This window comes from Clostridium sp. 1001271st1 H5, assembly GCF_005845215.1.
Taxonomy (GTDB): Bacteria; Bacillota; Clostridia; order Lachnospirales; family Lachnospiraceae; genus Enterocloster.
In genome coordinates, this window is record NZ_SPHO01000030.1 from 1 (window position 1) to 57,671 (window position 57,671).

Consider the following 57,671-nt stretch of genomic DNA (forward strand, 5'->3'; position numbering starts at 1 on the left):
GCTTCCAGTCTACACCATGGGTTCTTTCTTTACAAGTTAGCCTCTGAACAGTAACAGATAGGACAGGAATGGTTCACAGTGCGGCCTGCATCTATTTACTAACTCACTTTAAAGTGGTATAATGTAAATAGAAAGAGGGTGAGATTATGCGCAACATTATAATCGCTTCAAACAACCAGGAACTGCACCATCTTCTGTCTTCATTTTTAGCACAAGCCGGTTACTCACATGTCTACTCATCCACTGACAGCAAGGAAACCTTCTCTCTGACTTATCGCTATAACCCCAAGCTTATCATCATTGATTTGGAACTGCCTTCGTGTGAATTAACAGATATTTTCAAATTTCTCTCAGGTCCTCAGCGCAGGATTGTGCTCTTTGTGGCCCCTCATCGTGAGGTGGATGAAACTATTTTGGGATTGATAAAAAAGGGCTATACGCGTTTTGTCATACATCCCATTGACCGGAAGCTGTTTTTAAGAGAGGTTGAAGAAATTATCAATTTAAATAAATAGATTCTGATACGCCTGAGAATTTGAATAAACTGGGCAGGACTGATTGGGGCTGTAAAAAACTCCCTCAAAAGAAAAATCGCTGAGGCCGTGTGACTTCAGCGATTTTTTGATATACTTATTATATAGAGGCAATGGGAACAGTTATAGCTGGGTATGTAAAATCCTGTACAAAGAAACAGGGAGCATACGCAATAGTTAACACACTTTATTGCAGCATTCTATTAATCGTGATACAATTATGCCAGTACTTTATCTGAACAGAGTGTGAAATGATTTCCACACAGGAGGAGAGGGATGGAAAAGACAAACGAACTTTATGAGTTACTGTATGAGTATTTTGAATCCCGTATTCTCTTTGGATTTTACAGATACGATGAACAGCTGCTGTCGTTACAACAACTCCGGGATATCTTTCATATGGGGCGAAATACGGTTCAGTCTGCACTGGATAAGCTTGAAAAAAACGGATACATAGAAACGCAGGAACGGAAGATTGCCAGGGTTGCATACAGGGGAACAAGAGAGGTATTCAGAGAAAATACCGCCAAGTATTTTGTGCCGCGCAAAGAAGGAATCCTGGATTTTTGCTACGCAGGTGAATTGCTATTTAATCCTATGTGGGAGATAGCGATACATAATCCTGATGCGGACATAGTGGATTATCTAAAGAAAATCCATGGAGCGGAAAGCGCAATGATGGTAGCAATGCCCATAAAGCTGTATCTGGATGTCCTGCGTACCTTTCACAATGATTTACTTCTTAACCTTTACTGGCAATGCCTTCGTTACCTTAATTTTCTGTATCCGAGTAAACGTGAAATCAGAACCGGTACCATAGCGGAGGAAGTATTATCGGTGCGAACAATGGATGATTTAAAGACGGAGTTCGATTCCTATATTGACAGCGCACAAAATAAAGTAATTGATTTCATTGAATCCGCACGCGGTGAGTATCATCTTGAGGCCGTTCCGCAGATTCCGTTTAAGTGGAATATTTATCGCAGCCGTCCCCAGGTACGGTATACACTGGCCACTGTGGTCATACGTGAAATTATATGGGAGCGTTATCCGGTGGGGAGTTATCTTCCGTCCCTGCCTAACATGGCAGAGCAGTACCAGGTATCATTGAGTACGGTGCGCCGTACGGTTGCAGTGCTGAACTCTCTGGGTGTCACCAGGACCTATATGGGGATTGGAACCAAAGTCTGCCTGGAGCCCATGGATTTGAATCTCCTGAAGAAGGATGAAATCCGGGAAAACATGCTGCTGCATGGAGAAGGATTGCAGATTCTGGCATTGACGGTCCGCGGCGTGGCTCTCTTTACATTGGAGTCGGCCACGAAGGAGAAGAGGGATGAACTGCTGCAGGAAATCAGAAAACTTCATGGAAAAACCAGCAGTATCCTGTGCATTGACGTTCTTTTAAGCTTCATCTCCAGAGAATGTCCTTCTGCAATGATACGGGAATGCTATGATAAATTAAGAGAACTGGCTGTATGGGGATATATTTTATCTGCCGTATTGATGAGTACCGGACAGCTGGACAATGATTTGTCTGATTTTATTGGGCGGCTGGAAAAAGATTTACAGTCAGGTGATTTGGCTTCGTTTTCCGATGAATGGAAGTTCTTTATTATGGACAGGTTAAATTACTTTTATTTGAAATTTGCATTTCTAAAATAAGTAGGGATTAGCTTTATGATACTTTACTATGGTCACAAAATAGTATATAACAGCAATACATACGGGGAAACTTCGCACAGTGAGTCCCCTGCTTCAGCTCCGCCCGGGTTCCGGACCTGAAACAGTGGCAAGGTAACGGTGGTGGATGCCCGCAGAATGCTCTTTGACGGAGGTTTTTGGTTACTCACATGTCTGCTCGTACACTGGCAGCAAGGAAACCATCTCTCTGACGTATCGCTATAACCCCAAGCTTATTAAACAAATAGAGTCTGATATGCCTGAGGATTTGAATCAACTGGGCAGAACTGATAGTCACAGAGGATTACCGCTTTACTGGTAATCCTCTGTGGCTATGTTAAGGTCATCATATTTTAGGTTGTGATAATTTCAGCTTTGCAAGTTGAGACAAAGGTGGGGTCGCTGTTATTTGATCCGGCCAGAACCAAAACACCGAATTCATTTCGAAGGACCGTGCCCTGTGCAACGGTCTGGCCTCCTGCGTTGATATCTACGCCTGCTGTCCCAACCGGCAGGTAAGCGCGTATGGCGGCCTGACAGTCAGCGTCGCATCCTGTGGGTGCCGGGGTGGGTGCCGGAAGATAGGTGATGGCGTTATTATATTCAGCGCTTGTGACCCTGACAGAGGCAATCCTGCAGATGGAGAGTGCTTCCTGGGGAACGCCCTGCGCATTGGTCAGCTGGAAAAGCCCTGAATTAGGGTTGGTATCAGGCGCCGGCAAAAGCGAGCCCGGCCTTCCGCTGGCATTATTGCCGCTTTCCATGGCAACAATTACATTATCTGTTGGGTAAAGCTGGATTATCTGCTGTAATATATTTCTCATCTGTTGTACACAGGCACAGCCTGCGGATAGCGGAGCAGGGCCGGTTACGCCAGTCGCTCCAGTGGCCCCGGTTGCACCAGTTGACCCGGTTATTCCGGTGGCTCCGGTGGGGCCGGTCAGTCCGGTTACGCCGGTGGCTCCGGTTGCACCAGTCGGTCCGGTTATTCCGGTGGCTCCGGTTGCACCAGTCGGCCCGGTTATTCCGGTGGCTCCGGTTGCACCAGTCGGTCCGGTTACACCAGTGGCTCCGGTTACACCAGTGGCTCCGGTTGCACCAGTGCTACCAGTCAATCCGGTTGCGCCGGTTAGTCCCATAGGGCCAGTCGGTCCCACATAGCCTTGCGGTCCCATGGCTCCGGTTGGCCCTGGAATACCCTGGGGCCCGGGAATACCCTGGGGTCCGGGAATACCCCTGGGGCCAGGAATACCCTGGGGTCCGGGATTTCCCTGAGGGCCGGGAATACCCCTGGGGCCGGGATTTCCCTGGGGGCCCTGAGCTCCAGGGCAGCCCCGGGGACCCATTGGACCAGGAACGCCAGGGCAGCCCCGGGGGCCCATTGGCCCGGTTGGACCCTGACAGCATCCGCCGCAAAAAGAGTTAAGATTTGTATTTGCCGGTTCTGTATATCTGCCGTTGTTTTCGGAATAACCGTTGGAATTACATCCATAAGGGTAATCTCCGCAGTTCATACCGTTTGCATAATCATATCTCATTCAATATCACTCCTTCACAATTTCATTGCAGACTGAATACAATTAACCTGTCTGAATTTCCATTCGCTTAGACGTTTTTACATCCATAACATCATATAAAAACTACCACATAAAATCCATTTGGTAAGGACAAGGGTATCAGTTAAGATATTATATGTGGGCGTCCCTGTTTTAGTGTTTTTGGAACTATATGAATGGGTCTGCGGGAACAGCAGTCTGTCAAAAAGATGGTGTTTATATCATAAGTAACGCAAATCTAACATTCTAACTGCATAAATGTAACGGTCATGTTACGCCTGTTATTTATAATATAATCAGACAGTAACAGAAAAACCGGCCCGGCCTGTCACATAGGCGGAGCCGGTTTTTAAACACAGGAGGAATGTATGAAAAAACCAATAAAGAAGTTGGCTGCATGGCTGCTGGTAACAATTCTTATGCTGCAAAATACCATGCTGACAGCCAAAGGAGCAGACTACGGTACAGACGAAACCGTCAGAACACCGGGAATCTACAGGGACGGCCGATATCTGAAGGACCAGGATACAGTGAGAGAACAGGATGTCCTGGAATGGGTCACTGAAGTAAGCTTTTCCGGGGAATCAGAGGAGATAGAGATACCGGAAGGGCTGCTTTACTTTTCCAAAGCCAGGTCCCTTATCACATTAGCAGGACCGGACGGAACAGTAAGGGCAAAAACCAGCCTGTCAGAGGACCAAAGGATATTGACTGTGGAAAATCCGGATTATGAGAAGAAAGAGAGACAGAAAAAGTCAGATGAGAAATTAATGAATTCTGATATCATAACCCCGCCGGATAATTTATTTCCATCAGACAATATATCACCGACGGAAAGCCAGGAGCCAGGAAACGCAGAAGATGACGGCAGCAGCGAAAGTGCCTCCGGCAACAGCCAGGAAAACCCAGGCAATGAAAACTCATCCGGCAACAGCCAGGAAAACCCAGGCAACGAAAACACATCCGGCAACAGCCAGGAAAACCCAGGCAACGAAAACACATCCGACAACAGCCAGGAAAACCCCGGCAACGAAAGCACATCCGGCAACAGCCAGGAAAAACCCGGCAACGAAAACACATCCGACAACAGCCAGGAAAACCCAGGCAACGAAAACACATCCGGCAACAGCCAGGAAAACCCAGGCAATGAAAGCTCATCCGGCGGCATAATGGACAACAATGACAGCCAAACAATCTCCGGATACAGTAACTCTGCATCCATTCACACGCATCCGGCGCTTCAAGCGTCTATAAGCCCCCGCGGCCGGCATCTTCTGACATCAGCAGAGAAGGATGCTCCGCTCGGCACAGATTCACAGGCAGCAAAGATAAAACAGGAAGATGATGAAAACATCCAGAAGACAGAAGAATCAGACACATGGGAATGGGATTATATCCTGACAGTGCCCTGTACCATTGATACGGAACAGGCCGCGGAGGACGGAACCATAAATATAGAAGGATTAAGTCTCCGAATCGCAGGAAACGATGCGGACGGAACAGCCCTGAATGAACTAAAATCCCAGCTTTACAAAGAGGATTCAGATGGCGGAGTGGGAGAGAGGATAACGGGAAACTATGCTGTCAGTCTGAATACCCCGTTATGGCTTAAAATGTCCATCCCATCCCTGAAGGATATGGATGCCGGAACAACATATCTGATAACGCTTCCGGATGCCCTTTCTCCGGTTGACGACGGAAGTATGTCCCTGGAAAAAGTTCTGGACGGAATATCATCCACTACATTCGGAGAAGTTGTCTGGACCTCCGGTTCCACCGTACTGGAAGTGACATTTATTGACTTCGGGCCAATTGCTGTCAGCGGCGGGACCATAACCTATAAGGATTTAAGAGATGTTGAAATCTACTATTCCTGTAAGCTGAACCATGATAATCTGGATACAGACGACAAGGGAATCGTGACAATCAGCCTGCCCGGAGGCACGGAGGTATCCTTCACCATATCCGAACGTTTACCGCAGCCCCCCAAATTAGAAAAAGACGGAACATGGGATGCCGACGGAACAATACACTGGAAAATCACATACACACAGCCGGTTAAAGGTTATATAGAGGATAACCAGGATTCCATTCCGAAAATCATCCGGGACAGGATTCCTTCTGAATTGGAATATGCGGACGGAACAGCCCGGGCAGCGGCTCATTTAAACACAGTATCCGTCCCTCAATATGATAAGGATACCCAAATCCTGACCTGTGACATCAGCAGCCTGCCCCCCGGCGAGACAGTGGAAATCACCTATGATACCATACTGAAAGATAACACTCTGTCCAATATATGGGCAAGGCCAGGCGGAGGCTTAAGCTTTACCAATCAAGCGGAGGCCTTGGATGAAAATGGCGTTTCCGTAAATCCTTCTATACAGGCCGCAAAAACAGTTCAGGTCCCCTCTGACTGGCCGGGACGGAACATGATAGCAAAACACGGCAGAACCATTGAACCCCAAGCAGATGGTGACCAGTGGAAAATCAACTGGACCGTAACCGTCAATACAGTAAGCAGGGATTTTGAACACCTGTATGTGATTGACGAAATGGGTAAGGGACTGGAACTGGACAAAGACAGCATTTTAATAAATGGAATCAACGCAGATGATATCAGTACAATAGACAAAATAATAACCGCTGACCCGGTCAGCGCAAAGACAATGCTGGAAATCAAGCTGATAGAAAACAGTACTCCCAAAACAGCAGAAGCAGTCTATACAATAACTTATACCACGGCCATTGACCAGGATTATTTTGACCAGAACAACCAGAATAGCCAGGCTGGACAGGGACTGACAGCAGAGGACCTGTCCAATAAAGTGAGCCTTGATTATGCCTGGCCGGACGGCAGCGGTCCTGGCAGCGACCGGATGCCTCCTTCTGTTTCCAAAGGTCCCGGCGACCTGAACATTAATAATAACCTGATACTTAAATCAGCCCGTGCTTACGATAAATCGGCCCATACAATCACATGGACCGTGACCGTCAATCCCAATAAAGTAAACATGACAAGCATACATCTGACAGATGAGCTGATTACGCCGCCGGCTCCCGGAGAATACAGGCATGTGTTTGTTCCGGGGGCTTCAACGGAAGAGGTTGAGGCCAACAAAGATGATTGCCTGGATGCTATCTGCGCCGCCATTGAAAAGGGGCTTGAACAGGCAGGAATAACCGGCGCAAATCCGGATTGTTTTAACAGAAACAATGTGTCATTGGACTCTGTGCAGGGCCAGTCCGGTAATCCATCCCCTGTCCTGGCACTGGACCTGCTGGATATCAGATTAGGAGACATCGGAAAAAACAGCTTTGATTTTACTCTTACATCTTATGTGGATGACCCGGATTTCTGGGCTTCCAATAAAAATGAAACATTCCATAACACGGTAATCATGAAACGGGACGGCACAACCGTGGAAAATTCTCCCATCCGTCAGGACAGGACAGCGGCTGCCCAGTACGCCTGCACCAGCAATGTACTGAAAAAATCCCACATATCCTATAGTCCGGACACCAGAGAACTGACCTGGAAGCTAACGGTCAATGAAAACCAGGCTCCGCTGGGTGATGTTGTCATTACGGACGACCTGCCTGAAGGTTTAAGCTGTACCGCCGATAATGTAAAAAACGCCATGCTGGACAATACCGTTTTCCCGCAGGGTGAAAATACCGGGCAGGATACAGGCACAGACGGCGGCTCTCAGGCTGGCCAAAAGGCGGGGATAACCGTTGGGCCGGATGACTCAGGCAGTCCCAACAAGAGAATCCTTATACGGCTGAAGGATGTAAAGCAGGCACATACCATCACCATTCCTGTTACGGTTGATATAAATAATACATATTTCCGCAATAGCAGGGAAGTGTCAGTAGAAAACAGAGCAGTCCTTTCAGCTGCAGCCAATCCCGGAAAGACCGTGGAAGCTGTTTCAAAGATGGTACTGGAAAATGAGATTTTAAATAAAAAGGATATATCCCATGCAGGAAATACAGTAAACTACCAGGTATCGGTCAACCCTCTTGGCGTCAGCCTGACAGGAGGATACCCGGATATGGACCTGTACGTCAACGACACTCTGGATGCAGGGCTTTATATTGATTTGGAGTCCGTAAAACTGTATGAAGCCCTTCCGTCCCAAAGGGTTACACCGGACAGCAGCGGCCATTACAGGACCGGACTGACCATGGGCAGTGACGTGACGCCGCCATTGGACCAAATATACTACAATGCAAAGGAAAATTCATTCTCTGTTCCGATACCGGATGCAGAGGGAAGCTATATCCTTACCTACAGTGCCTATGTTGTCCGGTCAGGAGTCAAGTTGAACAATGCCGTAAAACTGGTGGGAAGCATAATCCCGGAGGATTCCGGCAACAGCGGGTCCAGTGCTGCATTTACCCAGAAATCCTTTGGCACCGCCGGTTTTTCCCTGCCTTCGGAAAAATTCCTGTCCATCCAAATCAGGAAGGTTGACGGAGAGCTGCGTATACTGAAGGGAGCTGCGTTCGGTCTTTATTCAGACCGGAGCGGGGATGCCCTTCTGGTGTCCGCACCATGTGACGACAACACGGGTATCTGTACCCTTGCGGTGCCCAGGAGCCGGATTGGAAACCTGGACCGGATTTATTATAAAGAGATAAAAGCTCCTGAACATTACGCCCTCAATGACCAGTGGAATGAAATAAAAACAGATGAGATAAAGGATGAGGTGCTTACATTTACCAATCTTCCCAGTGAAGACGGGGCAGCAGGAGCCATTCTGGTAAAAAAAATGGATGCAGATTCGTCCGCGGCCCTGAAAGATGCAGTATTCCGTCTCTATACCGACCAAACATGCGCCATGCCTGCCGGGGAGGCATCCGTCACCGGTGAGGATGGAACAGCAGTCTTTACCGGTCTTTATCCGGGACGGACCTACTGGCTGAAGGAAGAGGAGGCTCCTGCCGGCTATGTCAAGACGGACCGTGTAACGGAAACCGTTGCGGTAAAAGACCTTCCGGCAGCCGTGGAGATTTACAATGAAAGAGCCAAAGCAGTCCTGACCATTCTTAAGACGGACCGTAAGACCGGCCTTCCCTTAAAAGGTGTAAAGCTGCAGCTGTTTTATGACCCTGCGTGCACAATACCTGCCGGAGATGTGGCGGAGACAGATGAAAATGGAATGCATACCTTTACAGGACTGCAGCCCAGAACCGCCTACTACATAATGGAAATACAGCCGGCTGAAGGTTATCTGCCTGATTTGTCTGTGTATAGCGCTGCCACAGGTGAAAACACAGAGACAGATGCATCCGGACATGTGGCGATGGAAAGCAGCAGGCCGGAGCCGCCTCCCGCTCCGGAGGATGGGGATAATCCCTCCGATACCCCGGAAAACAATTTACAGGATTCCGGCCGGCCCCATGGTTCCGGTTCTTCCGGTTCTGGTTCCTCCGGCCATACGGCGGGACAGGGGGCCGCGCAAACGGATTATGCAGGACCTGGCCCTGGCGTACAAACCCAGGCCGGACCTGCCGTGACGCCGGAACAGGACCAGGCCCCAGGGCATGGTCCTAACAGCGCCATGTCAGATGATACGGACAGCAGCCCTGTCCCCCTGCCCAGGACCGGAGAAAACAACAATACCGTCATGTGGCGGTGTCTGGCTGCTGCATCCCTGATGGGAATGCTGTTTCTGATGGCTGACCCCAAGAGAAGGAATTAGCTTTATGATACTTTACTATGGTCACAAAATAGTATATAATAGCAATAAATATCAGGAAGTTGTTGCTATATGAATCAATCCAGGAGGCGTCAGCAAACGCCTCCTGGATTTTCGATAGCACTTCACAAAACGGTTCAGCATGTACCGGGCGGATTTTACAGGCAGCCATATTAAGCGATTGCAATTACAGGCTCCTGGTTCCGGTACTGTTCAATGGCCTGTTCCAGCCTGGCCAGCATTTTTTCCCTGTCACCGGGCAGGGTTCCCCGCACCCTGAATTCAATGCGGTCGTGGAAACCGTCATATTCCAGCGGTTCTTCGGCAGTCAGCCTCTCCAGAAGCAGCCGTTCCTCCTGCAGGTTTTCCAGTTCCGTGGCAGGAACAAAGGTTTTTGCCTGGGCCTCTTGATACAGAGGGGCGCTGTGAAACAGAAAAAGTGAGAAGTTTATGATGCGCCTGGGCTTGGTGCGGTTGAAGAATTCTGCGGTGGCAGCTGCATTTTCGGCCCCCCTTCCATGGCCTGCAATTCCGGTCATGATATGGGCATCAAAAATGAATCCCGCACTTTGAATCCGGTCAATCTGACGGTATGCCTGGTCCAGATTGTGGTCCTTTCCCATACGGCGCAGGACGTCGTCCAGACCGCTCTCAATGCCCAGGTACAGATGACATACGCCTGCAGCCCGGAGGGCCTGCAGCTCTTCCTGAGATTTGGCTTGTATATTGGTTACTGTGGCGTCCATATTGATGGCGCTGCAATCCGGAAAATACCGGTGAATCAGGTCTGTTATCTTCAGCAGACGGTCTGTGTCCAGCCCAAAGGCATTGCCGTCTCCGAGAAAGACGCGCATTGGATTGCCGCCCAGGTTCCGGACCCGCGCCAGCTCTGCCTCTATCTGCTCCATGGGAAGTTCCCTGTATTTCAGGTGCCGGAACAGAGTGCAGAATTTACACCGGTTGTAGGAGCAGCCAACGGCAACCGGAAGCATATAGGACGAACGTTCCATGGGACCACGGCAGATTTGTCCTTCATAATTCATAGAAATCCCTCCTGAAAATCATAAAAGTATCACTGTTTTTATCTGCTTTTATTTTACCACGCCGGAGGCCGGTTCACAATCCGAAACTTGGAAACCCCTGCCGGAACCCTTCCGGAGGGCCAAACTGGAAACATAAGGATTTTCACGTTGAAGTTTATAGACATTAGGGGTACAATATGCTTATATACATATAAATCATACGGGGTACAGATAAATGACAGCTAATATATTTCTTAAGGAGCAGAAGAAACCAGAACTGGCGGATTACATGAATTTCAGCGCTGACGGACGCGGAAACCTGGGCGGGGATATACCGGTGGCGGTTTACCGTCTGATGGAATACTCCCTGAAGGAGGAACTGGAAGACAGATTTGGGACGGAAGAGCAGAAACAGATTTTCCGCAGTGCAGGATACCGTGCAGGCGTGTTTTTTGTTAAAAACCAGCTGGATTTATCCCAGGAGCTGAACGCATTCATAGCAGCACTTCAGTCCCGGCTTGCGGAATTAAAGATAGGCGTCCTGCGGGTGGAACGGTTTGAGGAAAATAGCGGAAAACTCATACTGACTGTCTCCGAGGATGCAGACTGCTCAGGCCTTCCCCTGCTGGGGGAAGCTGTCTGCAATTACGATGAGGGATTTATATCAGGTATCATGTCCACATACATGAAACGCAAATACTCTGCGGTGGAGATTGACTGCTGGGCGACCGGCGACCGGGTATGCAGATTCTGCGTAGAACCGGAAGAATAAGGAATAATGAGGCACGGAAATGGAACATGATAATTGCGACCAATTATTTGAATACCTGAGAAGCATCTTATATGACCGTCATATCCAGACCCTGGATATAGAAAGCCTGGATGAGCCATACCGTAAATTAGGGCAGGGACTTAAGGTTCTTCAGAAGGCCGTGGAAGAGCTTCTTGCCTTTTCCGCCGATATATCACAGGGAAATCTTTCGGGTCCATGTCCTTCCAGGGATAACTTTCTCTGCGTGAACATGAAAAACCTGCACGCAAATTTAAATCATCTGACCTGGCAGGCAAAACAGGTTGCCGCAGGGGATTATTCCCAGCATGTATCCTATCTGGGCGAGTTTTCCGAAGCATTCAACACCATGACGGCCCAGCTCAAGGAACGGGAAGCGCTTCTGAAAGAGGAGGCTGAAATCGCCAGAAAAAGGGCGGCGGTCATCGAAGAGTACAATGAGCTTCTGGTGGAGATGACCAGGAAAAGGAATGAATGGATACTGGTGGTGGATGCGGACACCCGCGATATCACATATTGTAACAAACGCAAGGATGAGATACGAATTGACCCTGCTTTCTGCGAAATCTGCAACAACCGTTTCTTTTTCCGGAACAGTATTTTAAACTGGCAGGACAGTGAACAGTATAAGATATGGGAAATCGGAGATGAGGACCACGGCTTTTACCGTATTACCACTTTTTCCATCGAATGGGCCGGCCACAACGCCTTTGCCCATATTGTGGTGGACATTACCAATGAAAAGATGACGGAAAACAGACTGGCAAGCAAAGCATATTACGATTCAGGCACGGGAATCCGCAACCGTCTGTTCTTTGAGGAATATATGGAGGCGCACTTAAATAAGAAATCCGACATTACATTATGTTATCTGGACCTGGACGGCTTAAAATTTGTCAATGACCAATTCGGACACAATGAAGGTGACTGCTACATCCGCAGGTTTGTGTCTGTCATTGAAAATTCCTTCCGCAGCTCAGATGTGTTTGCCCGGATTGGCGGGGATGAATTCTGCGTGATACTGCCGAATAACGACAGGGATGCTGTGGAGCGCAGGTTTGCCGAGGTGCTGGAACAATTTGTGGCTGAAAATGACAAAGAATACCCTGTAAGCTTCAGCTACGGGGTGGTACAAATAGATGGAACCAACAGCAATTTGACCATGGACGGCATTATCAGGGAAGCAGACGCCGCCATGTATCAATGCAAAAAGAACAACAAAGAAAAATATCATAAAGCATGAAGGAAAGGAGCGCCATGAAGCTCTGCATTGCATTATCTGGAATGGTTATAGTGGGATTATAAGAATAACAGGAGGATTTCAAGTGACTATTCCAGAGAAAACAGTTTATCCCCGCACAGGAGATAAGGAAACAATTTATTTAAAAAATGTAATCACAGACCCCGCCATAACAGTGGGGGATTACACCATGTATAATGATTTTGTCAATGACCCGGCTTTATTCGAAAAGAACAACGTGCTGTACCATTACCCCATCAACCATGACCGGCTTGTCATAGGAAAATTTTGTTCCATTGCCTGTGGCGCCCGGTTCCTGTTTAACAGTGCAAACCATACCATGGGCTCCCTTTCCACCTATCCATTTCCCCTGTTCTTTGAAGAATGGGGACTGGACCGGACGGATGTTGCCCAAGCATGGGATAATAAGGGCGATATTGTCATTGGCAATGATGTATGGATTGGCTATGAGGCAGTCATCATGGCAGGAGTTACCATTGGGGACGGCGCCGTCATCGGCGCCAGAGCAGTGGTGACAAAGGATGTGCCCCCATATACGATTGTGGGCGGCGTACCTGCCAGGCCTATCCGGCTGCGCTTTTTGCAGCAGACCGTGGATGCCCTCCTGGAGCTGGCATGGTGGGACTGGCCCAAAGAACAGATAGCAGCAAACCTGCGCTGGATACAGTCCGGCAGGATTGATTTGCTGAAATAAAAAAGAGGGGATTTTCCCAGAAGGGAGAATCCCCCCTTCCTGCCTTAACTGTATGGGGAATAATTTACATTGTTATATGTAAGAAGCTGTTATATAATGGATGGAATGTTATGTCCATACATAATAGATGCAAAGGACCGGGAGAATATCCATGAATCGAATGTTTAGAAACTATATGGTGTTTTTGGCTGTGGTGTTTTGTATGATGCTGTCATGCGGCCCTGTATCCTACGGAGCAGAGGAAAAATCTGTGATTCGGGTGGGTTTTCCCACACAGTCAGGCCTAACCATGAAGGATGACAACGGCAATTATACCGGCTACACCTACGATTATCTGAAGGAGATTGCCCAGTACACCGGTTGGACCTATGAGTTCGTGGAAGCGGAAGGCTCCATGGACCAGCAGCTGGTTCAATTGATGGATATGCTGGAAAAGGGAGAACTGGACCTTCTGGGGGCCATGAATAATAACGAGCAGACTTCTGCTGTTTTCGATTTTCCCAGCGAGAACTACGGCAATGCATACAGTGTGATTGCGGTCAGAGGCGATGATGACCGCATTGATGAATATAATCTTTCTGATTTCAAGGGACTGCGCATTGCCCTTTTTAAACGTGCGAATTACCATAATGGAAAATTTTACCAGTATGCAAAGCTCAACGGTATACAGTATGAGCCGGTCTGGTGCCAGGAGGATGGAAAACAGGCGGAACTGGTCCTTTCCGGCCAGGCGGATGTCATGCTGTCGGTTGACGTGTCCCTGCCCCAGGGATTCCGGCCTGTGGCAAAGTTTTCACCGACCCCGTTTTACTTTGCCACCACCAAAGGAAACACCCATATCATCAACGAGCTGAACCGGTCAATCTCCTATATCAGCGAGACGAACCCCACCCTTCAAATGAATCTGTATAATAAATATTTTTCCAGGTCCAGCAGCCAGCTGTTTCTCAATGCCATGGAACGGAAATACATACAGGAGCATCCTGTGCTTAAAGTCCTGGTCCATGATGGGTTTGGTCCCATCCAGTATTACGATGAGGAGGGAAAGATACAGGGAGTGGCCAGGGACCTTTTAAGCAGCATTGCCCAAAAGGCAGGATGGGAGCTGGAGTATGTCTATGCGGATGATTATGACGCATTTGAACAGGCTCTGAACCACGGCGAGGCGGATGTGGTCTTATCCATCCTGTATGATTATGATACGGTCCAGAAAAGAGAGGCACTCCTCAGCAACCCATATCTGGAGACAGAGAGCGTGCTGGTGGCCCACGAAGGGGTTGACATGCTGAACCTTAACGGTAAGGTGCAGGCTGTCTATAAGGGTACGCGCAAATCCGAGGATAAGACGGATAATGTGCGTCTGTACGATTCCCTGGAGGAAAGCCTGGACGCGGTCGAGAAGGGGGAGTGTGACTACACATACAGCAACAGCTACACGGCTTCCTATTATCAGAGCCGTAATCAGTATGAACATGTGGTTGTCTATCCCCAGGCCAGCGGCGACAGCGTGAAATACAGCATCGGTATCCTGAGAAAGGATGACAAGCAGATTCTGGCAATCCTCAATAAGGGAATCCGTTCTATTGAGACAGGGGAACTGGAACAATATATCTACAACAATGCACAGCGCGCACAGAAGGTGACCTTCAGAACCTTTATCAGGGATAACTCGGTTCCCTTCATGCTGTTTACCCTGCTGGCCGCTTCCGGCCTGCTGACCCTGATTTATACCCACTACAGGAGCCAGATGCGCATGAAAAAGCAGATTGAACTGGAGAATACGCGTTACCGTTACCTGTCAGATATATTGAAGGAGGTAACCTTTACCTATGACTACGGAGGAGATATCCTGACCCTTTCCAGGGAAGGGGTTGAAATCTTCGGTACTGCTGAAAGCATACAGCAGTATTCCCGGTATCAAAGCAGCAGTATAGAGGGAGAGGGACTTCCGTCCCTGTATCATCTTCTGGAGCAGAGACAGGATGTGGATGCGGAAATCCTGATTATGCTGCCGGACAGGGGACCTGAATGGTACCGCGCGGTCATAAAGGTGATTTTTGATGGAAACCAGGCTGATTCAGCCATTGGCCGCCTGCAGAATATCCATGGTGAGAAGCTGGAAAGGGAGCGCCTGGAGCACCGGAGCAAGCGGGACGGCCTTACGGGAATCTACAATATTGCAGCAGCAAAAAAAGAGATTACGCAGATGATGGCCCAGCACACCCATGCACTGGCGCTGGCTGTTATTGACTTAGACGGTTTTAAGGAAATCAATGACCGCTACGGCCACTATACAGGCGACCAGGTGCTGATTCATACAGCGGAAGCACTGAATGAAACCTTTTGTGATGGGGCGGTTACTGCGCGCCTGGGCGGTGATGAATTCATTGCCTGTATCCCCTATACAGGCAACGGCCCTCTGACGGAACGCTGTAATGCTCTGTTTGAGTCACTGCAGGCCAGGTGCAGGGCAGCAGGCCATCCGGTCATAACTGTCAGCATGGGCATATCCATAAGCCGCAAGGAGGATGACTATACCTCCCTTTATCAGAGGGCGGACGCCGTGCTCTATGAAATAAAAAAGAGCGGCAAGAACAGTTACCGGATTGAAGCGGAAGCGCACAGGGATTCATATCCAGGCATGGAACAGGAACATCACACGGTACAGTAAAGAGGGAGAGAATCATGGAGCAGGATAGGAATTTATATGAAAAACCGCTTTTAGATGAGCTGGAAGAAATCATCTATGTCAGCGATATCCGTGACTACAGCCTGCTTTATCTTAACCGGGCAGGCAGGGAACTGACGGGTCTTAAGCAGGAAGACGTGATAAACAGCAAATGTCATAGTGTACTTCAGGGAAGGGATACACCCTGCCCTTTCTGTACCAATGCCAAGCTGAATAAGGACTGCTTTTATGTGTGGGAATATGAGAATCCCCATTTAAACAAAAACTTCATTGTAAAGGATAAGCTGGTGGAGTGGCAGGGAAGGTCTGCCCGCATGGAAATCGCGGTGGATGTGGGTGACCGTATGAAGGAGCGCTATAACCGTACATCCAAGTACCACCTGGAGACCGTTATGCTGGAAACGCTGCGTGTCCTGAACACCGCGGACTGCCTGGATGAGGCCATCAACCGGACCCTGGAAATCATCGCTGGTTTTTACGACGGTGAGCGGGCCTATATCATAGAAATCGACCGGGTACAGGGATATGCCCGCAATACCTATGAATGGTGCAGGGCCGGAATTCCATCCCAGAAAGCAGCCCTGCAGCGGGTGCCCCTGGATGATATTCCCTATTTGTTTGAGACCTTTAACAGGAAACAGCATCTGATTATCTCCAGGACCGGTGAGCTTAGGGATTCCTATCCCAGCGAGTACCGGTATCTGACCGCCAGAAATACCAGCAGCCTTTTTGCAGTGCCCTTTGAAGACGAGTCTACCTTCAGCGGATATATTGGAATCGACAATCCCAACATCAACCAGGATACTATCCGGCTGCTGGATTCCATTGCCTACAATATTGCGAATGAGATAAAAAAGAGGCGGCTCTATGAACGGCTGGAGTATGAGGCTACCCATGACGACCTCAGCGGCCTGTTAAACAGAGACAGCTTCGTGCATTTCCGGGATGATTTGGTGAGAAGCGGCACCACGGTTTCCTGCGGCATTGTGGCCGGGGATATCAATGATTTAAAGCAGTTAAACCGGGATTACGGCCAAAGAAAAGGGGATCTGACCATCACAGAAGTGTCGTCCATCATGGCTTCCTACTTTGCCGGCGGCAGCATATTCCGGCTCAGCGGGGATGAGTTTATCATTGTCAGCCTGGAATCAGGATACGAGGAATTCATGGAACAGGTCAGGAAAATGGAATGGGCGCTGGATAACCGCACCCCCAACGGCGTCTCCCTGGGATGTACATGGGAGGAGCATCTGACTGACTTTGACCGGCTGATGCGTCACGCGGAAGAGCTGATGCTGGTAAACAAACAGCTTTATTATAAGGACAGCAGCCAGGAGCGCAAACACTATTCGCCGGAGGACCTGAACCGTCTGCTCCAGGGCATGGAAGACGGCTGTTACCACCTTTACCTCCAGCCAAAGTATAATCCCCTGACCGGAAAGGTATGCTCCGCCGAGGCCCTGGTACGGTATCGGTCTGCCGGAGCGGAGTCCAGGCAGCCGTTGAATTTTGTGCCCCTGTTGGAGAAATCAAAGCTGATACGGTATCTGGATTTTTATATGCTGGAACAGGTATTTAAGCTTCTCACCGACTGGAAGAAGAGGGGCAGGGAGCTTATTCCTGTGTCGGTCAACTTCTCCCGAATCACGCTGCTTGAACGGGACCTGTTCCAGGTGCTTACGGATATGCAGAAAAAATACGATATACCGCCCCGGCTGGTGATGATTGAGATTACGGAAAGCATAGGGGACATTGAACGCAAGGTCATTGAATCCATTGGTTCCAAGCTCAGGGAAGCCGGATTCCGGATTTCCCTGGATGATTTCGGAGCCAACTATGCAAATATGTCCATTCTTTCCATTATGCAGTTTGACGAGGTGAAGCTGGATAAATCCCTGATGGATGACCTGGTGGTGAACCGGACCAACCAGACCGTGGTAAAGTGCATCATTGAGATGTGCCACAGCCTGCAGGTGGAATGTGTGGCAGAGGGAGTGGAGAACCAGGAACAGCTGGAGCTTCTGACCTCCTTTGGATGCACGGCCATCCAGGGTTACTATTACAGCAGACCTCTGGATATAGAAGAATTTGAACGGATTTAAAGGTTAAGGCAGATATAAACCAAGAATAAAATATAGGACGGACTGCAAAAAGGCCCTTTTCCCGCAGTAAAATGCCGGAAGTGGGCCTTTGATTCTGTATATTTAACCTGTGTACGGTTAACCCTTATCCATATGCTTCATATGCCGCTCCTCAAATTCCTCAGGGCTCACAGGCTTTGAGAAATAAAATCCCTGTACGGAATCAGCCTGCAGGCTGAGCACGGTTTCCAGTTCCCCTTTTTCTTCCACCCCTTCCGCGCATACGGATATACCCACGCTGTGGCAGAGATTAATCACAGACCCGATGAAGGAACGGTTGAAGGTATGGGACTGGTCGCAGATTCCCCGTATGAATTCCCGGTCAATCTTCACAATGTCGGCCGGTGTGCAGGACAGGCAGCTCAGGGAAGAGTAGCCGGTGCCGAAATCATCCATGGCCAGCCGGATGTTAAGGCTGCGCAGGCGTTTAAAGGTATCGTTTAAACGGTCCTGGTCCGTGACAAACCGGCTCTCCGTCAGCTCCAGCACAATATGGCAGGGGTCCAGGCCGTACCGTTCAATGATTTCCCTGACAGACCGGACAAAGTCCTCATCCAGCATCTGCAGGTAGGAGCAGTTGACATTCATCACAAAGTCAGGCGCGCAGGCAAGCCACCGGCAGCACTGGCGGACAGACTGTTCCAGCACCCACTTTCCCACCGGGATGATGAGGCCGCTGGATTCCAGTAAGGGGATAAACTCAAAGGGAGAGACAGGCCCCATGTCCTCGCAGGACCAGCGCAGCAGCGCCTCGGCCTCCGCAACTTTCGTGTCGCTTGAGCGCACAATGGGCTGGTAGACCACGGAGAATCCCTCCATACGGTTCATGACGCTGCTTCTCAGACGGTCCATGATTTCCAGGGAGCGGAGCCTGGTATGGGTCAGCTCCTCGTCGTAGAGGGTGCACTTATTCTTGCCCTTGTGCTTGGAAGCCTCCAGGGCGCCGGAGGCACAGGTCAAAAGCTCCGTATAGCTGGAGCCATCCTGCCGGAACACCGCGATTCCGCCGGATACCGTACAGTAGTACTGGATTCCGTCCACCTCATGACGGCAGTCACTGTAGCTGTTTATAACCTCGTAGAGCAGTTCTATCTCACCGTAGGACATGTTCCTGCACACGATGACAAACTGGTCCCCGTCATGGCGGTATATGCTGGTGTAATCCGGCAGCAGCCTCTGGACGTTCTGGGCAAACTGGCGCAGGACGGAATCGCCGTATATGTGGCCCTTCAGATTGTTGATTCCTGAGAAATCATCCAGGCCCAAGAGCAGGATTCCGCCATCCTGTCCTTCGCACAGGCATTCCTCCACCACGCGTTCACACTCCTGCTGCATGAACAGGCCAGTGACATAGTCCACCTTTCCTCTGTGGCTTAAGTTTGTCACAATGCCTGCGAACATTACGGGACTGCCATTCCTGTCCCTCTGGAGGATACCGCGGCATATAACCCACACGTACTCGTTCTTCCGGTTGCGGACCTGATACTCCACATCATGCACATCCGTAAGGCCGTTCAGCATCTGTTCTATGGACTCTTCATAGCGTGCCTTGTCACGTTCGTGAATCAGGCCGCCCCAGAGAGGCACCAGTCCGGTCACGATTCTGCCCGGAAGTTCAAAATCCCTGACCATGTTTTCCGATACCAGGGATGTGTCCGTCTTCATATTGATGATATAGACATAATCATCTGTGCTCTTTACAATGGCATCGTAGAATAGGGCTGCATCCAGTTCAAATCCGAATTGTCCCAGAATATCTGTTCTATCATTTGTCATATCGTTCACCTGCAAAATGGAGTGGGAGGGGCATTGCTGCAAAGATGCCCCCATAAGGTCTATTGCACCTATTTTACCATGTTATGGGCAGATTGTCTAACGACTTTGTAAAGTTGTGCGGGTATGTATATTTCTGCCGTATGTGCGTCCCGGGCGGACATATCCGGGGGCTTGCAATTCCCCTGAAACCAGTGAAAAAACATATTGATTTATAGAATGATATCTAGTATATTATAAGTTGTATGCAGGACCGAAAGGAGAGTCATTATGATTAAAGTAGCGGTAGACGCCATGGGCGGGGATTATGCGCCAGGCGAGATGGTAGCCGGAGCAGTGGAGGCTGTGAACGCAAAACCTGGTATCCGGGTACTTCTTGTGGGACAGAAGCAGGCAGTTGTTTCCGAACTGTCAAAGCACACCTATGACAAGGACCAGATTCAGGTGGTGAACGCCACGGAAGTCATTGCCACCGAGGAGCCGCCGGTTAACGCTATCCGTAAGAAGAAGGACTCTTCCATTGTGGTAGGCATGAACCTTGTAAAACAGGGGGAAGCCGATGCCTTTGTGTCCGCCGGAAGCTCCGGTGCAATTCTGGTAGGCGGACAGGTGATAGTGGGCCGCATTAAGGGTGTGGAACGTCCGCCCCTTGCACCGCTCATCCCTACGGAGAAGGGCGTATCACTTTTAATTGACTGTGGTGCCAATGTGGATGCCAGAGCGTCCCACCTGGTGCAGTTTGCCCAGATGGGTTCCGTCTATATGGAGCACGTGATGGGTATTAAGAACCCGCGGGTGGCCATTGTCAATATCGGTGCGGAGGAAGAAAAAGGCAATGCGCTGGTGAAGGAAACATTTCCGCTGTTAAAGGAATGTAAAGGAATCAACTTCATCGGAAGCATTGAAGCCAGGGAAATTCCCCATGGCGGAGCGGATGTCATTGTCTGTGAGGCATTTGTGGGCAATGTAATCCTGAAGCTGTATGAGGGGGTTGGGGCCACTTTAATCAGTATGGTGAAGGGCGGTATGATGTCCACCATGCGCAGCAAGATTGGCGCCCTTTTGGTGAAGCCGGCCCTCAAGGAGACGCTAAAGTCCTTTGACGGCAGCCAGTACGGCGGAGCACCCCTTTTGGGTCTGAAAGGCCTTGTGGTCAAGACCCACGGCAATTCAAAGCGCACGGAGGTGCGCAATTCCATTATTCAATGTGTGACGTTTAAGGAACAGGATATCAATGGAAAAATCCGTCAGTGCCTGGACGTTCAGAACGAAGAATAAGTCCGAAGGACGAAGTAAAAAACATGATTTAAGAAAGAGGAGCTAAGAGATGGAATTTGAGAAATTACAGGGTATTATCGCAGAAGTGTTGAACATTGAACCGGAGGATGTGACAATGGCAGCTACATTCGTAGATGACCTGGGTGCGGATTCACTGGACATTTTCCAGATTATCATGGGAATTGAAGAGGAATTCGACATTGAGATTCCAAATGAAGCTGCAGAACAGATTGTGACAGTAGGCGATGCAGTTGAGCAGATTAAGAACGCTTTAAACTAACGGACAGGCACAGGGGCTGTAAGCACAGCCCTTTTTGTGCGTTTGAGAGGCAAGTTTTGGATGCCTGTCCCAGGGGTATTTGAAGAAAGAAGGAACAATTATGAACAGTCATTTAAAAGAACTGGAAGAGAGGATTTCATACGAGTTTAAGAATAAGAACCTGTTTACCCAGGCTCTGACCCACAGCTCCTATGCCAACGAGCATCGTCTGGACCACAGCAGGTGTAATGAGCGCCTGGAATTTCTGGGGGACGCTGTCCTGGAAATCGTGACCAGCGAATTTCTCTACCGCAAGTATGAGACGCTGCCGGAGGGGGACCTGACGAAAATCAGGGCCAGCATTGTGTGCGAACCCACCCTGGCGTACTGCGCAGGGGACATTGAACTGGGCCAGTACCTGTACCTGGGCAAGGGTGAGGATGCCACCGGCGGGCGGGGACGCAATTCCGTGGTATCAGATGCCATGGAGGCACTGATTGGCGCAATTTATCTGGACGGTGGTTTTGCTAATGCAAAAGAGTTCATTCATCGTTTTATCCTGAACGACATTGAACACAAACAGCTCTTTTATGATAGCAAGACTATCTTACAGGAGATGGTGCAGAGCCGCCAGGAGGCGCCTCTGTCCTATGAAATCATCCGTGAGGAGGGACCGGACCACAATAAATCCTTTGAGGTCTGCGCCAAAATCGGGGATGAGGAGGTGGGCCGCGGTGCGGGGCGTACCAAAAAGGCGGCGGAACAGGTGGCTGCCTATAACGGCATCCTGAAGCTTAAGGCCCAGGAGGCCGCAGCAGAAGAATAAGCAGGTGGACTATGTATTTAAAAAGTATTGAGATTCAGGGGTTTAAATCCTTTGCCAATAAGCTGGTATTTGAATTCCATAACGGCATTACCGGCATCGTGGGCCCCAACGGCAGCGGCAAGAGCAATGTGGCCGATGCGGTCCGCTGGGTGCTGGGCGAGCAGCGCATCAAGCAGCTGCGCGGCGCCAGCATGCAGGATGTCATCTTTGCGGGAACCGAAATGAGAAAGCCCCAGGGGTTTGCCTATGTGGCCATTACCCTGGACAACAGCGACCATCAGCTGGCCATAGACTATGACCAGGTGACGGTATCCCGCCGCCTCTACCGTTCCGGCGAGAGCGAGTATATGATTAACGGCAGCGCCTGCAGACTTAAGGATATCAACGAGCTGTTCTATGACACGGGTATCGGCAAAGAAGGATACTCCATCATCGGACAGGGTCAGATTGATAAAATACTCAGCGGCAAGCCGGAAGAACGCCGGGAGCTTTTTGATGAAGCTGCCGGTATCGTTAAATTTAAGCGCCGTAAGGCCATTGCGCAGAAAAAACTGGAGGATGAGCAGGCCAATCTGGTCCGCGTAAGCGACATTCTGTCTGAGCTGGAGAAGCAGGTGGGTCCCCTGGAACGCCAGTCCCGGGCAGCCAGAGAGTATCTTCAGTTAAAGGACAGCCTTAAGATATGCGACGCCAACCTGTTCCTCATGGAGACAGAGGGAACAGGAAAGCAGCTGGAGGAGGTGGAAAAGCGCTATCAGGTTCTCTCCGGCGATATGGAGGACACGGGCAGGGAGTCTGAGCGCCTGAAGGCCGGATACCAGGAGCTGGAGCAGACCCTGGCGGACCTGGAGCGCCGCATGGCGGCCGGCCGGGATGAGCTGAGCCGGGGCACGGTGCAAAAAGGCAATCTGGAAGGACAGATTAATGTCCTGAACGAACAGATACATACGGAAGAAATGAACCAGGAGCATCTGGAGCACAGGCGGGACGTGATTACCGGTGAACTGGCTGCCAAAAACCAGCAGCTGGCCTCCTACAAAGAAGAATTAACAGCCATGGGCAGCCAGGTAAGGGATGCCTTAAAGCGCCAGGAGGAAGCCGGCGCAGACCTGGCGGGACAGGACGAGGCTATCCGCCGATTGGAGGAAGCCATCGAAGGGGCTAAGACCAGCATCATACAGGCCCTTAACGAGCGGGCCTCCCTGACAGCCAGGCAGCAGCGCTATGAGACCATGCTGGAGCAGGTGAATCTGCGGCGCAGCGAGGTGTCCCAGAAGCTTCTCAGGTTCAAGAGCGACGAGTCGGTGCAGGACGAGCTTATAGGCAGGGAACGGGCTTTGCTGGACCAGCTGAATGAGGAGATGGAGCAGAAGCAGTTCGCTGCCCAGGAGGCCGAGGACGCCCTCCTTAAGGCGGAACAGGAATCCCGCCGCCTGAACCGGAACTTAAACGATACCCAGCAGGAATACCATATGGCTTATACCAAGCTGGAATCCCTTAAGAACCTGGCGGAGCGCTACGACGGCTACGGCAACAGCATCCGCAGGGTCATGGAGGTGCGGGACCGGGTACACGGCATCCACGGCGTGGTGGCTGACATCATCACCACCAGCCAGAAATATGAGACAGCCATTGAGACAGCCCTGGGCGGAAGCATCCAGAACATTGTGACGGATTCAGAGGCAACGGCCAAACAGCTCATTGAATATCTGAAAAAGAATAAATACGGCAGGGCTACCTTCCTTCCGCTGACCAGCATAAACGGCAGACAGACATTTTCCCAGCCGGCCGCCCTTAAGGAAAAGGGGGTCCTGGGACTGGCCAGCGATTTGGTCCAGGTGGATTCACGGTATGAGGGCCTGTCCAGGTATCTGTTGGGCAGGGTTGTGGTGGCTGACACCATTGACAATGCCATTGCGCTGGCCAGGAAATATAAGTACAGCCTGCGTATCGTCACTCTGGAGGGCGAGCTTTTAAGCGCCGGCGGTTCCATGACAGGCGGCGCCTTTAAGAATTCCAGCAACCTGCTGGGCCGCCGCAGGGAGATTGAGGAACTGGAGAACGCCTGCAGCAAAGCGCTGGTCCAGGTGGAGAAGATACAAAAGGAACTGAACCTGGAAGAGTCCCTGGCCCAGGAGAAAAAGGGCGAGCTGGAAAAGCTGCGGACCGATATCCAGTCCATGGCCATCCGTGAGAATACCATCCGGATGAACATATCCCAGCTGGAGGATAAGAAGGCAGAGATAGCGGAGTCATCCACGGACCTGGTGCGCGAGCACGGCCAGCTGGAGGAACAGGTAAAGGAAATCAACGAGAGCCGTACAGCCCTGACCCAGGACTCCCGGGAACTGGAGCAGGTGAGCACCCAGGCCAACCAGGAGATTGAGGAAAAGACGGTTCTCCTGGAAACTTCCCGTAAAGAGAGGGAAACCCTTGCAGCGGCACTGTCGGCCCTGCAGATGGAGACGTCCAACCTGCGCCAGAAGCAGGACTTTATCCGTGAGAACGCAGACCGTGTGTCCGGGGAAATAAAGAAGCTGACAGAGGAGTTTGATTCCCTGGCCCAGGGAACGGGTAATTCCGAACAGGTAATTGAGGGCAAGCGCCGGGAGATTGCCCATCTGGGAGAACTGATTCAGAACAACCAGGCGCGTATGAAGGAGCTGGAGCAGGTCATGGCGGGCTATGAGGCCGAGAAGGAGGAGATGACCTCCAGACAGAAGGCGTTTCTGGCAAAGCGTGAGGAACTGACCGCCCGCCTGGCAGAGCTGGACAAGGATATGTTCCGCATCCAGGCCCAGAAGGAAAAACTGGAAGAAAAGCTGGAGGTATCCACTGCCTATATGTGGTCGGAATATGAGATGACCTATTCCACGGCCCAGGAGCTTAAGCGGGAGGAATACCAGTCTGTTCCGGAGGTAAAGAAGCTCATTGATGAGCTGAAATCCAGGATAAAGGGTCTGGGAAACATCAATGTCAATGCCATCGAGGATTACAAAGAGGTGTCGGAGCGCTACGAGTTCATGCGGACACAGCATGAGGACCTGGTCACGGCCCAGGGAGAGCTGGAAAAAATCATAGAGGAACTGGATACCGGGATGCGGCGGCAGTTTGAGGAAAAATTCGGTGAAATCCGTGCTGAATTCGACAAGGTCTTTAAGGAATTGTTCGGAGGAGGACGGGGCACACTGGAACTGATGGAAGAGGAGGATATCCTGGAGGCAGGCATACAAATCATAGCCCAGCCGCCAGGCAAGAAGCTGCAGAACATGATGCAGCTGTCAGGCGGTGAAAAGGCCCTGACAGCCATTTCCCTGCTTTTTGCCATCCAGAACCTGAAGCCCTCCCCGTTCTGTCTTCTGGATGAGATTGAAGCTGCCCTGGACGATTCCAATGTGGACCGTTTCGCGGGCTACCTTCACAAGCTGACCAGGAACACACAGTTCATTGTCATCACCCACCGAAGGGGCACCATGGTCTCGGCAGACCGTCTCTACGGAATTACCATGCAGGAGAAGGGAGTGTCCACGCTGGTCAGCGTGAACCTCATTGCAGATGACCTGGATAAATAGCGCAGGTTGTGATATGATGTTTCATATATATTCATATATTATAAGACCTAATATGTATAAGACGTTAAAGGAGAATGATTTATGGCTGAGGGAAAGAAGGGTTTTTTCGGGCGTCTGGTAGAGGGCCTGGCCAAGACCCGCAACAACATTGTGTCGGGAATAGATTCCATCTTCAGCGGCTTTTCCGCCATTGACGATGATTTCTATGAGGAGATAGAGGAAACCCTTATTATGGGCGATTTGGGAATCCAGACCACCATGTCCATTGTGGAGGATTTGCGCAAGAAGGTGAAGGAGCAGCACATCCGGGAACCGGAGGAGTGCAAGGAGCTTTTAATCAACAGCATCAAGGAGCAGATGGATTTAGGGGAAAATGCATACGAATTTGAGCACAGGAAGTCCGTTGTCCTGGTCATCGGCGTCAATGGGGTGGGCAAGACCACATCCGTGGGCAAGCTGGCGGGACAGCTTAAGGACGACGGGCGCAAGGTCATACTGGCAGCTGCCGATACCTTCCGCGCAGCTGCCATTGAGCAGCTGACCGAGTGGGCCTTCCGGGCGGGCGTGGAGCTCATTGCCCAGCAGGAAGGCTCTGACCCGGCGGCTGTTATCTACGACGCAGTGGCTGCGGCCAAGTCCAGGAAGGCGGACGTGCTTATCTGTGATACGGCCGGAAGGCTTCACAACAAGAAGAACCTGATGGAAGAGCTTAAGAAAATCAACCGCATCATTGACAAGGAGTATCCGGATGCCTACAGGGAGACTCTGGTGGTATTGGACGGCACCACGGGACAGAACGCCCTGGCCCAGGCCCGCCAGTTTATGGAGGTGGCCGACATCACAGGCATCATCCTGACCAAGCTGGACGGCACGGCCAAGGGAGGCATCGCAGTGGCCATCCAGTCCGAACTGGGAATTCCTGTAAAATACATCGGAATCGGTGAAAAGATAGACGATTTGCAGAAATTTAATGCAGATGATTTCGTCAATGCCCTGTTCCACGTACAGAAGCAGGCGGAGGACAATCCATCCTTGAATTTAATGCATTGACGTGCTATAGTATAGGATAAAAGTAAGGGAAAGAAGGACCAAGATATGGAAGAACTGACACTGGAGAAATTCGAAGAAGCCTCCGAGCTTGTGAAGGATGTGACCACAGAGACAAAGCTGGTATACAGCGAATATTTCTCAGCACAGACAGGAAACAAGGTATTTTTCAAGCCGGAGAACATGCAGTATACAGGAGCCTATAAGGTAAGGGGCGCCTACTATAAGATACACACCCTGACCGAGGATGAGAAGTCCAAGGGACTGATTACCGCATCGGCCGGCAACCATGCACAGGGCGTGGCCTATGCAGCCAAGCTGGCGGGGGTAAAGGCCACTGTGGTCATGCCCACCACCACACCTCTTATGAAGGTGAACCGCACCAAGAGCTACGGCGCCGATGTGGTTCTGGAAGGAGATGTGTTTGACGAGGCCTGCGAACATGCGTATAAGCTGGCGGATGAGTTCGGATATACCTTCGTGCATCCTTTTGACGATTTGGATGTGGCCACGGGTCAGGGCACCATTGCAATGGAAATCATCAAGGAACTGCCCACCGTGGACTACATACTGGTTCCCATCGGCGGAGGCGGTCTGTGCACCGGCGTGTCCACCCTGGCCAAGCTTCTGAATCCCAAGATTAAGGTCATCGGCGTGGAGCCCGCAGGCGCCAACTGCATGCAGGTATCCCTTAAAGAGGGAAAGGTGGTGGGGCTTCCCCAGGTAAACACCATTGCAGACGGTACGGCTGTAAAGCGTCCCGGCGAAAAGCTGTTCCCTTACATACAGGAAAATGTGGACGGCATCATCACCATTGAGGACAGCGAGCTGATTGTGGCCTTCCTTGACATGGTGGAGAACCACAAGATGATTGTGGAGAATTCCGGCCTTCTGACCGTGGCTGCCTTAAAGCACCTGAACGTACAGAAAAAGAAGATTGTATCCATCTTAAGCGGCGGCAACATGGATGTCATCACCATGTCCTCCATTGTACAGCACGGCCTGATTGAGAGGGACCGCGTGTTTACCGTGTCCGTGCTGCTTCCGGATAAGCCGGGAGAGCTGGCCAGGGTTTCCGCCCTTCTTGCCAAAGAGCAGGGCAATATCATTAAGCTGGAGCACAACCAGTTCATCAGCATCAACCGCAATGCTGCCGTGGAGCTGCGCATCACCATGGAGGCATTTGGAACAGACCATAAGAACCAGATTGTATCTGCCCTTACCAGCGCGGGCTACCGCCCAAAGCTTGTAAAGTTCAAGGGCACCTACAGTGAGATGTAGGCATCAGGCCGGACAGGATACAGGGGGAAACGTTATGCAGCCGGAAGAACATACGGTTACTCATACCATTAACCGTTACCGGAGTTTTCGTTATGAGTTGATTTTAGAAGGAGTGGTGGTGGGCGCCCTGGCAGGCGCCGTGGTGGTTGCCTTCCGCTATCTCATTGGTTCCGCAGATGTACTGCTGAACATGATACTGGACTATGGTAAGAGCCATACCTGGTTTGTGCCGGTGTGGATTCTGATTCTGACAGCCGCCGCATGTGTGGTATCCCTTCTCCTTAAATGGGATTCCCTGATATCAGGCAGCGGCATTCCCCAGATTGAGGGGGAGATCATAGGTGAAATCGATGAAAGCTGGTGGCGCGTGCTGCTGGCCAAGCTGGGAGGCGGCATTATATCCCTGGGATGCGGATTGTCCCTGGGACGCGAGGGACCCAGCATCCAGCTGGGAGCCATGACGGCAAAAGGCTTTTCCCGGATTACCAGACGCGTAAAGACAGAGGAAAAGCTCCTTATCACCTGCGGCGCCAGCGCCGGTTTATCGGCTGCCTTTAATGCGCCCATCGCAGGCATACTGTTTTCACTGGAGGAGGTACATAAGCATTTTTCACCGGAGCTTCTCCTTTCCTCCATGGCAGCGTCCATTACTTCGGATTTCGTATCCAGGAATGTGTTTGGCCTAACGCCTGTATTTTCCTTTCACATCACCCATATGATGCCTCTGGGCACCTATGGCCATGTGCTGGTTCTGGGCGTGCTCATGGGCGCCATGGGCGTGGTATATAATACCACCCTGTCCAAAACCCAGGATTTATACGGGAAGATACCCTGGAGGACAGTGAAGCTTCTGATTCCCTTTTTGCTGGCAGGCGTGTTCGGCTTCACATACCGCAGTGTACTGGGAGGCGGCCATGCCCTGGTGGAAGAACTGTCCGCCGGGGAGATGGCGCTGGGCGCCCTGTGCCTGCTGCTGGTGGTCAAATTTACCTTCAGCATGGTAAGCTTTGGCTCCGGGGCGCCGGGAGGCATCTTCCTGCCTCTGCTGGTCATGGGCGCCATCATAGGAAGTATATATTACAATGTAGCCCTCCTGGCCAGCCCCTCTTTGAGCGGTCTGGTGGGGAACTTCATCATACTGGGCATGGCGGGCTATTTCTCAGCCATTGTGCGGGCGCCTATCACAGGCATTATCCTGATTAGTGAGATGACCGGGTCCTTTTCCCATCTGCTGACCTTATCCATGGTTTCACTGGCAGCCTATCTGGTGCCGGATATGGTCCACTGCGCACCGGTGTACGACCAGCTCCTTCACCGTCTTCTGGCAAAACAGAATCCGGACAAGAAGGTTACGCTAACAGGGGAAAAGGTGCTGGTGGAAGGCATGATATACCATGGAAGCGCGGCTGAGGGCAGGAAGGTTTCAGCCATTGCCTGGCCCAGGACATCCCTGGTGGTGTCGCTTATGCGCGGGGAAGCTGAGTTTGTGCCCAGAGGCGATACCGTGCTCAGGGCAGGGGACAAGATTGTGGTGCTGTGCGACGAGACTTCCCAGGGGCAGCTTCACAGGGCGCTGCAGGAGTATTGTGAGACAGTGGCTCCCATGCAGAAGGGGCGTTAATGCCTGGACATGGGCGGATGGAAGGAGGAATTATATGAATCAATTTAAACGGCTTTTCGGCAGGAAAGGGATTCTGCTGGCTGTAGCTCTGACAGCTCTGCTGGCGGCAGGGTGCAGGGGCGGCCAGAAAGAGCCTGCAAAGGCTTCTGAGGCAGAGACATCTGCCCCGGCGGAGACAGACACAACAGCTGAGACAGAAACCGGATCCCAGGAACTGCCAAATCCCATGACAGAGGTAAAGGATGTACTGGCCTTTGAGGCCATAGGCGTCCATATGGTGCTGCCTGAGGGGGCTGAGGACGCCAGCTTTTTCATCATCAACCAGGAGGTGGCTGATGCCCAGTTTACCTTGGACGGCGTGGCATATACCTACAGGGCTTCCGACACAGCCGAGGACTTTGCGGGAATTTTTGAACGTTTTAAGGACGAGACCATCACCCAGAACTATGATTACGGCGACACCAGCCTGGAGGTCCTGATTAAGACCACGGACAGCGGCGGACGCCTGGCTTCCTGGGCATGGGGGAGCACCAAGTACACGCTCTATACGGCAGCCCAGGTGGAGGATGACACCATTACGGATTTGACCATGAAGCTGGTGGAACTGAGCCAGTATGAAAAGTAGTCTGGAAGAGGTTGGCTTATGCTGGAACTGAAGAATTTTATGCCGGTAAATTTCCTGAAAAAGGAGAAATTTACCGGCAGTCACAAGGGAATGCGTTTTCGCATGGAAAAACTGGATGTGGAAGGCGCGGACGGACCGCGCCTGGGTGTCACCATATGGCCTGAGCCATACGGCTATGACGCCACGCCCGAGGACCAAAAGGAACAAATAGTCCTGACCTTTGATACGGACGGCATAGCGAAAGGGGTGGACTGGCTGAACGAGCAGTTTGAAGGCCAGAAAGCCAGATGGAAGGCTGTAAGCCGCAGTTAAAGTAATTAATTAACAAAATCTTAATTTCCCATTGACTTTTCTGAAAACGGGCACTATAATAAGCCACATAAAGAAAAGCGCCGGTGCTTAGACAGCCGGCGCTTTCTCTATTTTCTGTGCAGATAACAGATACACAAAGAGGTGTATTGCCGCAGCCAGGTACCGGGCGGGCAATGCACCTCTTTCTGCGTATTCCCCCACGAATGCGCATCCCCATTAACAATCAACCTCAAGGAGGAATGCATTATGGAATTTTCAGCGGTAAACACAATTTGGGTCCTGTTAGGCGCGGCCCTGGTTTTTTTCATGCAGGCAGGCTTTGCCATGGTGGAGACTGGTTTTACAAGGGCAAAAAATGCGGGAAACATCATTATGAAGAACCTGATGGATTTTGCTATTGGGACCCCTTTATTCTGGCTTACAGGCTTTGGTATCATGTTCGGAGGGACAGGGGCCTATATAGGAGGATTTGACCCGCTGGTGCGGGGGGATTATTCCGGAATCCTTCCGGCAGGCGTTCCCCTTCCTGCCTACCTGATTTTCCAGACCGTGTTCTGCGCAACAGCAGCAACCATTGTGTCGGGAGCCATGGCAGAACGCACCAAATTCATTTCTTATTGTATCTACAGCGCGGTCATCAGCGCAGTGGTTTATCCTGTGTCAGGGCACTGGATTTGGGGCGGCGGATGGCTGGCCAGGATGGGATTTCACGATTTTGCAGGTTCCACGGCCGTCCATATGTGCGGAGGCGTCGCAGCCCTGATTGGGGCAAAGGTGCTGGGACCGCGTATCGGTAAGTACACGGAGGACGGAAAGCCCAATGCGATTCTGGGCCACAGCCTTACCCTGGGCGCCCTTGGAGTGTTTATTCTCTGGTTCTGCTGGTTTGGTTTTAACGGCTGCTCCACAGTTGCCATGGACAGCGATGCAGCCGTATATTCCGCAGGCAATATCTTTGTAACCACCAACCTGGCGGCTGCCACAGCCACGGTTGCTACCATGATTATCACCTGGCTCCGCTACGGGAAACCGGACATTTCCATGACGCTGAACGGTTCCCTGGCCGGTCTGGTGGCAATCACGGCCGGCTGCGATATGGTCAGCCCTGCGGGCGCGTTTTTCATTGGACTGACAGCGGCTTTTGTGGTTGTATTCGGCATTGAATTCATTGATAAGGTGTGCAGGATTGACGACCCGGTGGGCGCCATCGGGGTCCACGGCATGTGCGGAGCAGCCGGAACGCTTCTCACCGGCGTGTTTGCAGTGGACGGAGGCCTTGTATACGGCGGCGGATTTTCCTTCCTGGGAATACAGTTTTTAGGCGTTGTTTCCGTTATCCTGTGGGTGAGCGTGACCATGGTTATCACCTTTTATGTGCTGAAGCACACCATCGGCCTCAGGGCCAGTGAGGAGGAGGAAACCAAGGGACTGGATGTCACAGAACACAATCTGGCCAGCTCCTATGCGGATTTCATGCCCATGGTGTTTACCGGAAAGGCGCAAGGTCAGGCAGAAGGCGCGGGGGCGGACAGGGTACCCGTGGAAAAGGCCGTGCCGGTGGAACATTATCCATCATCCGAACCAGCGTCCGCCGATGTCAAATTGTCAAAGGTGGTGATGGTGTTCAACCAGGCCAGGTTTACTGCCCTTAAGGACGCCCTTACGGATTTGGGCGTTACCGGCATGACCATCACCCAGGTCATGGGCTGCGGAACACAGAAAGGCCATGTGAATTACTACCGGGGTATCCGGGTGGAGGAGGCGGCCCTTCTTCCAAAGGTAAAGCTGGAAGTGGTGGTGAGCAGGATTCCTGTGGAGGATGTCATAGAGACAGCCAGAAAAGCCCTATACACAGGCAGCATCGGAGACGGAAAGATATTTGTGTACGACGTGGAGAACGTGGTAAAGGTCCGCACCGGAGAGCAGGGATATGACGCGCTCCAGGGAGAATAAGACAATCAATGTGCTCCTGTGAGAATAAGTCAACTGTTTGACAAATATGGCATTGGATATGAATTATGGCATCCAATGCTGTATTTTTTGTATTCCTTCTGCTATAATATAACGGAATCAGGAACAGACACTCAGGGGGAGTTAAAATGAAGGAGACAGGGGACAGTTGTGATATCAGGGCAGTGATAAAGTTTGCAGGAGCTTTTATTGCCTGGATTATCGGGTCGGGTTTTGCTACGGGTCAGGAGATTCTTCAGTTTTTTTCCAGTTATGGATACTGCAGCTATGGTGTGGTACTGCTGAATCTCCTTGGCTTTTTATTTTTGGGTCAGGTACTGCTTACCACCGGATATGACCACAGGGATGAGAGGGATTTCAACCATTTTATCTTTTTCTGCGGAAAGAAGGCAGGAAGATTTTATTCATGGCTGATTCCGGTCACTCTTCTGATGATTATGGCGGTGCTTATTTCCGGAGCCGGGGCCACCCTATCAGAGTATTACGGCATAAACCGTTATCTGGGTTCCGTGATAATGGCTGTCATGGTCCTATGTGCTTATCTGACCGGATTTGAAAAACTGATTCGAATTGTTTCCACCATCGGACCTGTTATTATCGCATTCACCCTGATGGTCGGCCTGACCACCGTAATCCGCGGTTTTGGAAACCTGTCCCAAATCCCCGGATATAAGGCGGTGCCGGGCGCATCCCGGTCAGCCCCCAGCTGGCTGGTCAGCTCTGTCCTTTACATATCCCTGAATTTTCTCAGCGGCAGCACCTATTTCACAGCCCTGGGAATGGCGGCCCGCAGCAGAAAGGAAGCCAGGTGGGGCGCAATAGGGGGCGCCTTTACCATGATACTGGCCATCGCCATCATGAACACCGCCATTTTACTCCACTCAGAGGATGCCGGGGCCCTGGACATTCCCACCCTGTACCTGGCCAAACACATTTCCTATGTGCTGGGCGCTGTCTTCTCCATTGTTCTGGTCCTGGGCATGTTTTCTTCCTGCTCCACTATGATGTGGACGGTCTGCAGCCGTATCCCATCCCTTACCCCAGCCAGAAACAGGATGACAGCAGCTACGGCGGCAGCGGCTGCGTTTCTGCTGGGGATGCTTCCCTTCAGCCGTTTAATCAATGTATTTTATCCCTTTGTTGGCTATATGGGATTGATTTATATAGGATGCGTGGTTTATAAAGGGCTGGGGTCAATGAGGCCAGGCAAAAAGAGAGCAGCGAAGCCTGACAGTCCGTCATCATGAATGTGAGGACAAGGGAGCGGGAGAGCAGATGAGCCTCAAGGACCTGATATAGGACCCGCCTGTCAGCTTCTCCAAAACATGGAGTTACCCTCTATGTAAGCCTCTGTTTCACCCATGTCCTTCATCCAGGACAGGTAGGAACGTATGGTGCTTCCCACCAGAACATGCTGCTGGAAGGTCATGACCAGGCCATAGTGGTCAAAAACCTCCTTAAGCAGTGTCTCGAAGGTCTTGGGAACGCGGCACAGCTCCAGAAGCAGGTCCCTTATCTCCATGACGCATTCCCTGTTATAGTCTGCCAGGGCAGCTACATTGCCGGAGGCTTCGGCGTGGGCCGGCACAAACAGGTTTGCCTTCATGGCCGCCACTTTATCCAATGTCTCCAGATAGGCCGCCACGTCATATATAAAGGACACCCGGTATTTTTCCAGGGTGGCGCGGCTGCTGAGACAGTCGGCCAGAAATACGGTATCATCCGGGGTGCGTATGCCAATCATCTGAAAGAAATGGCCGGGAAGAGGAATCAGTTCCAAATCTTTTAACAGCAGGTCCTTTGACAGCTGGGTCACATCCATCACATCGCTTTCCTGGGCCATCAGGAACTTATGCCGCAGGTCCTTAAAGGGATAACCGCCATAGAGAAAAGCCGGTTCCAATATGGGGTATCTGGTAAAAGCAGCTTCCATGCTGCTGGCGTAAATCCGGCAGCCGGTCTGCTGCTGCAGATATTTGTTTCCGCCAATGTGGTCCGCATTGGAGTGGGTGTTGATGATGGCGTGGAGCCCCCAGCCCTCCCGCTCCAGAATCTGGCGCACCTTGCGGCCGGCATCCTTATCATTGCCGCTGTCAATCAGACAGACTTTCTCATCATCAATCAGATACACACCTATTTTGACCGGACAATTTATATAGAAGCTTCTGGGTCCGGCCTGAATCAATTCATACATGGGATTTCCCTTCCTTTCACAATTTAAATTAGTACTATGATACCACAGGAACAGCTTAAAGGAAAGAAAGAAAATAGGGAATGGGCGTGCAGCCCGGAAAAACCATGCTTGAACTTTCTGTCAATTCCTGTATAATTATTCAGAGAAAATCACGCTGCTTTCCGGTATAACCGGGCGGCGGAAAAATAACAGGAGGAAAATTACGTGCTATTAAATGGAATAAGAGGTTTCTGCATGGCCCTGGCGGACAGCGTTCCGGGGGTGTCCGGAGGAACCATTGCTTTTTTACTGGGTTTTTATGATACCTTCATTGAATCCCTGAATGACCTTATGGGCCGGGACAACAGCAGAAGAAAGAGTGCCTTTTTGTTCTTGGTAAAGCTGGGAGTGGGATGGGTCGCCGGCTTCTGCATGTCGGTTCTGATTCTGTCCAGCCTCTTTGAGGCACATATCTATCAAATCAGCTCCCTGTTTCTGGGACTGACCCTGTTCGCCATTCCCATGGTGATTCGCGAGGAAAAGGAAGTGTTAAAGGGCAGATACGGAAATATTATCTTTACTCTGGCAGGAGTCCTGCTGGTATTCTGTATCACCTATTTTAATCCCTCGGGCGGAGAGGGCATCCGTGTATCCGTGGAACACCTTTCACTGGGGCTGGTGGTGTATGTGTTCTTCACAGCCATGATTGCCATTACAGCCATGGTGCTGCCCGGCATCTCAGGTTCCACACTGCTTCTTATATTCGGGCTTTATGTGCCCATCATAGGGGCTGTGAAGGAATTCCTGCACATGAATATGGACTATTTTCCCATTCTGATGGTATTCGGCCTGGGCGTCATCACCGGAATCGTAGGTATTATTAAAATCATCAAGATGTGCCTGGAACGGTACCGTTCCCAGACCATCTATACCATCATCGGCCTGATGACAGGCTCTCTCTATGCCATTACCATGGGGCCGACCACCCTGGATGTGCCCAGGGAGCCCATGCGTTTTTCCACCTTCAGTATCCTGTTTTTTATACTGGGCGGCGTGATTCTGGCGGGGCTGGAATTTTTAAAGAAGCGTCTGGACCAGTAGAAACGTATAAGAGGGAAGCAGTATGGGAAAAATCGTGCTTCTGGCGCCATGGGAGGAAATGCTCTGCCCGGCCCATAACCTGATGAAATATCCTTCCAATATCAGTCCCTTTCTTCCGGCGGACAGGCCCCCATGGGCCGTCTGCCTTTTTTGTGCTTCAGCGCCATGAGGGCCTAAAAAACAGGATAGTAAGACGCAGCCTGTGTATTTGAAAGATTTTGCAATATATTTTAAAAATAATTACAAAATCTTTCAATTTATATTGAAATATATGCAGTAATATGATATAAATAAGGTAACAAACAAAAAGATAGGGATGATGAGATGAGAACATTGCAAATTCCTGCACAAAGACAACAGATGATTCTGGATTATATAAGGAAACAGGAGGGAGCCAATATTAAAGAACTGGCATCCTATCTGGAGGTATCAGAGGCAACGGTAAGGCGTGACCTGGATAATCTGGCGGAGGCAGGGGAAATTGAACGCACCCATGGCGGAGCGGTACAGCCGCAGGAAAAGATAATCGAATATACATATGACACCAAGATGGAGCTGCGCAGGGAGGAAAAAACGCGCATTGCAAAGGAAGTGGCGAAGATGGTCAAAGACGGCGACAATGTCTATCTGGGTTCCGGAACCACCGTGTACTTTGTGGCCCGAGAAATTGCCGGGCTTGAGAATCTGACCATCATAACAAGCAACCTGTACATTGCGCAGTTCCTTCCCATCCATCCTACCAGCAGCCTGATAGTAACCGGAGGGGAACGGCGGTTTGATTACAACCTGATGACAGGACGGCTTGCAGAGGATTTTCTCAGGAACATAAAGGTGGACATCAGCATCCTGGGCTGCGACGCAGTGGATGTGAATTTCGGATTGTCTGATTCTAATTTTGACGAGGCTGTCATAAAGCGTCTGGCTGCACAGGCAGCGCGGATGACGGTCCTGGCCTCCGACCACAGCAAATTCGGCAAAACCGCATTATCCAAGGTATTTGATTTGGATGAGGCAGACTGCATTGTCACTGACAATGGATTGGACAGCGGTATGGAAAAGGCCATTCATCAGATAACAAACTTGATTTTAGTATAGGGGTATACAAGGTCAAGATTTGCAATAAACAAACAGAAGGGAGCAGGAGAAGGTAAATGAGTTGGTTAAAAGAGGTGATTGGGACAGAGAAAGCAATCATTGCCATGTGCCACATGCAGGCCATGCCAGGTGACCCCGGGTACGATGGGCAGAAAGGAATGGATTGGGTCATAAAAAACATGTATGAGGATTTAATTGCTCTGCAGAACGGCGGAGTCGATTCTGTCATGTTTTCAAATGAATTCAGTCTTCCTTATCTGACCAAGGTGGATACCATTACTGTGGCAGCCATGGCAACAGCCATCGGGGAGTTGAAACGCTATATCAGGATTCCCTTTGGCGTCAATGTACTGTGGGACGGGGAGAAGACACTGGACCTTGCCAAAGCGTGCGGCGCTGATTTTGTACGCGAGATTTACTCCGGGGTATACGCCAGTGACTTTGGGCTGTGGAATACGGATTTCGGCAGGGTGGCCAGGCACAGAAAAAGCATTGACGCGGGGAATGTAAGGCTGATATTCAACATTCTTCCGGAAGCGGCAAAGTATGTGGCTGACAGGGATATTGTGGAGATTGCCAGGTCCACGGTGTTTAACTGCAAAGCAGACGCGCTGTGCGTTTCAGGCCTGACAGCCGGGTCTGAGACTAATTCCCAGATACTGAAGAGAGTCAAGGATGCCGTACCGGATACAGTGGTACTGGCAAATACCGGGTGCAGGCCCGATACCATTGAAGCACAGCTGTCTGTGGCAGACGGTGCCGTGGTTGGGACTACATTTAAGGTGGACGGAAAGTTCGAAAACGGAGTGGACGAGAAACGGGTCAGGGAATTCATGGATGTGGTCAGGAAATTCAGGGGTCAGGAATAAAATCAGGAGAAGACAATGAATCAAACGACTTATGGGGTCGGAAAAGGAGGGTTATATGAAAAAAACATTAGCGGTAATGCTCTCAATCGGAATGGCGCTGTCATTGTTCGGATGCCAAAAAGGGGGCGCGCCTGAAAGCGCAGCTGATAGCAGCACGGCAAAGGAGACTGCAAACCAGACAGAACAGACGCAGCAGGAACAGCAGGAACAGCAGGAACAGCAGGACGCGGAAGTGACCATTGTCTATATGCGGCAGGCCGGAAACACACAGGTGGAAGACGAACTCATCAAGGAGTTTGAAGCACAGAATCCGGGCATCCGGGTCCAGGCAGATGATGTTCCCACAGAGGAATGTTATAACAAACTTGCCCTGTCACACAACGCGGGAAACCCGCCGGATGTCATCATGACCTTCTGGTCCCCGGACGCAGCAGCCAATGGAATGCTTGAACCGCTGCTGGGCAGCTATGTGGATGAAACAGATTATCTGAACCGCTTTGTGAAATCATGCCGTGAGATGGATACATACGACGGGAACCTGTACGCGGTGCCATTCAGGGCCGGTCCTGATTCCTGGTTTGCAAACAAGGATATGCTGGACGCAGCAGGTCTTGAAATCCCGGCCTTTGGCGAGGAATGGAACTGGGATACCTTCCGCGAATACGCAGAGGCTTTAAGAAACCCGGATGCCGGAACATACGGCATCGGCATTGTGGGCGGCAACACCAACGGCACGGAGTGGCAGTTCTGGCCCTTCCTGTTCCAGGCCGGAGGCAGGATAATTGAAAACGGAAAAGCCGTGTTCAACAGCCCGGAGGGCGTGGAGGCACTGGAGTACGTGTGCTCCCTGATTCAGGATGATTTGATTCCTCCCGGCATAACCACCACGGATTTGAACATGCTTCAGGACATGCAGATTGCACACACCTTATGCATGTGGACAGACGGTCCCTGGATGCTCTCAACCATGAGGAATACATATCCGGAAGAGAATATCTGTGTCCTGCCCATGACAACCGCAAAAACCTTTGGAAACCTTTCCGGAGGAACCTCACTTGGCATGTCGTCCATATCCAAACATAAGGAGGAGGCATGGAAATTCATCGAATTCATGACCTCAGACGAAGTGCTGCTCAAATGGAATAAGGGAACCGGAAACGCGCCGCCTGTTTACAGCGCATGGGATGACCCATATTACGCAGAGGACAGGGACTGGCAGGTGATGAAGGAACTGGCCATGCAGGACAATGAATACATTGTGCCCGCCAACCATTATCCTGAGTCAATCGCGTTAAACCAGATTATGCGGAATTATCTGCAGGCAGCTTATATTGGGGAAATGAGTCCCAAGGATGCGCTGGATGCGGCAGCTGAAGAGTGGAATGAAATATTGGAAAAGTATGATCCCGGCGCAGCTGACTTAATATGGAAATAATAGGCTAAAACCTGCAAATTTTTGCAGGTTTTTCTAAAACGGAGAGGCGTGCAATGGATTATATAAAAATTGGAAACCTGAAATTCAGCAGGGGAGTCTTATTCATCTTGCCGGGCATCCTGTTCTTTGGCATCATGGTCATCTATCCTGCTGGGTATGTCATTTATCTGAGTCTTTTCACAGAGGGGAAGGGACTTGGACTGGCGCCGGAATTTATCGGTCTGAAAAACTATATGACCGTCTTTTCATCCAGGAATTTCGTGAAGATACTGTCAAATACGCTGTTATATTCCTTCTTTGCAACCGCGTTCCATATCATCATCGGTTTGTTTATGGCAGTGCTCCTGAACAATAAGGTGCTGAAGAGAAGGACCCTTACAATCGGCCGGTCCCTGTTCCTTATACCATGGGCCATATCGCCGTCCGTGGTGGCCATTATGTTTCAGGTCATGCTTCATCCCAAGGTGGGACCGGTGGGAATCATCTTAAGGACATTCAATCCCAGAATCGCATTTAATCCGCTGGGAAGTCCTTCCCTGTCACTGCTGACCGTGACGCTGACAAACATATGGAAATTCACACCCTTTTATTTTCTGATTCTGCTGGCAGGACTGCAGGCCATTGATGACGGGTTATACGAAGCGGCACGCATGGACGGGGCCTCCGGCTGGAGACAGTTTTGTGATGTCACCCTTCCGCTGATGAAGAATTACATCATCACCTTAGCTGTGTTTGACTTTGTAAGCACTGCCGCCTATATGGACCTGACATGGATTATGACAAAGGGCGGTCCTCTCAATTCTTCAGAGGTACTGTCAACCCTGGCCTACCGGACTTCGTTCCAGAACTTCCGGTTCGGGGAAGGTTCGGCTGTGGGGGTGCTGATTTTCCTGATATCCATACTATTTACCACGATGGCAATGAAGATGATGAGTGAGGAGTAAAGCCATGGATGAAAAGAAACAGAGACAGAGGATATTGGTGGGGACTGCACTGGCCCTCATATTATTCATAGATTTGCTGCCCTATTTGTGGCTGCTCATCTCTTCCTTCAGGGCCTCCAATGACCCCTTCACCAACTCTGTGCTTCCCGGACAGCTTACGCTGTCCAATTACGCAAATATATTCCGCAGCGCCAACATGCTGCGGCCGTTCTTCAATTCGCTGGTGGTGGCTGTGGGGGCAACCGTCATAACCATGATACTGTCGCTGCTGGCTGCATATGGTTTTTCCAGATATTATTTTAAGGGGCGGGAATTCCTGTTAAGCTTTCTCGTCAACCTGCGGACATTTCCGGCCCTGCTTCTGGCCATCGCCCTGTATGTGATGGCGGTAAAGGCCGGATTATACAACACATATATACCGCTGATTCTTGCCAACACCATGATGAACCTGCCCTTTGCCATCTGGAATGTCAAGACAGTCATTGACGGGGTGCCAAAGGATTTGGAAGAGAGCGCCATGGTGGACGGCCTGTCCCGCTCGGCTGTAATATGGAAAATCATTGTGCCGGTGGCGACGCCGGGTCTGGCGGCAACCGCCATTTACGTGTTCATCCTCACATGGAATGAATACCTGTTTGCCACCACGTTCATGAACTCCAATGACATGCAGCTGGTAACAGCAGTCATTGCATCTGCAGTCACCCAGTTCGGCGTGGATTACGGATGGCTTATGACAACAGCCATGCTGGCGTCCATTCCTGCAATCATAATGTTTATAGCCATCCAGCGGTTTATTGTAGGCGGACTGACCGCAGGCGGAATTAAAGGATAATAAAGGGATTAGGAGAAGATTGATATGTTGAGATTAAAAGAATATTGTGACAGGGTACGGGATGATGCTTACGGCGGAAGCGTGGAGCTGGTGGAAGACGGCATCACAGCCATGGCATGTGAGATTGAGGCAGAGGAACCGGACGATATCCTGGAAGGGATAGAAAGGTATGTGGACAGCATTCTGGCCGTCACATCGCCCATTCTTCCGTTAATTCATCTGCTGAACCGCTGTATGTGTTTTGCGGAAGCGCACGCTGCGGGGAGCCGGGACAACAGCGGACTTAAGACGGCTTTCCTGGAGCTGCTGGAGGACATCAGGCAGGAACAGCGCCAATGCGTGGAAAAGATAGGAAAGGTGGGGGCCAGGCTCATTGCCCGTGGGGATAAGGTGGCCACATTCTCTACCAGCGGGTCCGTCATGGAGATTCTTACATGCGCAGCAGGAGAGGGCAGGGAGATAACGGCTGCTGCCTTTGAGGCCAGACCCAATGCAGAGGGATACCGGACGCTGCGGGAAATCAGCGGATTAGGCATTCCGGTCACCTTTGGATGCGATGCACTGCTGTGTAAATTAGTACCTGGCAGCAAACTGTTTGTTATAGGCGCGGATGCCATTACTTCCACCGGGGAGGTATATGCAAAAACAGGCTCCTATCTGGCTGCCCTGGTCTGCAGTGAATTTGGGATTCCCTTTTATGTGGCAGCGGATACCAGCAAATTTGACCCGCTGTCCCTGCTGGGATTCCCCATCAAGGACAGCCTGCGCCCTGCCTGCGAAGTGACGGACATGGATGTGCCGGAGATATCAGAAATTATCAATATCAGTTTCGAACTGATTCCGGCAAAGCTGATTACTGGAATCATTACGGAAAAGGGGCTGATTTCCCCCCATGCAGTGGGGCTTATGATGAAGCCGGAGAACATGAGTCCCCGCATGATTCATAAGCTGGAGCAATGGAGGGAAAACTGCGACAAATTAAAATAGATTATGGGGTAGGTAAAGGATAATGGATAAACGCTGGGATGCTCTTGCATCAATTTTAGTAAACTATTCAATCGGGGTCAAACCAGGGGACCGGGTGTTGATTACCATGATGGAGACAGAGACAGAGCCATTGGCACGGGCCTGTTACCGGGAAGCGGTCAGGGCTGGCGGCTATCCCTTCATCGAATACCAGTCCGCATACCTGGAGAAGGACCTGATGCTGCACGGCACCATGGACCAGGTGGAATGGGTCAATGAGATGTGTCTTAAGGGTATGGACTGGGCTGACTGCTACATAGGGCTCAGAGGGGCAAGAAATCCTTATGAATGGGGCGGTATCCCCGGAGCCAGGCTGTCTGCCCATAAGCGTTCCCTTGGAAGGGTGTCTGCTGAGAGAAACCGCACCCGGTGGGTCCTGACCCGCGTGCCCAACGAGGCATTTGCACAGCAGTCCCGTATGCCGCTGGAAGATATGATGGATTTTTATTTCAACTCAACTCTTGTGGACTGGGAAAAAGAAAGCGCGGCTCTTCAAAAAGTGAAGGAATTGCTGGCGGCCGGCAGCAGCGTCCGGGTGACAGGAAAGGAGACCGATATTACATTTACCACATCCGGACGGATTTATGCGGTTGCAGACGGCCATATCAACATGCCTGACGGCGAGGTTTATACGTGTCCGGTTGAAACAAGCGTGAACGGAACCATCTACTTTGAATTTCCGGGCGCTTATGCAGGAAACTATATTGAAGGAATACGGCTGACCTTCCAGGATGGGAAATTAGTCCGTTCTTCTGCTGAAACCAACGAGGGACTGCTGAGGGAAATTCTTGCAACAGATGAAGGGGCCTCTACCCTGGGAGAATTTGGTATAGGGCTGAATTACGGTATCACCGGGTATTGCGGGGATATACTTTACGATGAAAAGATAGGCGGAACCATTCATTTTGCCATGGGCCGCGGGTACCCCGAATGTCTGGGAAACGACAGGTCGGCGCTGCACTGGGATATCATTAAGGATACCCGGAAGGAGGGCGCCGTGTATCTGGATGGAAAAAAGGTAATGGAGAAGGGCGTCTGGCTGATTTAAACAGGAGGCGCAGCAGAAAGGGGATGGCATAATGGGTCCGGTCCGTTTGCTGGCAATATCCGGAAGTCCCAGAAAAAAGGGCAACAGCCAATTTTTACTGGATACTGTATTGGAATATACAAAAACATTGAAATTTGAGGTAGATGTAAAGCGCATCAGCTTATCCGAACAAAAGGTGGGGCCGTGCATGGGATGTCTGGCCTGTTATAAAAACAGCGGCTGCTGCGTCCTGAAGGATGACTTTGAGGGCGTCCGGCGGCTGTGGAAAAGGGCAGACTGCATATTATACTGTACACCGGTGTACGTGGCTGGAATACCCGGACAGCTGAAATGCCTGATGGACCGTTTGAGCAATGCGGATTACGGGCTTGAAATCAGAGGCGCGCGCCATATGAAGACCATCGGCGTCATATCCCAGGGCGGGGATTTCTTCGGAGGCGGCGCAGAGCTCTGCATGATGGACATCATGCGCCACGCAGCTATGATGAACTGTGTGTATATTCCGCCTGATGCCTCCTATATAGGTTCAGGCGGATGGGTCTGGGACTCCCACAGCAATGCCATGAAGGAAAAAGCAGGTCTTATGACAGAGGATTACCGCCTGACCCTGGAAACAGCGCACAGCATCATACAGCGTTCCGTTGAAATGGCGGCCATCATCCGTTCCGGCAGCAGCAGCCTCAGGGACATCCTGGAAAAAGACAAGGCATACCGGTACTATTTTGAAAAAGAAGACTTACTGGAGGGATGGTAAATGGGCTGTATTCTTTCGTTTGATGTGGGAACCACGGGTTTAAAGACAATTGTAATCAGCCGGGACGGCAGAATCCTGAGACACTGCAGCATTGAATACGGCATGGTCCAGGAACAGGAGGGGTTTGCGGAACAGGCCCCTGCTGTCTGGTGGGATGCAGCGGTAAAAAGCATCCGGACTGTTCTTACAGAGGAATTAAAGAAGGATATCCTGGCCATCGGAGTATCGGGACAGTTCCAGAGTCTGGTAATGCTGGATAAGGATTATCATCCTCTCAGGAAGGCCATCTTATGGTGCGACCACAGGGGAGAAGAGATGCTGCCTGAAATCACCAACCGGGTCGGTGAAGAAAATCTGTTCTCAATCACTGCAAATCCTGCGCTTTCCGGTTCCAGTGTTTCTTCCCTCTTATGGGTGAGAAAATATGAGCCTCATATTTATGAACAGTGCAGGCACATCATGCTCCCCCATGAATACATCCGGTTCAGGCTGACAGGGGAGTGTGTGACCGACGTCACATCCGCCTCCAGCATGCAGCTTTTAAATGTGCCGGAGAGAGCCTGGTCCCCGGACTTATTCCGGAAGCTGGACCTGGACAGTGCAATCACAGGACCGTTGCTGGAATGCAGCCAAGTGGCGGGACGGACCACGGCCCGGGCAGGGCGGGAGACAGGCCTTCCCCAGGGCATACCGGTCATTGCAGGGGGCGGGGACAGCGTAGTGTCTGCCGTTGGGACAGGCGTTATCCGGGAAGGCAGCTGTTTTACATCCCTGGGGACCTCAGGCATCATCTGCACGAATACAGAACGTATAAGAACCGACAGGAAGGGAAGGGTCAATACCTATTGCAGCGCTGTTCCGGGAAAATGGTCCGTCATAACCTGCAGCATCACTTCGGGTTTTGCCCTCAAATGGATGAAGGAAAATTTCTGCACCCCTGAGATTGAAACCGCCAGGCTCCGCCACACGGATGTGTATGACGAGATGAGCCGTCAGGCGTCGCAAATAGCAGCAGGCTCAGAGGGCCTCCTTTTTCTCCCTTATCTGATGGGAGACAGAACTCCCCATTTAAATCCAGCCGCCAAAGGCGTTTTCCTTGGCGCCTCATCCTGCCACACAAGAGCCCACTTCATACGCGCTGTCATGGAAGGAGTGGCCTACTCCCTGATGGACGGCATATCTGTCCTCAGGGAGCTGGACGTGGCTTTGGACGACTATGTGCTCTGCGGAGGCGGGGCAAAGGGGAGCCTCTGGAGAACCATCATAGCCGATATATACGGACATAACCTGTCAACCGTACAGAATGACAGCGGCGCAGCCATGGGAGCGGCTGTGCTGGCTGCCTATGGCTGCGGCCTGTACAAAACCCTGGAAGAGGCGGCAGGATGCATGGTGAAACGCAATGAGAGCAATGGATTTAATCAGGAAAATCATGAGAACTATATGAAGTACTGGGAAATTTATCGTGATATATATGTCCGGCTTGAGGACGTATTTTACAGGTTAAGGGAAATCACCCGCTGACCGGCATAATTTTACCGGAAATACTGGAATCCTCCACAGTTGCATGTTATAATCAACATAACGTAATAGTAAATAAAATATAACCTGTAGGGTGATGGGATGAAAAAATTGGCGGCGGTTAAAAACAGGATATTCCTGGTTATGTCAGCGTTCCTTTTGTGCCTTCTTTACGCTTTTCCTGTCAGGGCAGCGGAGAAAGTGCGGGTAGGCTGTGTTGACATCGGGAATTTCATCCAGCTGGACCAGGACGGCTATGCCATTGGGTATGGGGCAGACTATCTGAATAAAATAGCAGAATATGCAGGATGGGAATATGAGTATGTCCAGGCACCCTGGGGAGAGTGCCTGGATATGCTGCGCAGTGGGGAGCTGGATATACTGCTTCCTGCCGAATACAGCGAGGAACGGGCAAAGGACTTTCTTTTCAGCAGCTACGAGTGCTGCTTTGATTTTGCCGCCCTGATTGGCCGAAAATCAGATGAACGCCTGTTTTATGATGATTACCAGGGATTCCAGGGAATCCGGGTGGGCATGATTAAGGACAATTTCCTCAATGGTTTGTTTGACGAGTATTCAAAAAACCACGGATTTTCCTATGAAGCCATATATTATGATACCGGCACCCAGATAGTAGAGGCCCTGGAGCGGGAAGAGGTAGATGCCATTATTAACGGCAATATGGAATACAACATGAACCAGAAGCTTCTGGCTAAAATCGACTATATGCCGGCCTACTTCATCACATCCGTGGATAAGCCGGGCCTGATGGTACGGCTCAATAAGGCCCTGAGGCAGATTTTCATAGACAATCCCTATTACTCAGCCGGTCTTTATGAAAAGTATTATCATGAGATGGACAGACAGTTTGCCGAGTTTACCAGGGAGGAAAGCCAGTTTGTGAAGCAAAGCGGCCCGGTGACCGTACTGGTGGCCCGGTCTGACTATCCCTTTGAATGGTACGATGAAAAGGAAAAAACCTGCAAGGGCGCTTATGTGGATTATATGAGGCACCTGTCCAAGGTCAGCGGCCTGAAATTTGAATTTATTCCCCTTGCCCCGGCAGAGGATTCCGCCGGAGAATTGTTTGGGGAAAATGCCCAGATTCGCTTGAGCGTATTTAAACAGCAAAGGGGCGGGGTATCCGGCAGCCTTAAATACACCATTCCCTATTACGACTGCAGCTTCAGCCTGGTGGGCAAAAAGGATGAGCCCCTGAACCTGTCTTCCCACCAGCGGATTGCAATGGTGGAAAAGGTAAACGGCCTGAAGGAGGTATTGGAAGACAAGTATCCCAATTGGGAAATCGTCGCTTATGAAACACCGAAAGACTGCCTCAACGCTGTGGAGGAGGGAAATGCTGACTGCGCCATGGTATCTGCCATTAAACTGTCAGCGGACCGGAATCTCCTGGGCATGAACCTGGTGGTGGTGGATGGCAGCACTGCAGCTGCGCCTGTATACATAGGAGTATCGGAGAATGCCAGTCCCCTGCTTGCCCAGGTCCTCTCCAAGTCCATTGCAAAGGCAGGAGAGGGCGCCATGGATGAAGCCGTGTACGCCACCATTCTTTCAAGTAAGGAAAATAAGGATTTCAGTTACTTCATACAGTCTTATCCCCTGTACTTTGCCTTTGGGGTCATAGCGGTCTCACTGCTGGGCGTGGGAATCCTGTTCATGCGTTACGATGCCCGGCACCAGAAACTGCAGAACCTGATTCTGCAGAAAAAGAATGAGGAGTTAAAAGCAGCCATTGCTATGCAGACCCTTCTGAGGCGTAAGGCGCAGACTGACGCCCTGACCGGGCTGACGAATAAAAGCACCACTGAGGAGCTGTGCCGCGCCTGTCTGGAACAGGCCCAAGGGGAGGTCTGCGCCCTGTTCATCCTGGACCTGGATGACTTTAAGCATATTAACGACCAGCGGGGGCATCAGGCCGGTGATGTGGTGCTCAGAGCCTTCGGGGATACCATACACAAATGCGTGCGCCAGGATGATGTGGCCGGCCGTATCGGCGGGGATGAATTCATGCTGTTCATGGCCGGAATCAAGGATACGGACCAGCTGACACGGTTTGCAAACCGTATCTATCAGGCGTTAAAGGATAATCCTGATTTCAGCGCCACCTGCAGCATGGGGATTGCCCTGGGCCGGGCAGGCCGGATATCCTATGAGGAAATGTTCCGTATGGCAGACAATGCCTTATATAAGGCAAAAGAAGACGGAAAAAATAATTACCATATTGATTCTGTTCTGGATGAGCCGGAGAACGGCAGGGCTACATAAGCTTTCCCACCGCATTCAACATGATTGCCACAGACCGGAGGGAAGTGGATACGGCACAGGTAAGGAAAGCCCATCAGTTGTATCCGGATAACTGTCTGGGCGGCAGGGAGCTGGTGCTTCCTGCCTGCATACCGTAATTCGTTTTTCAACGAGATACAATTTAGAAATTTTAATTCATTGACAGCAGCCCTTTATTAAAATATAATCATGGGTAGGCTGTTTTATTTTGATGAAAAAGAAGAGGTAATTATGCGTCGTATATCCTACATAATCATAAGTCTAATCATGGTCTTTTCAATGACCACCATCACTGCCTTTGCAAAACCGGACTGGCCCATGGATACAGGTGTGCAGTCAGAGGCCGGCATTGTCATGGATATGGATTCCGGGGCTGTGCTCTTTGCCCAGAACATACACGAACAAAAGATTCCGGCCAGCATTACCAAGCTGCTGACAGCCCTTGTTGTCATTGAAAACACCAGTGATTTGGACGCGCCGGTCACATTTTCACACGATGCCATATACAATGTGGAATCCGGGGCCGGCAACAAGTTCAACCTGGAGGAAGGGGACGTGTTAAGCGTCCGCCAGTGTCTCTACGCCATGCTGCTCCAGTCCTCCAACCAGTCTGCCAATGCCCTGGCAGAGCATGTGGCGGGAAGCAGGCAGGCCTTTGTGGACATGATGAACCAGAGGATTAAAGAGCTTGGCTGCAATGAAAGCCACTTTGCCAATCCATCCGGTCTCAACGACGACACCCAGCGCACCACGGCCTATGACATGGCCATTATAGCCAGAGCCTGTTTCAGGAACCCCGCCGTGCTGGAAATTGCCTCAGCCAGGACCTCATCCATACCGGCCACTGCAAACAACCCCAACGGACGGACCTTTTCCATTGAACACAAGATGCTGCTGCCGGATGATTCCAATTATTATCCGGATGCAATTGCAGGCAAGACAGGCTGGACATCCCAGGCCGGGCAGACCCTTGTCACCTATGCCAGACGGGATAACAGAGGACAGGTTGCAGTCACCCTTAAGAGCACCCAGAAAACCCACTATTCCGATACAAAGACCATACTGGATTTCTGCTTTGCAAGATTCAGGAATGTAAATATAGCGGACAATGAAATTGAATATGTTACAGGCGACGGGCCTGTGACCATTGCCGGGGAGACATATGAGCCTTCGGAACTCTCCTTTGACAGCGGGGCGGTCATTACACTGCCCAATGACGCACAGTTCTCAGATGCCGATAAGGAACTTGAGACAGATTTGCCGGCCGGCCATCCTGAGGGCGCCGTGGCCAGACTGGTCTACACCTATAATGAGCGCAGGATTGGAGATGCATGGATTTACAGCTCCAGGGCCCAGGCTGTCAATGCAACTCCGTCTGAGCCAGGCGAGGATACCCCTCAGGAGAGCCAGTCCCCAAAGGACGGCCAGGATACCAAAACCGCCTTTAAGCTTCCCAGGGCAGTGCTTATAGGCGGCGGCGCGGCCCTGGTCCTGGCATTGCTTGCAGGCGGCGGGGCCCTCTGGTTTAAAAGACGGCAGGCAGCGGAACGGGAACGCCAGCGCATTCTCAGGGAAAAGCGCAGACAGCGTCTGGCTGACATCGGTTATACGGAAGAGGATTTTGAACGGCTGTTAGATGAGCGGAGAAGGCAGCAGGATATGCGCTGAAACGCATCAAGGGGCAGATAAAATTAATCAGGAAAGAGACGCAGACAGGAGGTTTCGTGAATGGCTGTCTGCGTCTTTTTCGGTACTTACCCTGGACAGACCGGTCCAGGGAAGGAATGGGAGGAGCGAACATCATGGCATATTTTCCGTTTTTTGCAGATATTGAGGGAATGAAATGGCTGATTGCAGGCGGCGGAGGCGTGGCCCTGAGAAAGGTGCGGGATTTGCTTCCCTACGGCGCAGTCATAGAAGTGGTATCACCGGACATGTCCCCTGGTCTGGATGAGATGGCTGCGGACAGCACTTACGCGGACTGCCTTACGCTGACCAGAAGGGGTTTTGAGGACAGGGACCTGGATGGGGCCGACTTTGTCATTGCAGCCACATCTGAGCCTGACCTTAACAGCCGTATATCCACCCTGTGCAGGTCAAAACGGATTCCTGTCAATGTGGTGGATGTGAAGGAGGAATGTTCCTTTATTTTTCCTTCCATCGTCCGGGAGGGACCTGTGGTGGTGGGAATCTCAACCGGCGGCATGAGTCCTGTCATTGCCAGGTACCTGAAGGCAAGAATCCAATCTGTGATGCCGGACAGCCTGGGAGCGCTGACAGCCCAGCTGGGGGCCTGCCGACAGACAATCAAAGACCTGTTTCCGGACTCTCCCAGGGTCCGCTCAGCCCTGTTTTATGAGCTGGCGGAGGAGGGACTCAGCCATGGAGGCTGTCTCTCCCGGGAACAGATACAAATTATAATAAACAGAAAGCTGGAACAAGGACATGAATGATATCATCCGTATTGGAACGAGAAAGAGCGCCCTGGCGCTGATTCAGACACAGCTGGTCGCTGATGAATTAAGGCAGGTCTGTCCTGGTATACAGGTTGAAATCGTCACAAAGGATACCCTGGGCGACAGGATACTGGACAAGCCCCTGCAGGAATTCGGAGGCAAGGGGGTCTTTGTTTCCGAGTTTGAACAGGCCATACAGGAGGGCGTCATAGACCTGGCAGTCCACAGCGCCAAGGACCTTCCCATGGAACTGGCACAGGGACTGGACATTGCAGCTGTATCCGCCCGTGAGGATCCCAGGGATGTGCTGGTCACCCTGAGAGGACGCGGGGTCTGTCCAGGCAGCACGGTCCGGGTCGGAACCTCCAGCCCAAGACGGCAGCTTCAGGTGCAGATGATGCAGAAAACACTGTGGCCGGAGGCTGCCGGAGCAGAATGCAGCACCCTTAGAGGCAATGTGCATACCCGGCTCAGGAAACTGGAAGAAGAGAACTTTGACGGAATCATCCTGGCTGCGGCCGGATTAAAGAGGCTGGGGCTGCTTGAACAGGACACCTATGAGTATACCTTTCTGAACCCGGAGGAATTCATTCCTGCGGGCGGACAGGGGCTGATGGCCGTGGAGGCCAAAACCGGAACCAGGGCCCACACGCTCACCCAGTCCATGGACCATGGCGGCGGACGGCTGTGCCTGGACCTGGAGCGAAGGGTTCTTAAGCTGCTGGACGCGGGATGCCATGAACCCATTGGCATTTACTCCGTCCTCAGGGACGGACAGATGGAGGTATGGGGCGTCAGCAGCCGTAATGGAGAGGTGAAAAGGGTTCATCTGACCGGCGGGACCCTGCCGGAGGATGTGGAGAAACTGGCGTTGGAAGCATGGAAAGGATTGATGTGATATGGAGAAGAAGGGAATGGTATATCTGGTAGGAGCAGGTCCGGGGGACCCGGCCCTGATGACCCTGAAAGGACAGGCGCTTCTCAGCTCCTGTGACGCCCTGGTCTATGACCATCTGGCATCCAGACGGTTCCTGGAATGGGCGCCCTCCGCCTGCCGTAAAATCTACGTGGGCAAGCAGGCCGGGCATCACTCCATGAAACAGGATGAGATAAACGCCGTGCTGGTGGAGCTGGCTCTCTCAGGGCTTACGGTTGTCCGCCTAAAGGGCGGGGACCCCTTTGTATTCGGACGGGGCGGCGAGGAAATCCAGGCGCTTGAGGCCCGGGGAATTCCCTATGAAACCGTTCCGGGCGTGACATCGGCCATAGCGGTCCCGGAATGTGCGGGAATCCCTGTGACCCACAGGGGCATAAGCCGGAGTTTCCACGTGATTACAGGCCATACCCAGGACGGAAGAGACTGCCTTCCCCCTGGGTTTGAAGCCTATGGCTCCCTGCCCGGCACCCTGGTGTTTTTAATGGGCCTGGGACAGCTTCCCTCCATCACAGCCAGGCTGATTGAGGGAGGAATGCCGCCGGATACGCCTGCGGCCGTCATCGAAAAGGGCACGCTGCCCGGCCAGAGAGTGGTAAGAGCGCCTCTTTCCGGAATTTGCGCCAGGGTAACGGAGGAGGGGATTGGCACCCCGGCAATTATTGTTGTGGGACAAACAGCCTCCTTTGACATGAAATGCAGCCTTGTGGGTCCGCTGGCCGGATGCAGAATCGGTATGATTGGCACACGTCATTTTACAGACAGCCTTGGAACGGCCCTGGAGCAGAAAGGGGCGGACGTATCTAACATCCTGGATATGGAAGTAGTTTCCCATGCAGCAGGTCCGGCCATGCAGGAAGCTTACAGGAACCTTGCCGCGTATACATGGCTTATATTCACCAGCGCCAACGGAGTCCGCCTGTTTTTTCAGGAACTGCTGCATTCCGGCGGGGATTACCGCCTGCTGGGGCATATAAAATTTGCAGTCATTGGCGACGGCACCAAAAAGGAACTGGCGAATTTCGGCTTTCACGCGGACTATATGCCGGATTCCTTTTGTGCCGGGGCGCTGGCAAAGGGGCTGGCATCCATCCTTACCCCCAGCGACCGCCTCCTCATTGCCCGCTCCAGGGGCGGTTCCCCGATTCTTACCGTAATACTTGGAGAAGCCGGGATTGTTTATGATGATATTGTCCTTTATGAGGTGGGAGGTAAGCCCGCGGACTCAAGTATACCCGCCGGAGAGGGCTTTGACTATATTACCTTTGCCAGCGCCTCCGGGGTTAGGGCGTACCTTTCAAGCGGCCTGAGGGTGAATCCCGGACAGAGGACAGGACAGACCAGGCTGGCATGTATCGGTGACATAACGGCAGGGGAGTTGAAAAAACATGGAATGAAGGCGGATATTGTGGCTGAAACTTACCATATTCAGGGCCTGGTGAAGGCCATTGAAGAGGATGTCATATCCGGCAAAACAGAGGGAAAGTCTGCGTATAACCTGTAGTTATGAAAAATATATAAATAAAGTATAAAAAAATTGTTAAAATATTATTGATTTCTCCGCGGTAAAGTGGTAGACTTCTTGGCATCAAGAGTTTGATACTTGAGAAAAGCAATGACTGGGAAATGTCATGGTTTCAGATTCCGGCACAGAGAGCAGCCCGGCTGGTGGAAGGGCGCGCGAGAGGAATCATGGCCTCACCCAACAGCTTCTGTCCTGAACTCCTTTCCTGAGAGAGAGGGTAGTAGGGATGGACGGGTTTCTTTCCGTTAACAAAGATTCCGGCTGACTGAGAGCAGCGGGAACTTAAGGGGCTGTCCTGTTAAGGGCGGCAAACAGAGTGGTAACGCGGATTGATTCGTCTCTGCATCGCAAGGTGCAGGGACCTTTTCTTTTTACTGGGCAAACTCTTTGAAACCTACTTTATATACGTGAGGAGACTTGATGATGAATGGTTTAGTGATGATGCTTTTAGCCGTAGTCATATTAGGCGGCGCCTATCTGATTTACGGCAGATATCTGGCAAAGAAATGGGGGGTTGACCCCGATGCAAAGACACCGGCTTATGAGATGGAGGACGGTGTGGACTATGTTCCGGCTGATACCAATGTGGTGTTCGGCCACCAGTTTGCCTCCATTGCAGGGGCAGGCCCCATCAACGGACCCATCCAGGCCGCCATGTTCGGCTGGCTGCCCGTCATGCTGTGGATTCTCCTGGGAGGCGTATTCTTTGGCGCGGTTCAGGACTTTGCAGCTATGTATGCTTCTGTAAAGAACAAAGGCCGTTCCATTGGCTACATAATCGAGGTTTATATCGGCAGGCTTGGCAAGAGACTGTTTCTTTTATTCACCTGGCTGTTCTCCATCCTGGTTGTGGCTGCCTTTGCCGACATCGTGGCAGGCACCTTCAATGGTTTTGATGCCGCCACCGGAGAGCGAATCGTTGCCAACGGAGCCGTTGCCACCACATCCCTTCTGTTCATTGTGTTTGCAGTGGCGCTGGGATGTTTCCTGAAATATGGAAAATGCAGCAAGCTGGTAAACACACTGGCTGCTATCGGCCTTCTTGTGCTGGCCGTTGCACTGGGACTGGCCTTTCCGGTCTATGTACCCCAGGGCGCATGGCTTATATTCGTATTCCTGTATGTGATTGTTGCCTGCGTGACCCCTGTATGGGCCCTGCTTCAGCCCAGGGATTATCTGAACAGCTACCTGCTTCTGGCCATGATTATCGGTGCGGTCCTGGGAATCTGTGTCTATAATCCGGCCATCAACCTTCCCTCCTTTACATCATTTGTATTTACAGATGCAAAGGGAAATATTTCCTATCTGTTCCCAACCCTGTTCGTGACCATTGCCTGCGGCGCTGTATCCGGTTTCCATGCACTGGTATCCTCCGGAACAGCCAGCAAGCAGATTAAGAATGAAAAGAACATGCTTCCCATCTCCTTCGGCGCAATGCTGCTGGAAAGTCTTTTGGCCATCACGGCACTGATTGCCGTCGGCGCGCTGGCCACCAGCGAGGGGCTGCCCGCAGGTACGCCTCCCCAGGTATTTGCAAAGGCCATTGCCATGTTCCTTACCACACTGGGAATGCCGGATTCCATCAGCTACACGCTGATAACGCTGTCCATATCCGCCTTTGCCCTGACCAGCCTGGATTCCGTGGCGCGCGTGGGCCGTATTGCTTTCCAGGAATTCTTTACCAATGATGAGATTGACCCGGCCAATCAGAATTCCTTAAACAAAGTGCTGACCAACAAATATTTCTCCACCATACTGACCCTGGCGCTCTGCTACGCATTATCCAGGGCAGGCTATGCAAGCATCTGGCCTCTGTTCGGTTCCGCCAACCAGCTGCTTTCCGCACTGGCTCTGATAGCCTGCGCCGTATTCTTAAAGAAGACCCACAGACAGGGCGTTATGCTCTGGGGTCCCATGGTCATCATGCTGGGCGTTACCTTCACAGCCCTGACCCTTAAAATCAAGGACCTTGTATCAGCCCTGTCAAACCAGTTTGTATTCGGTAACGCGCTTCAGCTGGTGTTTGCAGTCCTTCTGCTGATTCTGGGCGTGATTGTTGCTTTTGAGGGCATCCGCAAGCTTATGGATAAGGACACGGAGGATGATAAAGCTGCTTCAGGCAAAGGTGCGGCTGCTTAAAGGATGCGGCTGTTTAAAGGATGCAAAAGCTGAAAAAGGCGGATGCATCCTTTTTCAACTTGAAAAACCCAGTCTGATAACGCATAATAATAAGGGATGAACCTTATGATAATTCCGAAAATATTCTGATACAGGTTCCGGAAAGCAGGATAAAACATGAAACTCAGATACAGATGGACTGGCATACTGACAGCGCTCGCTGTCCTGGCAGCTTTAGCTTCCGGCATCCTTGTTTGCCTGGTATGGAACGGATGGATACTTTTAAATCATCCCTCCAGGACCCGGTATCCGGTACGCGGTGTGGATGTGTCACATTATCAGGGAGAAATCGACTGGGATGTGCTGGGACAGCAGGACATTGATTTTGCTTATATCAAAGCAACGGAGGGCAGTTCCCATGTGGATGAGAAATTTTCTCAGAACTGGTACGGTTCACACCTGAGTGGTCTGGCTGTGGGAGCATACCACTTTTTTAGTTTTGACAGCAGCGGAAAAGACCAGCTGGAGCATTTCACCCAATGCCTGCCCGCCAGGGACGGAATGCTTCCGCCGGCAGTTGACGTGGAGTTTTACGGGGACAAGGCCGCGAACCCTCCCAATCCAAGGGACGTGGAGCAGGAGCTTGCAGCCTTGCTGGAAGGTATGGAAACACAGTACGGTATGGCCCCTGTCATCTATTGCACAGAGGAATCCTGGAATCTTTACATCCGCGGAAGATTTGACCGGTATCCGCTCTGGATTCGCAATGTGAAAACAAAGCCCCGCACGGACGGCGAACCCTGGCTGCTGTGGCAGTATACAAACCGGCAGCGTCTGGACGGCTATAAGGGAGACGAGACATTTATTGACATGAATGTGTTTTACGGAAGCCGTGAACAGTGGGACAACTGGTACGGGAATCGTAATAAATCGTAAGGAGTGCCCAAAGACTTTTTCTTTTCCTCCTGCTATACTTTTGGCAAAGACCATTATCAGGACCATTCCATTTCGGAAACATGCAAAAAGGCAGGCAAGGAGGAATAAAGATTTCACATGGAACCAGCAACAGAAGAGAAAACAGAACAAAGACAGGAAACAGAACCCGGCAGGCATAAGACCAACAGGCCGGGCAGGGGCAGAGCCCTGATTGCAGCTGCCCTGGCTGCTGTATTGGTACTAACCGCAGCGCTGGCTGTTTTTATGACAAGGAACAGGGAGAACAGCAGTGTAATTGCCGGCATGGATTATTATGAGCCTGCTGTGGATGACAAAATCTATAGCTCATATTTCCAGCATGATACACGCTGGAGCAGCAGTCCTCTTGGCAGCTCAAGAGACACCATGGGAAGTTCCGGATGCCTGACCTGCTGTATCGCCGCCTCCCTGACAGCTCAGGGGGTACAAAGTTTTTCACCAGGGGAGCTAAATCAGATTTTCAATGAAAATAAAGTCTATAACGACCATGGCTCCATTGTATGGAAACAGCTGGAACAGGCATTGCCCGGCGCCAGGGTCCGGCTGGACTGCAGCAGTACCAGCGAGAGCATCAACCGCCTGCTGGCAGAAAAAAAGTATCCCATTGTAAAGGTAAGGCGGAAAAGCGGGGCAGTACACTGGATTATGCTCACCGGCACGGAAAAGGATACTTATGATATCACGGCCATGGACCCCATTGACGGCTTTGTGCACATGAGTGATTATGATAATACTATTTATGGCGTCAGGGTTGTAACCGGTGACAGCGGGACATGGGAGACAGCGGGAACAGAGACAGAAGAAACAGGCAAAGCCGCTGAATCAGCCGGTACCGCAGCCGCAGACAGCCCGGGTGAAGTCCTTAAGGTCCCGGACAAGGCAGCCGCAGATACCGGCAGGACAGCAGATGGATTCCTGAAAACAGAAGAGGCATTTGCCCTGAGCGAGATTCAGCCCTTTTCCTTTGAAGAACTTGGAAACGGGTCTGGTATCCGGGGCGTTGTATTCTTATCAGCCCTTTCCCAGAACCAATTCCGCATCTACGGCTATGTGGGACCGGAAAATCTCTATAAGGGAATTTACATCCTGGACCGGGATGGCAACATGAATTCCTTTCCCTCCATTTCCTATACCTCTCCCCAGCTGATTCTTCCCAAAATCGGATGGAACCAGGAGCAAGGCATATTGGAGGCTTCCTTCCATACCATGACAGGCACTTCCCTGTCCAGGGACCAGTTTTATGCCTTCCTGCGGTATGATACAGGACATCTGGAGCCATATGAGTTCCGGGCGGAGGACTATGAAAAGCAGCTGTCCCGGCGTCTGTCCTATAAACTTGATAAAGAAAAAAATACAGTCACATTCTACGATGAGTCGGAGAAACTAGCAGCCTTACCCCTGGATGACCTGGACAGCAGCCGTATCCGGGATGTCATATACACTGATTTTGTGTCATTTGAGCCAAATCAAACCGTTACAATGGAATTTACCCCCGGTTTTGTAATGGACGGAATGGCAGCGCCACAGTATCTGGAAGCAGATGTGCGGCTGGAGGCTGCCATTGATGTCACGCGCGATTCAGACTCCAGCGGGGCAGATGTGGTGAAATTCCATATCAGGGATATTGAAAAGAGCGGGACCTGACGGTCACATTTTACAAACAAATATACAAAAACCTCTTGACTTGGAGTTGACTTTAAGTTGTAGACTCTCATTATATCCGGGGTTCAGCATACTGCGCGGACTAATCCCAGGGATTATCTGCCCCAGATTATCTGTCCCGGACATTCTGAATCACAGTCCATTCAGACTGCGGTCTGACAACAACATTTCAAGGAGGCTTATCATTATGTCTATTGTTTACATGACAAAGGAAATCACGCCGGAAAGCCTGGTCCGGATTTACCACGCATTGGGCG

The 57,671-nt window shown here is 51.1% G+C and carries 45 protein-coding genes (1 of these 45 running past the window's edge); 40 read left to right on the top strand and 5 right to left on the bottom strand.

Annotated features, from left to right (window positions below; translation table 11 throughout):
- Positions 1-146: 146 nt before the first annotated feature.
- Positions 147-515, top strand: a complete 369-nt coding sequence (locus FGS84_RS27730; protein WP_138311425.1) for a response regulator — start codon at positions 147-149, stop codon at positions 513-515.
- A 294-nt stretch (positions 516-809) separates the two neighbouring features.
- A complete protein-coding gene (locus tag FGS84_RS27735; protein ID WP_138311426.1) occupies positions 810-2,198 on the top strand; it encodes a GntR family transcriptional regulator in 1,389 nt (462 codons plus the stop codon).
- 371 nt (positions 2,199-2,569) lie between these two features.
- On the opposite strand, the gene FGS84_RS27740 is transcribed toward FGS84_RS27735, so the two are convergent.
- Both FGS84_RS27740 and FGS84_RS32030 read right to left on the bottom strand, forming a co-directional pair.
- Entirely contained in the window at positions 2,570-3,391 is an 822-nt protein-coding gene (locus FGS84_RS27740; protein WP_347563900.1) for a hypothetical protein, read from the bottom strand.
- Positions 3,346-3,708, bottom strand: coding sequence for a hypothetical protein (locus tag FGS84_RS32030; RefSeq protein WP_347563901.1), 363 nt, complete (start codon positions 3,706-3,708; stop codon positions 3,346-3,348). Before FGS84_RS32030 ends, FGS84_RS27740 begins: the two co-directional genes overlap by 46 nt.
- A gap of 432 nt (positions 3,709-4,140) precedes the next feature.
- Between FGS84_RS32030 and FGS84_RS27745 the strand changes: the two genes are divergently transcribed.
- Positions 4,141-9,483, top strand: coding sequence for a SpaA isopeptide-forming pilin-related protein (locus tag FGS84_RS27745; protein WP_138311428.1), 5,343 nt, complete (start codon positions 4,141-4,143; stop codon positions 9,481-9,483).
- A gap of 170 nt (positions 9,484-9,653) precedes the next feature.
- Here FGS84_RS27745 and FGS84_RS27750 read toward each other — a convergent pair whose 3' ends face one another.
- Positions 9,654-10,523 carry a radical SAM protein gene (locus tag FGS84_RS27750; RefSeq protein WP_138311429.1) on the bottom strand — a complete coding sequence of 290 codons (870 nt, stop codon included), beginning with the start codon at positions 10,521-10,523 and terminating at the stop codon, positions 9,654-9,656.
- Positions 10,524-10,737: 214 nt separating this feature from the next.
- Between FGS84_RS27750 and FGS84_RS27755 the strand changes: the two genes are divergently transcribed.
- The 5 genes from FGS84_RS27755 (at position 10,738) to FGS84_RS27775 (ending at position 18,038) form a co-directional block, all read left to right on the top strand.
- The gene (locus FGS84_RS27755) at positions 10,738-11,274 is read left to right on the top strand and encodes a V4R domain-containing protein (protein ID WP_138311430.1); all 537 of its coding nucleotides are present in this window, start codon (positions 10,738-10,740) and stop codon (positions 11,272-11,274) included.
- Between the two features lie 19 nt (positions 11,275-11,293).
- Entirely contained in the window at positions 11,294-12,535 is a 1,242-nt protein-coding gene (locus tag FGS84_RS27760) for a GGDEF domain-containing protein (protein WP_138311431.1), read from the top strand.
- A gap of 82 nt (positions 12,536-12,617) precedes the next feature.
- A complete protein-coding gene (locus FGS84_RS27765) occupies positions 12,618-13,247 on the top strand; it encodes a CatB-related O-acetyltransferase (protein ID WP_138311432.1) in 630 nt (209 codons plus the stop codon).
- 151 nt (positions 13,248-13,398) lie between these two features.
- Positions 13,399-15,918 carry a transporter substrate-binding domain-containing protein gene (locus FGS84_RS27770; RefSeq protein WP_138311433.1) on the top strand — a complete coding sequence of 840 codons (2,520 nt, stop codon included), beginning with the start codon at positions 13,399-13,401 and terminating at the stop codon, positions 15,916-15,918.
- A gap of 14 nt (positions 15,919-15,932) precedes the next feature.
- Positions 15,933-18,038: a sensor domain-containing phosphodiesterase gene (locus FGS84_RS27775; protein ID WP_138311434.1), complete on the top strand. Its 2,106-nt coding sequence runs from the start codon at positions 15,933-15,935 to the stop codon at positions 18,036-18,038.
- A gap of 117 nt (positions 18,039-18,155) precedes the next feature.
- Here FGS84_RS27775 and FGS84_RS27780 read toward each other — a convergent pair whose 3' ends face one another.
- Positions 18,156-19,853 carry a GGDEF and EAL domain-containing protein gene (locus tag FGS84_RS27780; RefSeq protein WP_138311435.1) on the bottom strand — a complete coding sequence of 566 codons (1,698 nt, stop codon included), beginning with the start codon at positions 19,851-19,853 and terminating at the stop codon, positions 18,156-18,158.
- Positions 19,854-20,120: 267 nt separating this feature from the next.
- Here FGS84_RS27780 and plsX point away from each other — a divergent pair, with 267 nt between their 5' ends.
- The 11 genes from plsX (at position 20,121) to FGS84_RS27835 (ending at position 33,889) form a co-directional block, all read left to right on the top strand.
- Positions 20,121-21,128 (top strand): phosphate acyltransferase PlsX, encoded by a 1,008-nt coding sequence (gene plsX, locus FGS84_RS27785; protein WP_138311436.1) that lies wholly within the window; start codon positions 20,121-20,123, stop codon positions 21,126-21,128.
- A gap of 49 nt (positions 21,129-21,177) precedes the next feature.
- The gene (gene acpP / locus FGS84_RS27790; protein WP_021870576.1) at positions 21,178-21,408 is read left to right on the top strand and encodes an acyl carrier protein; all 231 of its coding nucleotides are present in this window, start codon (positions 21,178-21,180) and stop codon (positions 21,406-21,408) included.
- A 100-nt stretch (positions 21,409-21,508) separates the two neighbouring features.
- Entirely contained in the window at positions 21,509-22,213 is a 705-nt protein-coding gene (rnc, locus tag FGS84_RS27795) for a ribonuclease III (protein WP_138311437.1), read from the top strand.
- A gap of 11 nt (positions 22,214-22,224) precedes the next feature.
- Positions 22,225-25,785, top strand: a complete 3,561-nt coding sequence (gene smc, locus FGS84_RS27800) for a chromosome segregation protein SMC (RefSeq protein WP_138311438.1) — start codon at positions 22,225-22,227, stop codon at positions 25,783-25,785.
- An 81-nt stretch (positions 25,786-25,866) separates the two neighbouring features.
- A complete protein-coding gene (gene ftsY / locus FGS84_RS27805; protein WP_138311439.1) occupies positions 25,867-26,835 on the top strand; it encodes a signal recognition particle-docking protein FtsY in 969 nt (322 codons plus the stop codon).
- 45 nt (positions 26,836-26,880) lie between these two features.
- Positions 26,881-28,113 (top strand): threonine ammonia-lyase, encoded by a 1,233-nt coding sequence (gene ilvA / locus FGS84_RS27810; protein ID WP_138311440.1) that lies wholly within the window; start codon positions 26,881-26,883, stop codon positions 28,111-28,113.
- Between the two features lie 34 nt (positions 28,114-28,147).
- Complete coding sequence (locus FGS84_RS27815; RefSeq protein WP_138311441.1) at positions 28,148-29,734, top strand: ClC family H(+)/Cl(-) exchange transporter; 1,587 nt, start codon at positions 28,148-28,150, stop codon at positions 29,732-29,734.
- Between the two features lie 34 nt (positions 29,735-29,768).
- Positions 29,769-30,359 (top strand): hypothetical protein, encoded by a 591-nt coding sequence (locus FGS84_RS27820; RefSeq protein WP_138311442.1) that lies wholly within the window; start codon positions 29,769-29,771, stop codon positions 30,357-30,359.
- Positions 30,360-30,377: 18 nt separating this feature from the next.
- Complete coding sequence (locus FGS84_RS27825) at positions 30,378-30,671, top strand: hypothetical protein (protein WP_138311443.1); 294 nt, start codon at positions 30,378-30,380, stop codon at positions 30,669-30,671.
- 243 nt (positions 30,672-30,914) lie between these two features.
- Entirely contained in the window at positions 30,915-32,624 is a 1,710-nt protein-coding gene (locus tag FGS84_RS31875; protein ID WP_347563902.1) for an ammonium transporter, read from the top strand.
- A 146-nt stretch (positions 32,625-32,770) separates the two neighbouring features.
- A complete protein-coding gene (locus FGS84_RS27835) occupies positions 32,771-33,889 on the top strand; it encodes a hypothetical protein (RefSeq protein ID WP_138311445.1) in 1,119 nt (372 codons plus the stop codon).
- A gap of 62 nt (positions 33,890-33,951) precedes the next feature.
- Here FGS84_RS27835 and FGS84_RS27840 read toward each other — a convergent pair whose 3' ends face one another.
- Positions 33,952-34,836, bottom strand: coding sequence for an MBL fold metallo-hydrolase (locus FGS84_RS27840; protein WP_138311446.1), 885 nt, complete (start codon positions 34,834-34,836; stop codon positions 33,952-33,954).
- 234 nt (positions 34,837-35,070) lie between these two features.
- Between FGS84_RS27840 and FGS84_RS27845 the strand changes: the two genes are divergently transcribed.
- The 21 genes from FGS84_RS27845 to FGS84_RS27935 form a co-directional block, all read left to right on the top strand.
- Positions 35,071-35,916 carry a DUF368 domain-containing protein gene (locus tag FGS84_RS27845; RefSeq protein WP_138311463.1) on the top strand — a complete coding sequence of 282 codons (846 nt, stop codon included), beginning with the start codon at positions 35,071-35,073 and terminating at the stop codon, positions 35,914-35,916.
- Positions 35,917-35,938: 22 nt separating this feature from the next.
- Entirely contained in the window at positions 35,939-36,085 is a 147-nt protein-coding gene (locus FGS84_RS31100; protein ID WP_171042725.1) for a hypothetical protein, read from the top strand.
- Positions 36,086-36,276: 191 nt separating this feature from the next.
- Positions 36,277-37,011 (top strand): DeoR/GlpR family DNA-binding transcription regulator, encoded by a 735-nt coding sequence (locus FGS84_RS27850; protein WP_171042726.1) that lies wholly within the window; start codon positions 36,277-36,279, stop codon positions 37,009-37,011.
- A 56-nt stretch (positions 37,012-37,067) separates the two neighbouring features.
- On the top strand, positions 37,068-37,880 hold the full coding sequence (locus tag FGS84_RS27855) for a BtpA/SgcQ family protein (RefSeq protein WP_138311448.1): 813 nt from the start codon (positions 37,068-37,070) through the stop codon (positions 37,878-37,880).
- A gap of 55 nt (positions 37,881-37,935) precedes the next feature.
- The gene (locus FGS84_RS27860; protein ID WP_171042727.1) at positions 37,936-39,315 is read left to right on the top strand and encodes a sugar ABC transporter substrate-binding protein; all 1,380 of its coding nucleotides are present in this window, start codon (positions 37,936-37,938) and stop codon (positions 39,313-39,315) included.
- Between the two features lie 53 nt (positions 39,316-39,368).
- The gene (locus FGS84_RS27865) at positions 39,369-40,259 is read left to right on the top strand and encodes a sugar ABC transporter permease (protein ID WP_138311450.1); all 891 of its coding nucleotides are present in this window, start codon (positions 39,369-39,371) and stop codon (positions 40,257-40,259) included.
- A 4-nt stretch (positions 40,260-40,263) separates the two neighbouring features.
- Complete coding sequence (locus FGS84_RS27870; RefSeq protein ID WP_138311451.1) at positions 40,264-41,091, top strand: carbohydrate ABC transporter permease; 828 nt, start codon at positions 40,264-40,266, stop codon at positions 41,089-41,091.
- 24 nt (positions 41,092-41,115) lie between these two features.
- A complete protein-coding gene (locus tag FGS84_RS27875) occupies positions 41,116-42,078 on the top strand; it encodes a translation initiation factor eIF-2B (RefSeq protein WP_138311452.1) in 963 nt (320 codons plus the stop codon).
- A 22-nt stretch (positions 42,079-42,100) separates the two neighbouring features.
- On the top strand, positions 42,101-43,165 hold the full coding sequence (locus FGS84_RS27880; RefSeq protein ID WP_138311453.1) for an aminopeptidase: 1,065 nt from the start codon (positions 42,101-42,103) through the stop codon (positions 43,163-43,165).
- Between the two features lie 31 nt (positions 43,166-43,196).
- Positions 43,197-43,919: an NAD(P)H-dependent oxidoreductase gene (locus FGS84_RS27885; RefSeq protein WP_138311454.1), complete on the top strand. Its 723-nt coding sequence runs from the start codon at positions 43,197-43,199 to the stop codon at positions 43,917-43,919.
- Entirely contained in the window at positions 43,920-45,443 is a 1,524-nt protein-coding gene (gene xylB, locus FGS84_RS27890) for a xylulokinase (protein WP_138311455.1), read from the top strand.
- A gap of 99 nt (positions 45,444-45,542) precedes the next feature.
- Positions 45,543-47,726, top strand: coding sequence for a GGDEF domain-containing protein (locus FGS84_RS27895; protein ID WP_227146915.1), 2,184 nt, complete (start codon positions 45,543-45,545; stop codon positions 47,724-47,726).
- 249 nt (positions 47,727-47,975) lie between these two features.
- Positions 47,976-49,412, top strand: coding sequence for a D-alanyl-D-alanine carboxypeptidase family protein (locus FGS84_RS27900; protein ID WP_138311456.1), 1,437 nt, complete (start codon positions 47,976-47,978; stop codon positions 49,410-49,412).
- Between the two features lie 134 nt (positions 49,413-49,546).
- Positions 49,547-50,197, top strand: a complete 651-nt coding sequence (locus FGS84_RS27905) for a bifunctional precorrin-2 dehydrogenase/sirohydrochlorin ferrochelatase (RefSeq protein WP_227146912.1) — start codon at positions 49,547-49,549, stop codon at positions 50,195-50,197.
- A complete protein-coding gene (gene hemC / locus FGS84_RS27910) occupies positions 50,190-51,098 on the top strand; it encodes a hydroxymethylbilane synthase (RefSeq protein ID WP_138311458.1) in 909 nt (302 codons plus the stop codon). The genes FGS84_RS27905 and hemC overlap by 8 nt, the downstream gene beginning before the upstream one ends.
- A 1-nt stretch (position 51,099) precedes the next feature.
- Positions 51,100-52,638, top strand: coding sequence for a uroporphyrinogen-III C-methyltransferase (cobA, locus tag FGS84_RS27915; RefSeq protein ID WP_243130100.1), 1,539 nt, complete (start codon positions 51,100-51,102; stop codon positions 52,636-52,638).
- Between the two features lie 92 nt (positions 52,639-52,730).
- Complete coding sequence (locus FGS84_RS31280) at positions 52,731-52,868, top strand: hypothetical protein (RefSeq protein ID WP_207671145.1); 138 nt, start codon at positions 52,731-52,733, stop codon at positions 52,866-52,868.
- A gap of 214 nt (positions 52,869-53,082) precedes the next feature.
- Positions 53,083-54,798, top strand: a complete 1,716-nt coding sequence (locus FGS84_RS27920; protein WP_347563903.1) for a carbon starvation protein A — start codon at positions 53,083-53,085, stop codon at positions 54,796-54,798.
- A 156-nt stretch (positions 54,799-54,954) separates the two neighbouring features.
- Positions 54,955-55,713 (top strand): GH25 family lysozyme, encoded by a 759-nt coding sequence (locus tag FGS84_RS27925; RefSeq protein WP_138311460.1) that lies wholly within the window; start codon positions 54,955-54,957, stop codon positions 55,711-55,713.
- A 117-nt stretch (positions 55,714-55,830) separates the two neighbouring features.
- Entirely contained in the window at positions 55,831-57,396 is a 1,566-nt protein-coding gene (locus tag FGS84_RS27930; protein WP_138311461.1) for a hypothetical protein, read from the top strand.
- A gap of 205 nt (positions 57,397-57,601) precedes the next feature.
- Positions 57,602-57,671: the start of a DUF362 domain-containing protein gene (locus FGS84_RS27935; RefSeq protein WP_138311462.1), read on the top strand. 803 nt of this gene lie beyond the right edge of the window; only the first 70 of its 873 coding nucleotides appear in the window; the start codon lies at positions 57,602-57,604; the stop codon falls past the right edge of the window.

Bases quoted from the DNA above. Each gene is read 5' to 3' on its own strand.
- FGS84_RS27730 (WP_138311425.1), top strand. From the start codon at position 147: ATGCGCAACATTATAATCGCTTCAAACAACCAGGAACTGCACCATCTT.
- FGS84_RS27735 (WP_138311426.1), top strand. From the start codon at position 810: ATGGAAAAGACAAACGAACTTTATGAGTTACTGTATGAGTATTTTGAA.
- FGS84_RS27740 (WP_347563900.1), bottom strand. From the start codon at position 3,391: ATGGGACCGCAAGGCTATGTGGGACCGACTGGCCCTATGGGACTAACC.
- FGS84_RS32030 (WP_347563901.1), bottom strand. From the start codon at position 3,708: ATGGATGTAATTCCAACGGTTATTCCGAAAACAACGGCAGATATACAG.
- FGS84_RS27745 (WP_138311428.1), top strand. From the start codon at position 4,141: ATGAAAAAACCAATAAAGAAGTTGGCTGCATGGCTGCTGGTAACAATT.
- FGS84_RS27750 (WP_138311429.1), bottom strand. From the start codon at position 10,523: ATGAATTATGAAGGACAAATCTGCCGTGGTCCCATGGAACGTTCGTCC.
- FGS84_RS27755 (WP_138311430.1), top strand. From the start codon at position 10,738: ATGACAGCTAATATATTTCTTAAGGAGCAGAAGAAACCAGAACTGGCG.
- FGS84_RS27760 (WP_138311431.1), top strand. From the start codon at position 11,294: ATGGAACATGATAATTGCGACCAATTATTTGAATACCTGAGAAGCATC.
- FGS84_RS27770 (WP_138311433.1), top strand. From the start codon at position 13,399: ATGAATCGAATGTTTAGAAACTATATGGTGTTTTTGGCTGTGGTGTTT.
- FGS84_RS27775 (WP_138311434.1), top strand. From the start codon at position 15,933: ATGGAGCAGGATAGGAATTTATATGAAAAACCGCTTTTAGATGAGCTG.
- FGS84_RS27780 (WP_138311435.1), bottom strand. From the start codon at position 19,853: ATGACAAATGATAGAACAGATATTCTGGGACAATTCGGATTTGAACTG.
- plsX (WP_138311436.1), top strand. From the start codon at position 20,121: ATGATTAAAGTAGCGGTAGACGCCATGGGCGGGGATTATGCGCCAGGC.
- acpP (WP_021870576.1), top strand. From the start codon at position 21,178: ATGGAATTTGAGAAATTACAGGGTATTATCGCAGAAGTGTTGAACATT.
- rnc (WP_138311437.1), top strand. From the start codon at position 21,509: ATGAACAGTCATTTAAAAGAACTGGAAGAGAGGATTTCATACGAGTTT.
- smc (WP_138311438.1), top strand. From the start codon at position 22,225: ATGTATTTAAAAAGTATTGAGATTCAGGGGTTTAAATCCTTTGCCAAT.
- ftsY (WP_138311439.1), top strand. From the start codon at position 25,867: ATGGCTGAGGGAAAGAAGGGTTTTTTCGGGCGTCTGGTAGAGGGCCTG.
- ilvA (WP_138311440.1), top strand. From the start codon at position 26,881: ATGGAAGAACTGACACTGGAGAAATTCGAAGAAGCCTCCGAGCTTGTG.
- FGS84_RS27815 (WP_138311441.1), top strand. From the start codon at position 28,148: ATGCAGCCGGAAGAACATACGGTTACTCATACCATTAACCGTTACCGG.
- FGS84_RS27820 (WP_138311442.1), top strand. From the start codon at position 29,769: ATGAATCAATTTAAACGGCTTTTCGGCAGGAAAGGGATTCTGCTGGCT.
- FGS84_RS27825 (WP_138311443.1), top strand. From the start codon at position 30,378: ATGCTGGAACTGAAGAATTTTATGCCGGTAAATTTCCTGAAAAAGGAG.
- FGS84_RS27835 (WP_138311445.1), top strand. From the start codon at position 32,771: ATGAAGGAGACAGGGGACAGTTGTGATATCAGGGCAGTGATAAAGTTT.
- FGS84_RS27840 (WP_138311446.1), bottom strand. From the start codon at position 34,836: ATGTATGAATTGATTCAGGCCGGACCCAGAAGCTTCTATATAAATTGT.
- FGS84_RS27845 (WP_138311463.1), top strand. From the start codon at position 35,071: ATGGCCCTGGCGGACAGCGTTCCGGGGGTGTCCGGAGGAACCATTGCT.
- FGS84_RS31100 (WP_171042725.1), top strand. From the start codon at position 35,939: ATGGGAAAAATCGTGCTTCTGGCGCCATGGGAGGAAATGCTCTGCCCG.
- FGS84_RS27850 (WP_171042726.1), top strand. From the start codon at position 36,277: ATGATTCTGGATTATATAAGGAAACAGGAGGGAGCCAATATTAAAGAA.
- FGS84_RS27855 (WP_138311448.1), top strand. From the start codon at position 37,068: ATGAGTTGGTTAAAAGAGGTGATTGGGACAGAGAAAGCAATCATTGCC.
- FGS84_RS27860 (WP_171042727.1), top strand. From the start codon at position 37,936: ATGAAAAAAACATTAGCGGTAATGCTCTCAATCGGAATGGCGCTGTCA.
- FGS84_RS27865 (WP_138311450.1), top strand. From the start codon at position 39,369: ATGGATTATATAAAAATTGGAAACCTGAAATTCAGCAGGGGAGTCTTA.
- FGS84_RS27870 (WP_138311451.1), top strand. From the start codon at position 40,264: ATGGATGAAAAGAAACAGAGACAGAGGATATTGGTGGGGACTGCACTG.
- FGS84_RS27875 (WP_138311452.1), top strand. From the start codon at position 41,116: ATGTTGAGATTAAAAGAATATTGTGACAGGGTACGGGATGATGCTTAC.
- FGS84_RS27880 (WP_138311453.1), top strand. From the start codon at position 42,101: ATGGATAAACGCTGGGATGCTCTTGCATCAATTTTAGTAAACTATTCA.
- FGS84_RS27885 (WP_138311454.1), top strand. From the start codon at position 43,197: ATGGGTCCGGTCCGTTTGCTGGCAATATCCGGAAGTCCCAGAAAAAAG.
- xylB (WP_138311455.1), top strand. From the start codon at position 43,920: ATGGGCTGTATTCTTTCGTTTGATGTGGGAACCACGGGTTTAAAGACA.
- FGS84_RS27895 (WP_227146915.1), top strand. From the start codon at position 45,543: ATGAAAAAATTGGCGGCGGTTAAAAACAGGATATTCCTGGTTATGTCA.
- FGS84_RS27900 (WP_138311456.1), top strand. From the start codon at position 47,976: ATGCGTCGTATATCCTACATAATCATAAGTCTAATCATGGTCTTTTCA.
- FGS84_RS27905 (WP_227146912.1), top strand. From the start codon at position 49,547: ATGGCATATTTTCCGTTTTTTGCAGATATTGAGGGAATGAAATGGCTG.
- hemC (WP_138311458.1), top strand. From the start codon at position 50,190: ATGAATGATATCATCCGTATTGGAACGAGAAAGAGCGCCCTGGCGCTG.
- cobA (WP_243130100.1), top strand. From the start codon at position 51,100: ATGGAGAAGAAGGGAATGGTATATCTGGTAGGAGCAGGTCCGGGGGAC.
- FGS84_RS27920 (WP_347563903.1), top strand. From the start codon at position 53,083: ATGAATGGTTTAGTGATGATGCTTTTAGCCGTAGTCATATTAGGCGGC.
- FGS84_RS27925 (WP_138311460.1), top strand. From the start codon at position 54,955: ATGAAACTCAGATACAGATGGACTGGCATACTGACAGCGCTCGCTGTC.
- FGS84_RS27930 (WP_138311461.1), top strand. From the start codon at position 55,831: ATGGAACCAGCAACAGAAGAGAAAACAGAACAAAGACAGGAAACAGAA.